At 40.3% G+C, this 50495-nt stretch carries 30 protein-coding genes; 9 read left to right on the forward strand and 21 right to left on the reverse strand.

Translation table 11 applies throughout. The features are described from left to right. Nucleotides 1–1623: hypothetical protein (locus BM291_RS20135; protein ID WP_139229154.1), on the reverse strand; the 1623-nt coding region annotated here is incomplete at its 3' end. A 659-nt stretch (nucleotides 1624–2282) separates the two neighbouring features. On the opposite strand from BM291_RS20135, the gene BM291_RS20140 reads away from it, so the two are divergent. Continuing rightward, nucleotides 2283–2822, forward strand: coding sequence for a GNAT family N-acetyltransferase (locus BM291_RS20140; protein WP_092901213.1), 540 nt, complete (start codon nucleotides 2283–2285; stop codon nucleotides 2820–2822). A gap of 186 nt (nucleotides 2823–3008) precedes the next feature. After that, the gene (locus BM291_RS20145) at nucleotides 3009–4460 is read left to right on the forward strand and encodes a glycoside hydrolase family 99-like domain-containing protein (protein ID WP_245786930.1); all 1452 of its coding nucleotides are present in this window, start codon (nucleotides 3009–3011) and stop codon (nucleotides 4458–4460) included. Between the two features lie 5 nt (nucleotides 4461–4465). Here the strand turns inward: BM291_RS20145 and BM291_RS20150 are convergent, their stop codons facing one another. Then, nucleotides 4466–9817: a DUF7379 domain-containing protein gene (locus tag BM291_RS20150; protein WP_092901219.1), complete on the reverse strand. Its 5352-nt coding sequence runs from the start codon at nucleotides 9815–9817 to the stop codon at nucleotides 4466–4468. Between the two features lie 594 nt (nucleotides 9818–10411). Continuing rightward, on the reverse strand, nucleotides 10412–10984 hold the full coding sequence (locus tag BM291_RS20155; protein WP_245786931.1) for a hypothetical protein: 573 nt from the start codon (nucleotides 10982–10984) through the stop codon (nucleotides 10412–10414). Between the two features lie 123 nt (nucleotides 10985–11107). Here BM291_RS20155 and BM291_RS20160 point away from each other — a divergent pair, with 123 nt between their 5' ends. Beyond that, the gene (locus BM291_RS20160) at nucleotides 11108–11707 is read left to right on the forward strand and encodes a hypothetical protein (protein ID WP_139229155.1); all 600 of its coding nucleotides are present in this window, start codon (nucleotides 11108–11110) and stop codon (nucleotides 11705–11707) included. A gap of 4 nt (nucleotides 11708–11711) precedes the next feature. After that, nucleotides 11712–12779 (forward strand): alpha/beta hydrolase, encoded by a 1068-nt coding sequence (locus BM291_RS20165; protein WP_092901225.1) that lies wholly within the window; start codon nucleotides 11712–11714, stop codon nucleotides 12777–12779. A 110-nt stretch (nucleotides 12780–12889) separates the two neighbouring features. Here BM291_RS20165 and BM291_RS20170 read toward each other — a convergent pair whose 3' ends face one another. From BM291_RS20170 to BM291_RS20230, 13 genes are all read right to left on the reverse strand, one after another. Further along, nucleotides 12890–14791, reverse strand: coding sequence for a sialate O-acetylesterase (locus BM291_RS20170; RefSeq protein WP_092901228.1), 1902 nt, complete (start codon nucleotides 14789–14791; stop codon nucleotides 12890–12892). Between the two features lie 187 nt (nucleotides 14792–14978). Continuing rightward, nucleotides 14979–16727, reverse strand: a complete 1749-nt coding sequence (locus tag BM291_RS20175; RefSeq protein ID WP_092901231.1) for a glycoside hydrolase family 9 protein — start codon at nucleotides 16725–16727, stop codon at nucleotides 14979–14981. 47 nt (nucleotides 16728–16774) lie between these two features. After that, entirely contained in the window at nucleotides 16775–20062 is a 3288-nt protein-coding gene (locus BM291_RS20180) for a VCBS repeat-containing protein (protein ID WP_175499752.1), read from the reverse strand. A gap of 319 nt (nucleotides 20063–20381) precedes the next feature. After that, nucleotides 20382–21647, reverse strand: coding sequence for a glycan-binding surface protein (locus tag BM291_RS20185; RefSeq protein ID WP_245786932.1), 1266 nt, complete (start codon nucleotides 21645–21647; stop codon nucleotides 20382–20384). A 30-nt stretch (nucleotides 21648–21677) separates the two neighbouring features. After that, a complete protein-coding gene (locus BM291_RS20190; RefSeq protein ID WP_092901237.1) occupies nucleotides 21678–23342 on the reverse strand; it encodes a RagB/SusD family nutrient uptake outer membrane protein in 1665 nt (554 codons plus the stop codon). A gap of 18 nt (nucleotides 23343–23360) precedes the next feature. Beyond that, nucleotides 23361–26516 (reverse strand): SusC/RagA family TonB-linked outer membrane protein, encoded by a 3156-nt coding sequence (locus BM291_RS20195; protein ID WP_092901288.1) that lies wholly within the window; start codon nucleotides 26514–26516, stop codon nucleotides 23361–23363. Between the two features lie 437 nt (nucleotides 26517–26953). Continuing rightward, complete coding sequence (locus BM291_RS20200; RefSeq protein ID WP_092901240.1) at nucleotides 26954–27952, reverse strand: glycoside hydrolase family 5 protein; 999 nt, start codon at nucleotides 27950–27952, stop codon at nucleotides 26954–26956. 108 nt (nucleotides 27953–28060) lie between these two features. Continuing rightward, nucleotides 28061–30643: a hybrid sensor histidine kinase/response regulator transcription factor gene (locus tag BM291_RS20205; RefSeq protein ID WP_092901243.1), complete on the reverse strand. Its 2583-nt coding sequence runs from the start codon at nucleotides 30641–30643 to the stop codon at nucleotides 28061–28063. Beyond that, nucleotides 30621–32159: a ligand-binding sensor domain-containing protein gene (locus tag BM291_RS20210; protein WP_092901246.1), complete on the reverse strand. Its 1539-nt coding sequence runs from the start codon at nucleotides 32157–32159 to the stop codon at nucleotides 30621–30623. The genes BM291_RS20205 and BM291_RS20210 overlap by 23 nt, the downstream gene beginning before the upstream one ends. Before the next feature lie 151 nt (nucleotides 32160–32310). Then, entirely contained in the window at nucleotides 32311–33624 is a 1314-nt protein-coding gene (xylA, locus tag BM291_RS20215; protein WP_092901249.1) for a xylose isomerase, read from the reverse strand. A gap of 41 nt (nucleotides 33625–33665) precedes the next feature. Next, entirely contained in the window at nucleotides 33666–35168 is a 1503-nt protein-coding gene (locus tag BM291_RS20220) for a xylulokinase (protein ID WP_092901252.1), read from the reverse strand. Nucleotides 35169–35180: 12 nt separating this feature from the next. Further along, nucleotides 35181–36824, reverse strand: a complete 1644-nt coding sequence (locus BM291_RS20225) for a sodium/sugar symporter (protein WP_092901255.1) — start codon at nucleotides 36822–36824, stop codon at nucleotides 35181–35183. 118 nt (nucleotides 36825–36942) lie between these two features. Beyond that, complete coding sequence (locus BM291_RS20230; RefSeq protein ID WP_175499753.1) at nucleotides 36943–37755, reverse strand: aminotransferase class IV; 813 nt, start codon at nucleotides 37753–37755, stop codon at nucleotides 36943–36945. 167 nt (nucleotides 37756–37922) lie between these two features. On the opposite strand from BM291_RS20230, the gene sdaAB reads away from it, so the two are divergent. The 3 genes from sdaAB to BM291_RS20245 are packed head-to-tail and all read left to right on the forward strand — an operon-like array spanning nucleotide 37923 to nucleotide 41274. Continuing rightward, on the forward strand, nucleotides 37923–38600 hold the full coding sequence (sdaAB, locus tag BM291_RS20235) for an L-serine ammonia-lyase, iron-sulfur-dependent subunit beta (RefSeq protein ID WP_092901261.1): 678 nt from the start codon (nucleotides 37923–37925) through the stop codon (nucleotides 38598–38600). A gap of 19 nt (nucleotides 38601–38619) precedes the next feature. Further along, nucleotides 38620–39957 carry a TolC family protein gene (locus tag BM291_RS20240; protein WP_092901264.1) on the forward strand — a complete coding sequence of 446 codons (1338 nt, stop codon included), beginning with the start codon at nucleotides 38620–38622 and terminating at the stop codon, nucleotides 39955–39957. 3 nt (nucleotides 39958–39960) lie between these two features. Further along, a complete protein-coding gene (locus tag BM291_RS20245) occupies nucleotides 39961–41274 on the forward strand; it encodes an efflux RND transporter periplasmic adaptor subunit (protein ID WP_092901267.1) in 1314 nt (437 codons plus the stop codon). A gap of 105 nt (nucleotides 41275–41379) precedes the next feature. Here BM291_RS20245 and BM291_RS20250 read toward each other — a convergent pair whose 3' ends face one another. The 3 genes from BM291_RS20250 to BM291_RS20260 are packed head-to-tail and all read right to left on the reverse strand — an operon-like array spanning nucleotide 41380 to nucleotide 44744. Next, on the reverse strand, nucleotides 41380–41967 hold the full coding sequence (locus BM291_RS20250; protein WP_092901291.1) for a Maf family nucleotide pyrophosphatase: 588 nt from the start codon (nucleotides 41965–41967) through the stop codon (nucleotides 41380–41382). Beyond that, on the reverse strand, nucleotides 41948–43246 hold the full coding sequence (locus BM291_RS20255; protein ID WP_092901270.1) for a DUF1015 domain-containing protein: 1299 nt from the start codon (nucleotides 43244–43246) through the stop codon (nucleotides 41948–41950). The genes BM291_RS20250 and BM291_RS20255 overlap by 20 nt, the downstream gene beginning before the upstream one ends. A 1-nt stretch (nucleotide 43247) precedes the next feature. Continuing rightward, entirely contained in the window at nucleotides 43248–44744 is a 1497-nt protein-coding gene (locus tag BM291_RS20260) for an acetyl-CoA carboxylase biotin carboxylase subunit (protein ID WP_092901273.1), read from the reverse strand. A gap of 179 nt (nucleotides 44745–44923) precedes the next feature. Here BM291_RS20260 and BM291_RS20265 point away from each other — a divergent pair, with 179 nt between their 5' ends. Both BM291_RS20265 and BM291_RS20270 read left to right on the forward strand, forming a co-directional pair. Next, nucleotides 44924–46174 (forward strand): aminotransferase class I/II-fold pyridoxal phosphate-dependent enzyme, encoded by a 1251-nt coding sequence (locus BM291_RS20265; protein WP_092901276.1) that lies wholly within the window; start codon nucleotides 44924–44926, stop codon nucleotides 46172–46174. Nucleotides 46175–46275: 101 nt separating this feature from the next. Then, nucleotides 46276–46452, forward strand: a complete 177-nt coding sequence (locus tag BM291_RS20270) for a histone H1 (RefSeq protein ID WP_092901279.1) — start codon at nucleotides 46276–46278, stop codon at nucleotides 46450–46452. A 66-nt stretch (nucleotides 46453–46518) separates the two neighbouring features. On the opposite strand, the gene BM291_RS20275 is transcribed toward BM291_RS20270, so the two are convergent. Continuing rightward, nucleotides 46519–48360 carry a M1 family metallopeptidase gene (locus BM291_RS20275; RefSeq protein WP_092901294.1) on the reverse strand — a complete coding sequence of 614 codons (1842 nt, stop codon included), beginning with the start codon at nucleotides 48358–48360 and terminating at the stop codon, nucleotides 46519–46521. A 188-nt stretch (nucleotides 48361–48548) separates the two neighbouring features. Next, nucleotides 48549–50495 (reverse strand): MopE-related protein (locus tag BM291_RS22110; protein ID WP_175499754.1); only part of this gene is annotated, 1947 nt, incomplete at its 5' end.

Below are 50495 nucleotides of genomic sequence, written 5' to 3' on the forward strand. Positions count from 1 at the left end.
TAATCCTGTAAGATCAACTGGAGTGGTTTCTACTCCTACCGCAGTGAATGTTGATGTATGGGCATTGCCATCATACGTAACACTGTATGGAGTAACCGTGATCACTGCGTCTGCTTTCGCAGCATTCACATTGGCTGTCACCTCCGGTGCTGCATTGTAGTTGTTATTTCCCGCCTGGTTGTATCGAACTACACCTGTTCCTGTTCCACTGGTCATGGTATAATCTGTACCGGAATTGCTCAAGGGAGCTGTACTGGTATAAACTACTGCCAATCCTGAAGTAGCAGTTGCTACAACAGAAAAATTAGTATTATAAATTGCAGTCGCCGGGGATGGAGTTGTTACAGTAATCGTCTGGTTAGCCTTGGTAATAACTCCTGTAGTAGCAAAATCAGCCATACTGTAATTAGCAGCTAGACCACCATTCGTTCCATCAGCAAGGTTGTATGAAATCGTAGTCGCTTTACCTACACCTGCGTCTGCATTAATATAGTTAGTCGCAGAAGATGTAATTACTAAAGTTTCTGTTCCAACTAGACCAGAGACAGTTCCTAACGAGACTGCACCAGTAGCTGGGGAACCATTATATTCTTTTGAGGCTACTGTTGAAGCAGCAGTTAAAGCCTTTTTATTTACAGTCAATGTTGCATTACCATCACTAGTAACATTACCACATGCACCAGTTAGCACTACTCTATATTTTCTCCCAGACAAATTAACACTTGGTTTCGTCAAAGTCAGTGTTGCAGTATTTACTCCAGAGTATATCCCTCCATTGGTAAGTGGTGACCAAGAGCCATTGAATTCTTCCCATTGGAAACCTGTTGCTCCAGAAGTAGTAACACTAAAAGTTGCATTGTCTCCATAAATAATCCCAGCATTTGCTGGTTGGCTGCTTATTGAAGCCGCTGCAGTGATTACTAAATTAACTCCGTTATCTGGCTGATTAGTTACGGGGTCTTCGGACCTTACCCTTATCCTATAACCTGAACCAGTAACTGTACTTGATGGAATAGTCGCATTTATTTCTCTTGCACCGTTCCCTGAAGTATTCATAAGGAAACCAATAATTATAGGAGTTGAAAAACTACCTGATGCATTACTCAATTCCGCATAAAAATCTGCAGTGGTAGGAAATTGACCTCCCCCAAATCCAACGTTTGCGGAAACTGTTTCAAAATTAACAGTTATTGAAATTCCAGCACAAAAAGAAGTTCCAACTACTCCGACATTAGCTATTCCTGCGTCAGTAAACTCAGTAACAGCAACTCTCCCAGAAATTTGCCCGGTTGCAGTCAGCACAAATGCAACTCCTAAGTGATTGTCTTTAATCAAAAACCCATCATAATAGATATCCCCATTCGGATCTGCGATGGCAAAATTATCATGTGAGTTCACACAGGTTTCGGGCTTTGGCGTTTCTTCAAAGGTGAAGTCGACCCGTTCTCCAGGTTCCCAACCTGAACCGTTGATGATCACGTACTCACCAGGAGCATAATCATCCTTGTCTGTCGTAACTGTGGCGGTACCGCCTTGGGCATTTACTGTAAAGGTATTCCCAAGAAAAAACAGGAAAACCAAACTCAACAACCCAAAAACTGAGGCTTTGTATAAATTTTTCATAGGCTATTTTTTAAAAAATCCCACTCAAGCTGTTGACTAAACTCACTTACTAAAAAACACTAGTCCTCAATGGCTTAACTAGAATCACAATTCACGTTTAACAACATAACTAATGAAAAAAATTGTTATTAAAAAACACTTATTTGTAATACAAATAATTTTTAATGCTTTTCATGATAAAAATTTGGAGAATAAATGCTCTTGAAAAATAAAAAAACCCAATAGAGATACTGACACAATACTTTTCTAGCACCCAAAGAATTAAGACAAAATTTTAATCTCTTTGCAAAAATTTTTAATAGAAATGAAAGTGAATTCCTCTTTTCAATAAGTAACGGTTCAAATTAAGCTTGACGTTCAAGAGTTTTCGTTCATTATGTAATTGAAGATTAAAAAGAAAAAATTGTAATCTATGTACAAACTTAGTGGATCTCATTGCCACTTTTTTGTAACTACAACAGTCAGTTACCTTACATAATAACACCGCTTCCATTGCAGGCCGTGGTTTTACTTTTCAATTTCTTTTGATTTGCCTTAGAAATCTATTCACTTTTATTTTGGCAAGACCATCTAAATACATTTCTTTGAATAAGAATTTACTAAGATTACGCGCCCAAAATTGATGTTCATTCTAACATGCCAACCTCTCGCCTACTTCAATGATTAAACTTTCAGAAGACTTAAGTATTCAAAAACTCACTGTTGCAGATCAACCAGAGCTAATTGAATTGATGCAGGAAATCTATATCCCTTCCTACAAGCATATTTGGTCGGATTCAGGGGATTGGTATTTGGAACAAATGTATAATCCCGATGCATTTCAAAAAGACTTAGAAAATCCAAAAAGCCACTATTATTACGTGCTATATGAAGGATGGAAAATCGGTATTTTGAAATACAACTATCCAGAATCGCCCACTTTGATTGATTTCCCAAACTCACTGCATCTTCACCGGATTTATATCAGCAAGGAATATCAAGGAAAAGGAGTGGCGGCCCAACTTATGAAAAGGGTTGAGTCCATAGCAAGAGAACGAGGTTTGAAATACATGTGGTTAGAAGTCATGGACACTCAGCTTCAGGCTCAGCGCTTCTACAGAAAAATGGGTTTTGAGTGGATTTTCACGTATCACTTAGATTACAAAAAATTACTTCCCAAGTATCGTGGCATTCAGATCTTGAGAAAAAGCTTGACCTGATTTGGCGGATTGGGTTTGAGATATAAAACTGATAATCGATTATTTCAGCACGAAGATTGAATCAGTTATTTTTAAGAAAAAGCAACTATGCTCAAATCCATTCTCATTTCCTTTTTTTCAGTAGTCATTGTCACTCTTGTGGTATTTTTTTCAGAAGAAAAGACTGAAACGAAATCAAAACAATTAGTGCAAACTACCAAAATCAGTTTTGCTGATGATTCGGAGGAGAAGGAATTGGTGGGAGTATATTTTATGCCATCATGGAACACCTCACCAAACCCAGCTGTTGATCGCGATAGTTTTTGGTCATGCCTCACGGGTCAGGGCGACTGTGCGAGTTTACAAAATACTGGTGTATGGGGTGCAAAAGGGAGAATCTATAATGCCAGAAATCCCTACGAAGGCCCATTTTTAAACAGAAAACCCATCAAAGAATTGAAGGGATTTTATAAGCGAGATGATCCGGAGGTGATCAAAAAGCAACTCGAATACATGAAGAGCTATGGTATTGACTTTTTTGCTTACAACTGGTTTTATGGACGTCATTATTATTACCATCTAAACTTTGGTCCCCAGTCCAAAATCTACTATCCCAAAGGATGGAAAACAGACACAAATCGTGATGGAAGAGTAGCTGTTCCCGGTTTGGTAGAATGGGGCAACCAACTAAAAGTTATGCTTGAGGTAAATGCCAGTCTTCCAAAGGAAAAGCAAATGAAGTGGGCGCTGAACTGGTGTGATGACAGTAATGAGCGCTGGATGCTCTGGCTGAAAGTAGGAGCTCCCGAAGAAATAGCCCGTAAAGCGAACTACGAAGGCGAAAACCCTGATAAAGCTTTGTACCTCAAAGTACATGAGAAAATCACCCAGCTTTGGATAGATGAGTATTTCTCTCGTGAGGATTATTTGAAGGAAAAAGATGGTCGTCCTATTGTCTATTTTTATTTTCCACAGGATGCTGAATCCCGTGCTGCTTATTATGGATTAACGCTTAAAGACTTACTTGACCTTTCTCAAAAAACAGTCAAAAAAGCAGGTTTGCCTGGCATCAAATTCATCGCAGTGACTGCAGGCCCCATGCTGGAGAATGAACGAGCTTATGGATTACCTACTGAGTGGAAAGCAAAAAACCCTAAAAGACCTTGGGAAGGTGGTGAGTATCAAAACCGTGAATTACTTCAGGAATATGTTCCTCGCTTGAAAAGCATGGGTTTCGAAGGCATGACTGCGTATGTGTATCATAACTTCATGAACAAAAGCAATTTCTCGTATGCAGATATGCGTGAGACCTATAAAGGACATTGGGAAATGTGGTCCGAAAAATTCAAAAACGATCCTGATTTCGAATATCAAATTCCAACTGCAATGGGTTGGGATATGAGACCAGCTGGCGGCACCTGGCCTCAGCAAACAGGAATCCCAAGTGAACCTCAAAAAGATCGCGTACACAGCAACAAAAGGTCTTTTACCGCCATGCTTAAAGAGGCTCAGAAAACGTCGAAAAACTATCGTTCCAGCAACGGAAACACAGTGATGATCTGCTGCTGGAACGAGTATTTGGAAGGTAATTACATAGAGCCTACCGAAGGACACGGGTTCGATTACTTAGAAGCTATCCGAAATGTATTTGGTAACTAAGCCAGTTAAAGAGCTTCTTCAAGAGCTTTTTGGATTTTAGTTAGTTCGTCCTTGACGGAAGAAAAGCCCTCTGTTTTGATATTCTCCAGTAAGACACCTAATATTTCAAAGTGCTCCAATTCTGCTACTTTTTGTCCCTTATTACCAGCCAAATCCCATAGTTTCAAGTATTGATGTGCAATTTCCCCATCCTTGGGTTTGCTAGTACCCAACATAAACTGAGTTAGCATAATATTGGAATAATTAGACATCGCCCAGAAGTCATCTTTCCTTTTAGTGTCTTCATTTATTTCGTCATAAATCTTCTGCATAGCCTTCCTCGCTTCCAAATCAATTAATCGAATGCTGTCTTTGCCTTGTAGTAAACTCTGAATTCGTGCAAGTGTCAACCAATTGGTCAATGGATATGCATCTTTATTTTCTGAAGAAATGCTGGATTCCTTATAGGCGTTGATCGACTGAGCGAGTGCTTCCATGACATCTTTTTGTGATGAGCCTTTGAGCAGATGCATTTTGCGTTTGTACGCACTTCCGATCAAAGACCATCTTTCCGCACTTGCTCCAAAATGATTCCCAAGCCCCTCCAGATCAGTGATTACTTTGTCTATTATTTTCACTGCTTCTTTCAAGTCAATTGTCTTAGCAGCAAATTTTTGAAGGGAAAGTTTGGCTTGAATATTACAGTATTTCTCAAATCCCTTAATAGTAAATTCTGATTTTTTGGATTTCATGAGTTTCTCAAAGCAGTCGCATGATTTCTCATATTCCTGCAATCCAGCATAGATTCCAGCAGATAGCTCCTGTATTTTATCAGTGAGCATATTTCTGTTTTTCATCTTTTCCAAAACCAAATCAATCCGTGTCAGGATGTACTCATGATTATAATTATTGGCACCCATGGATTCCAATGTATTCTGAAACTCAATCTCCACTTCCTCGCTGACCAATAAGTCATCCTCGTTACCTCGTCCCGAACCGTCTTCAGTCAGTTTATAAAAAGGATCTCCATAGCACTGAAAAGCTCCCCAAGTATTGGTTCTATGCCCAAACTCTTCGTAAATCTTCTTTCTTGCCCGCTTGACGGATTCACCAAATGCCAACCCATCGAACATATTACTATAAAACAATTGGGAAAACTTCAGAGCAGCAGCATCGTCCACAGCCCATCCAGCTACGATTACTGCCCTAGCGCCATTGTAAATAAGTTGTGTTCCAATATTAGCCGCAAACTTATTCCTATATAGACTTCCCTCCTCTGCTTTCTTATCTATCAATCCGAGGTAACAGCAATTCACAAAAACTAACTCAGCTGAAGAACTCATCCCTGCTATCTGGCTTGGTGATAAAAAAGTATCATTGCCAATAACCATACCTGTAGAGCGGTTTGGTCCATTTCGGTATACGCCATGACCAGCTAAGTGTATGATTTTATGATTTCTGGAGAAAAGCTTGAGTATAATCTCCGTTGCAGAACTGCTTATTAAGCTTTGTATCTCGTAATCATTTTTCTTAAGAATGCTTACCACAGTTTCTGCTTCGCGCAAAGCACCAGGAAGTTGTGGCATAAACTTATCAAGCATGGGATCACCTACTACCAATGCTGTTTTGGCATTTACCCGTGCTATTTTTTCTCGGAATTGCATGGAAGCTAGCTGTCGAACCATCCCAGTATGAACACAGAGCGGTACCGCATCTACATCTTCTTGGATCATTTCCCAAGGATATTCCGCTGAGGCTACATCCAATATCCAAGAGACATTATTAAGACGCTTCACTTCCTCCTTAAACTGATACGGAATCAATAGCTCAAACATGGTTTTTGCTATTTCAGGTGAATATTGGTTTTCCAATGTCATCCTCTTCAGTAACACCTCAAGCGTTTTATCATGTGCCGGCATATATTCTACCTTCTCACTAGCACCATTTGATGCAATGGACATACGTATCGAATCCTCAAACTCATCCGTCTCTTTTAATTTCAATTCATGGCATACGCTCACTCGTGTCCACCAGTCATTGGCATAGTCATATGGTATTCTCCAGCGTTTGCCTAAGGTGTAGTTCAGTCCCTTCTCATTGAATACTATATTAAACTCCTTACTGTCATCTACTTCTAAGCGCTGGATAGTTTTCAGGATTGAAAGCGCCTTATCATTGAAAATCTCAATAATTTCCACTTCTTCAATCCCTTTGATCTCCCCTTTGTAAACTCTATCTATGCTTTGATTTGCTCGCTGAATACCTAAAATAATCGCACGAATAGAACTCTCAGTAGAAAGTCCCCCATAGGCATTTGCAATAGCTATAACAGAAATACCATTAATAGCAGGACTGCTACCCTCATCCATCGAAGTTCTATTTTCCTCTTCTTTCTTGATAGTCAAGTATCTAGCAACTCCCTTCTCTATGGAATTCATTAGGGCAAAAGAAGAAAGTTCCCCAGGAACCCCTAACCCTACAATCACCCCACCTTTGAATGATCTTTTGGTCAAATCTTCGTTTAGGACAATTTGATTTGTACCAATCGGTCCTGGATATAATCCTAAGCCATGAAGTCTGGTCAGCTCACCATCCAACTGACGGTCAATCGCGAGTTCAGTAGTGAGAATAGCATCGTATTGAAAATGTCCGGCAAGCACTGGATATTTGGCGTATTTCAAATCACCGTGACTTACCGAAACCAGCATAGGTTTCTCTTCATGCCATTTTTCCTCTACCTCTCCCACACCCAAAATGGTGTTTATTACTTTCTCTTCAGAGATGTCAAAAATCTCAGTTTGAGTTGGAGCAAACTCCCGCTCCTCTCCTCTTGATTTTGGAAGGCTATTTTGGAGCCTTTTTGTACTACCATAGATCAGCAAATCTTCTATGCCTGCAAACAGATTCTTTTCCTTGGACAATCCTCCATGCGTGACATTAGCATAGTAAACTTGCTTTTTGTCATGGATATCTTTTGGAATTCCTGAAGCCCAAGTGACACTCTCATCCCCGGAATTGGTAGCATAGAACACCAACTCCCCATCCTCAATACCTAAATTTGATACGGTAAAATTCTTCTTCCCACTTTGTCCGGCGATGTAGGTGATGTTGGAGTAGTCTATAGTATCTATCACCTTCAAAACTTCTTTTTGGTGAGCGCCGAATTCATCAAGAACTCGTTGAGAAGGTATAGGCCAAGAGTCATCTCCAGACGCTCCTCGCATTCTTTCCCATAATTTCCTATCAGAGAAATCATGTCTAGCTTCCTTACTAATCGGTAAGAGATTAAGAATCCCAGGGAAATTGCAGAACACGGCTATCAGTTCCTTGGTGGAATGCTTGATATCTATTTTTCCAAGTAATTTGATCAAGCTATCCTTGCCGAAAAGTACATAAGGAATACGATAGGAACCGCCTAATGGTGAGCCTAAAAATACCGCTCGAAATCCAATGGAATTATTGAGTTTTTGCCAAGTAGCCTTATGATATACCATAAAGTCCCTAACCAAAACCCCTCCCATACTATGGGCTACGATTTTGACAGGTTGATTATGAATCAGAAGTTCTTTTATTTTTTTATCAAAAAGTGCAGCGCTCTCTTTCAGTGGAATTCTCCAATCAAATTGAAAAGTGACTATATCGTAACTGCTGGCTAATTTATCTCCAAGATTTCCATAGGAAGTTTTGATCAAAGAATGAGGTGATAGCTTACTGGGCATAGATGGGTCATAGGCTAAACCCTTCAATTCCCCTTTGATAAATCTCCAATAATTGATCCATAGCAAATCATCTTTCTCGCCGATATTTGAGCCCATAATACCAGGAATCAAGACAGCTATAGGTCTGTTTCCAGATACCTTATCACTTTTATATGCACCAGACTCTATTCCAGCTATTCCTCTTTCTTTATCCGCCAGTTTCAATTCAAATACATCGTTGACCGCCGACAAACCAGAAATCAAAGCTTTTAAGGTATTCGGAGTACAGAAGTATTTAAAATGATTTATGTCCCCACTTTTCTCTATAAAGACGTACACTTTTCCTGAAACTCTTCTCGAACCCCACTTCATGCTTTCGGTGTCTACCACCAAGTCATTTTTCTTCATAAAGAAGAATTTACCCAGAATTACCACGAGTGTCTTAAAGCTTAGTCTCAATTCGCCACTTCCTCCTACTACATATAAAGGAAAGTCTATTTCAATCTCTGAAGCCTGGTAATTCATTGCTTTGATGAAAGGAGATTGTGGATTCATAGCTTCTAATCCAGGCAATACATCCACATCATCCTTACAGGCCACCGCCTCCATAAGGAACTCCTTGAAGGCAACGAAAATGGGATTTCCTACTTGCCCTACTGCCAGTCCCACCAGATTGAAAGTGACGTTCAAGAAGATATTCAGTCGATTTGAAGCTAGAGTGGTGCCGTTTGCTGGACATGCCACCCGCACCATGGATTTAACTTTGATCTTTTTGTTTTTTAGAATTTCATGAATCTTTTGGATCACATCTAGATCTCGGGTTCTTTCATTTGTACTGAAAAGTGCCCTCTCCGTGGAATCAAAACCTGCGGGGCTAGTTGAAAATCTAGCCAACAAATCAGCCAGTAATCCTCCTCGCGAATGACTTAAAAGATCCAACTCAATTCCAGATGGAAGATTTTGCACAAGCTGCAGAATGTTTTCCAATGGACTTGCAGTCAAGGATCTATGCTGGAAGGCAAGCAAATGATTATTACCGTAGCCTTTAATCAAGCTCTTCCACTCCTCAGAATCTTTCAAATCCCCAAAGGAACTTACAGTAGAAGAAGCTGTTCCGTGCAACAAGAGTAAATACCTACTTCTTACTTCCAATTTTGCTTCCCCAGTGGCCTCGTCAAGTTCCAGTGTACTCAATTCTATTTCTGGCGAACAGGCCGCCAAAACTCCATAATCCACTTTTTTAAAATTTTCACCAGTAAAAGCCAACTGCTTATTTTCAAGGTTTATCGCCATTTCCAGCATTTTGGGCTTGATGATGTTCTTTTTCACAAAGACCTTCACCAGCTTAATACCGATCTTTTTGATTATACCCCTGTCCTGCTCATTAGATTCTAATTCATCTGGCAGATAGAGTTCATCTCCGTCTGCGGAACGTTTGATTTTCTGCTGAAAAAGGGTGGTTAAGGATTCATTATCCGCCATCCAGACGGTGTTATCTTCAAATTCAAACTCAACTATCTTGTTATCATCTATTTCGAGAATTTGCTCAGGAATATCCCCTCTGGTGGGATTTTCCACCGTGTATGCTTGGTCCAGTTGGTACAATTCAAATCCCCGATCATCTCCAGTGAGGTAAGAAGAATGATCCTGTCCTTTCAGCTTTATTTTCAAAGTAGCCATAGGTAAAAATTATTAGGTTAATAGTAAAATATCCTTCTAAAGATGAAGAACTACGTACGCTCTTAGCTTGAGATTTTGCCCGATTTTTAAGAGTGAGATGAGAAAAAATCATCTCCGAATTATCAAAAATCAATTAACATTCTAGCCTTAAATGCCAGTGACGCCAATCCGAAAACTCCTTACAAATTAAAATTTATTGGGCACAAAAAACCATAAACACCAAATAATCTGATGCATATGGAATATTAAAAAGGGATTTGGAAAGTATTATCTCGTCAGGCGAAGCAAATTGTCCACAAAAAATAAAATGTGTATTCGGACACCTACACGTATGTTCAATCAGGGACTTGGTTCGACGAGCTCACCAACCGGCGCTTAGCCTCCGGTCAATTTTGGCTTAAAGGGAGAGGGAGGGAATGCGGCGGTGCCGCATTCCCTCCCTCTCCCTAGACTTTAAACTTAAATTCGGTCCCTGAGCGCAGTCGAAGGGAAAGGTATTCAAAATATTATTTTGGTAGGTGCATTCAAGCTAATACACACAAAAAATAAAGTCACATTTACTACTAAATGTTAGGTATTTGAACTTGCAACCTTCTAAAAAGAGTACCCTAGCCCTACCCCAGCGAATAAAGGCCAAAAACCATTGTTGTTGAAGATTGGATTCACATTGACTTTCCACATAAATCCACCATCAGTCGGCACTCTACGGTATCCAAAATTCATTACTCCCATAACGGATGGAGATCCATCTATATCCAATATAAATGATGTTCCTGAATTACTACTTGAGATAGGATTACAGATGTAATTACCGTTTTGATCTGTGTAGCAATTGTTGTAATCATAAACCTCATTCTTAAAGGCAAGGAAAGTGGCTCCAAAACCCATTTCAAAGAAGTGATTACCCTTTCCGTATAATTTATTTACCATTACAGGGAGTGAAAAAAACGAATCTCCTTCCAAGGCATAGCCTCCAAAACCTAGTCGCATTCCCCAGGAATCCATTTTGGTTTTGTCAAAGCGAAAATCATAATTGAAACTATATGGAAGTCCAGGCCCTCCTAATTCTATAAAAATGGCTTGAGTTGCTGGTTTGGTTTCAGTATCCTGAGCAAGTGCGATTTGGCCGCAAAGAAGAAGGCAGAAGGCAAATAGTAGAGCTTTCATAAAAGTTGGTTTAAGATTAATTAATACGAATTAACGCTTTTCGAACTAATTTGATGTTTAGATTTGATTAAATTTTAAACATTATTAGGTCTAACTAGCGCAAAACCAATAAACACATGCTTTATGAGTAACTTTTTGCAAATCAAGCGAATTAAAATGACTGCTGGAATTTTATGTGCTTATCTCACAATGATGATATTTGTCGCCTGCGTAGATCAGCCGGATTTATATCCATTCGGTCAATGTGCTGGGCCAGTAAGTGCTAATGCAACAGATATAAGTATAATCTATGCGCCCTATGTAAACAATAAATATGTTACTGAATCTGACACAGTCAAATTTGCTGATTTCAATTTATATATGAAAATCACTCCTGAGGTAATTTCTGATGTTTCATGGATCTCTAGTTTTCCTGGCGCTGCTTATGCTCTATCCTGTGCACAGTCATTTAATTTCAAAAACATTACTTCAATCAAAGTTTCATTACTTGCTCCTTACGGTGATCTAAAAGCTGGTACGGATATATCTAACCTGATCACGATAAATGATGTCATGAAGTTATCTGAGTTCAAAAACTTTGATAATTCTTTAGCCCAGTATAAACTGACAATCAACACTCAGCCGAGTAACAAAACTCAACTGAAAACCAAAACTATTCTTTCTCTAAAAAACGGAACCGAAAAAGTATTAGAATCAACTTCTCCGGTACTTTTAACAAACTGATCATATGCTACGAAAAATACTCCTAGGCATCTTTGCTGCTGCAATGATTCTCGCAATTGTTTACATGCTGGGGCCAAAGGTGCAACCTCAAGAACTCACAATCGAATTTCCAGAAGTTCCTACTCGGCTGGCTGAACTTCGTAGCTATGTGCAGCAAAGAGAGGACTCTGTGATCGGCCTGAAACAAGGCAATGAAGCCTATATTGTATGGGCTGATAGCATGAATAAGCGGAAAACACCTTATTCTATAGTGTACATCCATGGATTTGGTGCAAGTCCTATGGAGGGAGATCCAGTACATAGATTTCTTGCATCCCATTTCGGAGCTAACCTGTTTGTCACCAGGCTCCCAGAGCATGGAATCAAAAGAGAAAATGGGATGGAATATATGAGTCCACAAGCGTTGGCCAATGCGGCCGGTGAAGCATATCAGATCGGAAAAAGCCTAGGAGATGAAGTGATTGTGGTGGGAACATCAATGGGAGGTGCATTGACTTTACTGTTGGCTAGTCAGCAACCTGACATCAAAGCCGTGGCGGTTTACTCTCCTGCTGTGAGAGATTATGGTGAGAAGCTTTCTGCCTTTTTCTCTCCTTGGATGGAAAAAATGATGGAAATGACGATGATGAAGAAGAAAATGATTCATCAGCCAAGGGAAGGTGAAAAAGCGATGTATTGGTCAGAAGATTACCACATCAATGCCTACGAAAGTCTAGCGATAGTGATGTATAGCAACATGAATGAAAACACCTTCAAAAAAATTAAGCAACCTCTATTTCTAGCATACTATTATAAGGACAATGAAAACCAAGACAGGGTCGTGTCTGTCCCTAAAATGAAAGAAATGTTTGAGGAGATCTCTACTCCTACAGAACTGAAGCGTGAGCAAGCATTTCCAAATGCTGGCGATCACGTGATAGGAAGTTCTATCACCTCAGGAGATTGGGAAGGTGTATTGTTCAGCACAATAGATTTCTTAGAAAATGTAGTGAAAATCCCTGCCAAACCTGAGTTTCAGGAAAAAGTACAGGAACTATTGGAAATACAGGAATCCACTGGGGAAATCAAGTAATAAGGTTAATAGTCGAATGACGATGAACGATTGTCAACAGTACATTTATAACAAAAAGAGGTCATATGTTAAACATGACCTCTTTTTGTTATAAGAAATTATCTAATTGCTCATTCAAATTTCGCTCGGAATGGTACCGCTGGTAAATTCAAATTATTTGTCAAGTTCACTTCAGGATTATCAGCCCAGGCGTAACGAATCTCTCCAGACTCCATTCCCGCTGGCAAGGTAATCTTCACTGATTCCTTGTCCGAGATTGATGCCTCAGCTTGCTGAAAATCTCCTCCTTCTTTTCCTACAATAAATGCTTTCAATGCATCCCCATCTTTCAATTTTAGGCCTTCTCCAACAGATTTGAATTTCAAAAGCAACACATTTCCTTGCCTAATTAGTGAATCAAACTGTGGTCCTGAGGCAAGGTTTTTCTCACCAAAAGCGACTTTTTTAGCTTGTAGCCACAGCCTCTCGCCTACATCCTTTTTGTTTTTGGGGTGAATGTCTCCAGCTTCACCTATATCGATTATTGTCGCCATTCCGGTTTTAGGGAGTTCCAGCGTCTGAGTTTGCGCATCTCTCAAATATGCCCAATCACTCTCTGCTTGTATGTCTTTTCGCTCCATATAATTGGCTAATTGCACAAACAAGAAAGGAAAATCACCCAAGCCCCATGCTTCACGCCAGTTTTTAATCATGGTGGTGAAAAGCATTTTATATTCCTCGTGACGTCCGGCATTGCTTTCTCCCTGATACCAAATAGCACCTTTAATAGAGTAATTAGTGATGGGAACAATCATTGCATTATACATCATACCCGGCATCCAATTGTACCACTCCACCTTAGGGAGTTGAGGCTCAACAGTAGAATTAGAATACTTCCACGCGCCTTCCAAAGAGACTTTATTTCCAGATTCCAGCAAATACATTTCGCCTTCTTGCCCTATTCTTGGTTGATTATTCCAGGTATTGACCGCTCTAACAGAAAGTACATTACTTCCCTTTAAGAGCAAATCACTTGGGATTTCCACATCAGGCATGGCAACGCCCCAGTCTTTGAAATGCAGCAATTTTCCATTTAAGTACACATAAGCCATTTGATCCAAATTCGGCAAATGAAGGGTGACATTTTCAGTATCAGATATCGTAAACTTCTTACGTACCCATGCGATATGTTGCAAGGGATTAGCCTGAGGAAGACTGATACTTCTCCAATTTGAATCGTCATAGGAAATTGACGTTACCTTCAAAACAGCAAGTGAATCCGGTGTTTTCGCCATAGAATCACGTAGTTGGCTATTGGCTTCATTCTCCTTCAGCTTAGCATCCCAACTTTCATTGTTTTTGATGATATCATTAGCCTGTTCATTAAATGAACCTTCCATCTTTGCCAGAATTTCCACATCTGTCCAACCTTCTACAGGAGTTCCTCCCCAGTTGGACTCTATGATTCCTACAGGCACTTTCTTTTCTTCATTATTTCGCTTCGCAAAAAACCAGGCAATAGCCGAAAAATCCTTCAAATTAACCGAATCAGCTACTTTCCATTCTCCTCCTACCACATCGTCTAGCTTCACAGCACTGTAAGATCTTGGGACTTTGAAAAACCGAATCTGAGAGTTTCCTCCTTCGGCAAATTCCTTTTCGGCACCTATAACTTGGGATTTTAGATTCCATTCCATGTTGGATTGACCGCCAGCCAACCAAACATCACCTATATAGACATCATTGATTTTTCGCTTATTTACTTCAAGAACAAAAGGTCCTCCAGCAGGTAGTTTTGGCAGTTTAAGAATCCAAGTACTATCAGGTTCTACAGTTCCACTTGTAATTGCACCCGCCAAACTTACGCGGACATTTGCCCCGGGAATCCCTCTTCCCCAAACAGATATTGCCTCATCTCTCTGCACTACCATTCCATCTCCAAATAACTTAGGCAGGGATACCTGTGATTCAAATTTTGAGGACTCGCAGGCAAAAAGGATAAGAAGGATAAATAGTTTCCAGGTATGTTTCATAGGGCTAGGTTAATCTTATGGGAAATTGCCTAAAAAATCTGAAACATCTAAGGATAATACCATTCGTTATGAAGCTAGTAGCAGATTTTCCATGATTTATCCAAAGGAAGACTTTAGGTGAAAGCCCGAAGCCTTCCTTTTGGTCTCAGCGCATGGTACCCGGGCGATATCGAAGGCAAATCGAAACTTACTGATTAATGGCTTCTAAGGAATTTGCTAAATAAGCAAAAGGAGCATTCCAGTTGATCGCAATTTCGTTGGAAGCATAGCTGCAGCTTTCGTCAGTATAGGACTCATCAGCAAAGGAACTGCTGTAAGTACATCCATCTTGTTGACCAGGGTTTGGTCCACCAACGATAAAACCTGGCAAAGGCGGTAAATCAGGCCTTGATACAGCCAATCTATGATGAGGATGTAGCGGAGTTTTACTTCCAAAGCCCGTGACATAAGAATAGCCTGTAGCATTTCTGCCTAATATATAATCCAAATTATCAAAGGCACCATCCAAAAATGCACGCTCACCACTTTGCTTATAAGCATATAGCAAGAGTATCCCTTGATTGGCAGCTACAGCATTTGAACCCCATTTAAAATTGGTCGCATTTGTCTCAAGCGGACTTTGAAATGCTGTTGAAGCAACTCCTTCTAGTTGTGTTCTGGCACCAGAAAGTAGATTTATTTTAAGAACTGCCATCCACTCCTGAGGAAAGAGAGTTATGCTGTCTTGGTGTCTGAGTAAGGAATAGTAACCTAGCCAAGAGACTTGATTCCAAGATGGGAGTTTAAAACTCTGATCTGCATCTGCCAATTCTTCCCAGTAAATCAAGTTATGCGTTGTGACAAATAGCTCTGAGGCAGCCCAAATACGTTCATCTGCCGCACTAAAGTCTCCATAGGCGCCCGTCACTACATCTGGATCAAAAGCCTCGTTCATTACATTTTGGTTGTACAGCACTTCGGGATTAACTTTCGCCCAGTTCCATGCCTTTTCAGCAGCTTTCAAATAGGTTACTGATTCTTCAGGATAGTAGGATTTGTAAACACGGGAAGCTTGCGCCATTACTGCAGCAAAATCCAATGTTGCGGTGGTGCTTTTCGCTACCATATATCGCTGCGAAACAGCCAAATGCGGCTCTACCATTCCTTCAAATTTGGCAGTGGTAAGCTTATGATAAACTCCTCCATCACCCGCGTCCTGCATGGTGATCATCCAATCCAGATTCCATCGGATCTCATCCAATAAATCCGGAATCTGATTTCCCGACTCAGGAATATTCAATTCCAGTTTTTGAAAATAACTTGGATAATCCTCGTAAAGAGATAGAAGTGTCCCTACTGTGATTCCAGAGTTTACCACGTATTTATTGTAATCACCAGCATCATACCATCCAAAAGGCGAGGACACCAAATGCCCTGCCTTCCTAGTATCTGAAGCCGCCGAGGGATGAATCATCACTTGATCGTCTGGATGTCCAGGCTGTCTTGCCCAGATCCCTGCATGAGCTTTATCCAATTCAATCCCCGCACGCTGGAAGTAGAATGCTTTAATGCTAGCTTTTCCTAATTGTTCATTCACCTGCTCAGCAATCTCAAATGGGTACGATTTACTTACTCCCGTCAACACAAGGACAAACTTACCCGTTTGGGAAAATTCAGAGAAATCAGCCACTCTAGTATTTTGGCCAGAAAGTGTCTTAGTGGTCTGTTTAGCTAATTTACCTTCGAAGACTATATCCTTTTTATCCATATCCCAAATCACAAAATCTTCTGCATCTTCGTGATTTAAGATAATAGCGATTTTTTGTTGATCAGGGTAAAAGCCAATCTGATTAAGACGAATTGATTCATCAACAGGTAGATTTGCATCTATCATTGGAGCTTTACAAGCCCACTGTATCAAAAGCAAACCAAAGAATATTAAATTCTTACTTTTCATATTACTTAACAAGTTGAATTTCAATTTTTTACTAGTAAATACTTTAATCAATACGCGTACTTAAAAACACCATTATTCGGTACACCTATCCAGATTAGATTACCGATTGTTACTACAGCGCTAATATTAGATCTAAGCTGAAGTCCTGTCTTATTCGGTTCAACAAGCTCCCATATTCCTTGAGAATTCTTATGTAGCACCCAACCTGGGTTTGCATCTAGCCTTCCGATTTTTAGTCGAGCATTTTCTTGATTTCCGAGAAGTAACAAATCAAAACCTTGGTCTGACTTCAAAGCAGCAATCGCCTGAATTGGGGAAGATTGAACAAGAATTGGTAAGCTTACTTCCTCGAAAACACCAGTCCTTAAAGTGTACATTTTGGTCTCAAGTGTTTGAGCCTCCACCCTCTTTGCTTTTTCTAGCTCTTGTGGAGTGAGAATATCCTGAATTTTTGCTTTGGAGAACTTTTCATGAGCCGGGAAAAGTGCCTTCTTTTTATATAGCTGAGCTGCGAGCTCGTCTCGGGAAAAGAATGGAAACTCTTCGCCCATCACAGGAAAAGTCATGAGTGGGTCGATGGATCCGTTAGCATCAAAGTCTTCATAATAGATCCGAACTGGATTGTTTGAGTCAGATTGCAACCGTGAATTCAAGCCCCAATTCCCAGCTAGCAATTCAGGATCCCCATCTCCATCCAGATCCTGAATGAGAATAGATGACCATAGACCTGATTTTCCTCCAGGTAAAAATTGCTCTGAGCGATCTTGAATCTTCCCATCAATTAAGCTTAGGATTCGGATTCTATCAAACTCAGATGCTACGATCAACTCATCCAATCCATCTTGGTCTAGATCATAAGTTTGGGAAGCTTTTACTCTGGAAATGTTTTCAAGAGAAATCGGTGAGAATGTGCCATCACCACTATTGATCCAAACTTGACTTGAAACAGATTCCGGCCATCTTCCAGGTACATATCCTGAACCAACAAATAGATCTTCCAGTCCATCTCCATTTGCATCCCATGCGATTACATTCTCTGAAGGAAGTATACCAAAATCCATTTTAGATTCGATAAAAACTCCTTTTCCATCATTAATCAAAAGCACATCTTGCTGTCTGACATCTCCTTTTTCCAAATCGAAGTATCCGCCTTTTGCAACGTAGAGATCCAAATCTCCATCTCCATCCGCATCCAAAGCCGTAATGGAAGTGATCGTATGAGAGTCAGAACTGTATAAATTATTCTGAATTACATCTGATGAGCTGTACTCTTTTGGAATAGTATAAATAGTTGATCCGTTTGAGATAATGACTTCAGCAGATCCATCACCTTTCAAATCAGCGAAAACCATAGAAATTTTTTCCTGAGACAGGGTATAAAGCAACTGAGACTGCCGCTTGAAATCATTGGGAAGTACAGCTTTTGAGCTGATTGTATACTGTTCTAGCTGAGTGAACTTGTATAGCTTTAGATTTTCTTCTAAAACTTCATTTACAGCCTCAGCTTCAATTAATTCAAGAACCTGATTCACTTCAGGATTCTTAATTCTTGTGATTTTTCTGTTTTTCCAACGAACCTCCACCGAATCCACTTTCCCTTCTCCCAAACCAAAGTGCATGATGGCACTCACGTTACCCTGATAGCCCTTGTAAATCTGCTGTTCCTGATAGTTGAGTAGGCCATTTTGATAGACAATTACTTTAGCTCCTACTCCATCAGCATTTCCTCCCAAGCCTTTTAGTCTAAGCTGTATGTAATTCGAATTGTTAGTTTCCGAAGTTCGGTTTTTATAAATCTGCGCAGGTTCATTCAGGTTATTGATCACCAAGTCCAAGTCCCCATCCTGATCCAAATCCGCATAAACTGCTCCATTTGAATTTCCAGGATTATTCAATCCCCAACTTTCAGATTGATTTTCAAATTGTATTCCGTTGATATTTCTAAAGCCATAATTACCAACTTTTGTAGCTGGCATTTTCTTGATCAATTCATTGATTCCTGTGGCTGTCACCTTAGAGTTTTGAAGGTATTCATTTCTATAATTGATGAAATCAAGGTTGGTAAAGTCCTTCAAAAACCCATTGCTGACGAATAGATCTGTAAAGCCATCGTTATCAAAATCAGCAAATAAAGGCGCCCAACTCCAGTCTGTAGCACTTATTCCAGCCAGTTGACCAATCTCCGAGAACGTCCCATCACCAAGATTCAGCTGCAGCATATTTCGCATCAACTGATGATGAAGTCCAGCCTTCAGAAAGAGGTTGTAATGCTCGTAATTCTCAGGTGAGAAAAGCAACTTTTGTCGTGCATTGTCTTCCGGAAGCATGTCCAGACTGATCAAGTCAAGTTTACCATCTCGATTGATATCAGCAGCATCCACTCCCATCGTGTATAGACTCGTAAGGCCGATCGCCTCTTTCACCTGATTGGCAAAAGTGCCGTCACCCTGATTGATGTATAAATAGTCTGGAGCGGAATAGTCATTTCCCAGATATATGTCGGGAAATCCATCTCCATTAAAATCTGCGATAGATGCACCCAAACCATAACTTAAACCTGTTTGGGTAAGCCCTGACTCAGCGGTTCGGTCATTGAAAACTCCGTTTTCATTTTTGTAAATCTTGGTGCTGCTCATCGAATCAGCTGTGTTCAGCATTGCTTCGAAAGCATTGATGTTTAGGTTATTGAAAAGTCTAGGGTTATGATTTAGCAGGAGCATATCCAAATCACCATCCATATCTAGATCAGAAAAATATGCGGCGGTACTGAAACCTGAATCATCCAATCCATAGTCTGCAGCCATTTCCTTAAAAAATGGAATTCCCTGTCCATCCAAGCCTTGATTGACAAACAATTCATTTCTTCGCTGCTTTGCTGGTAAATCTCCAGAATAGCAGACGTAAATATCTTTTAGCCCGTCACCGTTGATATCAACGATTGCGGTGCCAGTAGTCCAAGCATTGTCTTTGCCCGTGGTGCCTGTAGCCAAGGCAATGTCTCTAAATTTCAGGTTTCCCTGATTCAAAAAAAGCTTGTTTTGGCCTTGATTGGCCGTGAAATACAAATCTTCCAAACCGTCATTATTCACATCCCCAACCGCTACACCTCCACCATTGTAGAAGTATTGATAGGTAAGTATATTGGCTGTCTCGGTTTCTTGAATTTGATTGGTAAAAGTGAGCTGAGTAGAATCTGGGCTTACCAACTCAAAAAGTGTTGGTGTCGCTTCCTCACTTTTTTCCTGACAACCAGCAAATAAGAATACCGCTCCCAGCAAGATGACTTGGAGTGATTTTACTGGTTTGTTGTTTGTAAATGTGAGTTGGGGGTTCAAGCTCAGTGTTTGATTAAATTTTTGGAATACCATCAAGAAATTCTTCAATACGAGGGTAAGGAAAACATCTCGCTCTTTTAAAATTTTAATTCTGTTCATCTCCATTAACCCAGACCTCTAGGCTGGGCTTTGTTATTATGGGCTTTCATCCCCATTTCTAAAAGGAAAATCTGTAATATATCATTAACAGCATTCTCCGCGCATTAATCGGTTAGTGAGCCTGTCGAAATAATGCGATAAGACTGGTTTTAGAAAAAATCTCCGAGGTAAAACGCTTCACCCCGGAGATCAGATTAATAAACCTCTTATGCTGTACTTTTTAATTAACTGCTCTAATCACTCTAACATTATCCACGCCTAGAACTGCCTGGATATCATTCGAAGTAGTGTTGGTGACCACCAATCTTAGTTGTTTTGCGGAACCGTCGCCCTTCAAGAAATCTCCATAAGTATTTAGTCTGGTGGAACCATTGGTAAGCCTTGTCATATTAGCAGACAAGGTGTACCAGCTACCATCGGTAGTTTTGATAAAATCACTCATCGGGATGTTATAGCTCAACTCGTTTCCTTGGCTATCTGGATACCAAATTTGCATTTCTAGCCCTGCTATAGAAGCAGAAGTATTGATCGCAACTTCAAAGCGTATATCAAAATTAGTTGCCGGAGTACCTGGCTCATAACCTTCACCTACAGGGAAGATTTGTACGCCACCCCAGTTTGCTAGGTTGATTACTTTATCGTTGTTCCAGCCATAACCAGATGGAAAAGCTTGATTCATTCCAGCGAAACTACCTTCCAAACTAGATATACCTGGCTGAGAAGGTTTGATCATATCGCCTGATATGCCCCATCCCCAATCCCATGGCCACGAAAGTGCACCATTAGTATCGAAATCAGCAACCATACCTTTCTCAGCATAGATCTGCGTGTTTCTATTAGTAGCAGATCCTCCTGATTTGGTCACTACTCTGATAGATTGACCTTCTGAGAAATCTAGATTATCTGGCACCTTCACTGAAAGTGTAGATCCAGCAGCATTAGTAGTAAATCCTGAAGTCACGTACACATCTTCACCTGGGAAATAAACAGTATCTACAAAGTAGAAATACCTTCCAAGAAGTGTAAGATCATCACCAGCTTTTACATACTGGTTTTTCACTTGAAGCACCTGAGGAGCTGGAGGAAGCGTCTGGAATTCTATGATTGCTTCACCTGATTTGTTTACCAACCTCAAGGTATTTGGCACATTAGGATTAGTTGCTACAGTAGGAACTGAATCTCCTACAGTCACGATCACCGTATTGTTAGTCACATAGGCAGTGTTCACTCCAAGTGGATAATCATTCAAATACACTTGCTGCGTACCCAAAAGATTATTACCCAAAATAGCAATAGTACTACCTAGCGTAGCAGAGGTAAATGCACTATCTGCTGTACTTGGATCAGTATTTCGAACACGCTCAATAGTTGGCGGTCCTACGTTTATTTCGTCCTCCTCCTTACATGCTCCAAGTGCAAGCACCATTACTAGCGCAGAAGCTACAAGGATTGAGTGTGAGGATCTTATATTTTTTATGATGTTCATATGTTTAGCATTTCAATGTAAGTCCACAAATCAATTATCTGCTGAGAAATCATACGGTACAGCAGGCTTTCTCAAGTTTGGTGCTCTTGACAACTCCGAAGAAGGAATTGGAATCTTGAAGTTAGATTCGCTCACAGTAAAGAATCTTGGAGAAGTGTCACTTTCTGGAATTTCGATTTCCCACAACGTTGGATCAGGAATCTGATCAGCATAGATTCTGAACGTTCCACGATCTTGGTTAGATAGAATGCTGTAAGCCTTAGCTGGATCATAATATTCCAATTTGGTAAACTCATACCAAGCTTGGCCTTCCATAGCAAACTCCTTGATTCGCTCTTCGAAAACATCTTGCCAAGTGACAGAAGTCAGTGCATTTACACCAGCTCTCTTTCTGACTAGATTGACATACTTCAAAGCTTCACCAGGATTTTTGTCCAAAACAGCCTCAGCATAGGTCAAGTAAACATCAGCTAATCGAAGAATGTAAGTATTGATCTCAGTACCCTGCTGAACGACTTTACCATCGTTATCTTCAGGTCTTCCTACCACATACTTTTTCACCCAAGCTCTAGAATTATATGCTCTACTGCCATCAAGGCTACGTGCAGGCACTTCTAGTGGCTGAGCAGATCCTCCAGGAGGAACTTGAGTAATGTAAGAATAGTGCTCTCCCGGGAACATGAAACTACCTTTTCTTCTTTTGTCAAATACTAGGTCATCATACATATCTAGCATCCACTTAGAAGCTCCGATATCTCCACCCCATCCGTCACCGAAACCAGTGATTTCAGATCCAAAAGCAAGGAAAGCCTGAACTGAGTTTTGGGCACCCCATTGGCCAGCTTGCCCAGCGTTATACACCCACTGAAGTGCAGCCAGTGTTTCTACGTTATTGTTATTTGCAGTTTTGAATAGGTCTTCATATTCAGGCATCAATGATGCTCCGCTATTGTCAATAACTCTTTTTGCAAAATATGCTGCAGAATCCAAGTCACTTTGATTTCTGCTTCCAGAAACACCTGCTTTAGTCAGGTACATTTTGGCCAACATACCTTCTGCAGACCACTTAGTCAAACGACCCTTTAGAACAGAATTTTCAGGGAGATTTTCCACTGCATAGCGGAAATCCTTGATGATAAATTGCCACACAGTTTCTTCTGTATTTCTAGCAATAGTAGTATCCTGCAAAAGAGCCGTGTTGTTCGTGATAATTGGAACTGGACCCCAGTTTTGAACCAAGTAAGAGTAAGCTAGTCCACGCATGAATCTACCTTCTGCAATACCGTGATTTTTGATACGATCTGTTACTTCTTCACCAGCATATGCATTGATGTTATTGATCAATGAATTAGACTGAGCGACTACGTTATAGAATGCTCTCCAAGAGGCACCATTTTCTGCAGTTTCTCCAGTAGTGTTGAATCGTACGTTTTCTAGTTGATAAGATCCAGAGGTCAATGTTCCTCCTCTAGCATCTCCAATACCATGACTTGCTTTATCATTGTAAGCAAACCATACCATGTTATATAGCGGTGCTGATGCTGCCAAAATCTGATCATCAGTTTTGTAGAAGTTAGCATCTACAATCGCGTCCAATGGGGGTCTATCCAAGAAATCTTCTGAACAGCTCACCATTCCTCCAAGTAGCAAAGCAGCTCCAAGGACTAATTTTTGGAATTTTGTGTTTGTTGTCATGTTTGTATAATTTTTGGATTAGAAGTCAACACCTAAGCTGAATGTGTACATTCTCGTCTGAGGATATCTGCCGTAGTCAACACCGATCAATTGGTTTCCAGCTGATACGTTGTTACCTACTGATGCACCTACTTCAGGATCATATCCTTTATACTTCGTAAATGTGAATGCATTCTGTACACCAACTGCTAGCTTCAGACCTCTCACTACATTTTGCTTTCCTAGCAATTCAGTAGGGACTACATAGGAAAGGTTGATGTTTTTCACTCTTACATAAGAACCGTCCTCTACGAATTTGTCAGAGATTCTTGTTCCGTTACCATTCAAGTCAGTTCCTGTGAGTCTTGGCACTTCTGTACCTGCATTGGCTATGAATGGGTTGCCCGTTTGGTCCATTTCAACTCTAGCATAATCATAAGTTTCCAAAAGCATGTTTCTACCCAAATTCACGTTGTTAGGATTGATATTTAGGAATCTGTTGTAGTTGTAGATATCTACACCAAGAGCTCCTGTAAACAATACATCTAGTGAAATACCTTTGTAAGAGAACTGCTGCGTCATACCGAAAGTGAATTTTGGCCATGGATTACCAATGAATGTCTGATCTCTCTCATCGATTACACCATCATCATTCAGATCCTTATACTTGACATCACCTACATAGATACCGTCCACACCTACTGGAAGTGGATTACCTGAATTATCTACAGGTCTTGGGCTAGATTCTACGTCCTCAATTGACTGGAATAAGCCATCAGCCTGATAGCCGTAAAACAACCAAGGTGCTTGACCTGGCTGAGCTCTTGCGGTGAAGTTATTCAACCACCAAGCTGTACGATCGATGAACGCAGTCTCAGAGAAGAATTTGGTCACTTCAGTTTTGAATCCAGAGAAGTTGTAGTTAGAGCTCCAAGAGAATCCGCTAGCTCTGTTATCAATGTTGATGGTATTAATAGTGATGCCATAACCTTTGTTTTGCAAAGCACCAATGTTCACTGTAGGAGTTCCAATGCTTCCTTCTGCAGATGTACCCATGTACCAAGGCAGTGGATTAGGCAAAAGCAAGTTCTCAGTTTTCTTCAGGTAGAAATCACCCTCAATTTGAATTCTGTTGTTGAGGATATTCAAATTGAAACCAAGGTTGACAGTAGAAGTTTCTTCCCACTTCAAGTTTGGATTACCAAATCGAGAAACTAGGAAACCACCACCCCATGGCGTGGGGATACTTGGTGAGCTAAGTGGCGCATAGATTGCGTTTGCGTCACCTTGGTTACCAGTAAGACCAGTTTCAAATCTGATTTTAAATTCGTCTAACCAAGTAGCATTCTGCAAGAAAGTTTCCTCAGAAACTCTCCATGCTGCCGAAACGGAAGGGAAATAACCCCATCTGTTTTCAGGACCAAAGTTTGCCGAGCCATCAGCTCTGAAAGCAGCTAAAAGAATGTATTTTTCATTGAAAGTGTAATTTGCTCTCGCAAAGTATGATTCCATTGCCCACTGATTGGCCCCACCACTATTGGTAGCACCTTGAGCAGAACCAAGACCAAGCTGCTGCAGGTCATTGGAAGGGAAATTCACTCTAGCACCTCGTAAGAATTCATACTGAGATTCTTGAGCTTCATGGCTGGCCATTAAGTCCAAAGCATGCTTGCCCCAAACTGCGCTATAAGTCAACATCTGATTCCAGTTCCAATAGAAGCTATTACTAGATTCCTGTGTAAGTGAATTCGTGTCATTCGTCACTACACCCAGCGTGTAAGTTGGAGTAAAGAAGTGACCGTTGTTATAGTTAATGTTTGTGTTCACCATGGTACGGAACTTCAAACCTTTAACGATATCAATTTCTACATTGAATCCACCTTGAGCACCTCTTCTTTTGTAGTTTCTATCCAATAGATTAGCCAAAGCGATCGGGTTAGCTGGAGTAAACTGCAAGCTTGAACCGTTCACAGGATCCGCACCACCCCAAGATCCATCAGGATTTGTTACTGGTACATTTGGTGCCATTTGAATAGCATTGTTGATTACATCAGAGCTACCTGTAGCCAATTGCTCATCCGTGTGGAAAAGCTGTAGGTTCAAACCAAGCTTCAACCATTTTCTAGTCTGGTTATCAATGTTTGTTCGGATTGAATAACGATCAAAGGAAGATCCAATCGCTACACCTTCCTGATTGAAGTATTCACCAGAGATGTAAAATTTAGTCTTTTCATCTCCACCACTAAGCGTGATATTATGTTTGTTCAAAGGCGCAGTTTTGAAAAGCGCGTCCTGCCAGTTAGTACCTGCTCCCAAAAGTGTAGGATCTAGGAAAGCTGCTGGAGGCTCACCACCAGTGATTTCGCGGATATCATTAGTCATCGTCGCGTACTGGCTTAATGACATTACTTCTAAGTTTTCAGGCTTATCCTGAAGTGTGTAGAGGAAGTTATAAGTGATTTTAGTATCACCACTTTTACCTCTCTTGGTAGTGATCATAATCACACCGTTAGTACCTCTAGAGCCATATATCGCAGTTGCGGAAGGACCTTGCAAAACTTCCATAGACTCGATATCACTTGGGTTAAGACCCGCTAGTGGATTAGTCGAAGAAGTGTTACCATAGGATACAGCAGCAGGCTGAATTTGAACTCCATCAATTACATACAGAGGTTGGTTAGTACCGCCAATGGAGTTGACACCTCGGATATTTACAGAGATACCTCCTCCCGGAGCACCGGTGTTTTGAGTGACATATACACCTGCAGCACGACCTTGAAGAGCTTGCTCAACAGTCGTATTGACCGTACGCTCTATATCTTCAGCAGTCACAGACACCTGTGCACTGGACATATCACGTTTTTTCATGGTACCATAACCAACTACAACTACTTCGTCCAAAGAAGACATGTCTTCTTGCATAGTGACGTTAATTGTGGATTGGTTACCTACCACGATTTCCTGAGCCTTATAGCCAATGAAGCTATAAACTAGGATGGATTGCGAAGAAGGAACAGTAATCGAATACGTTCCATCTACTTCAGTTGCTACACCAGTAGTGGTTCCTTTCACCAGCACTGTTACTCCCGGGAGTGATAGTCCATCGCCAGCAGCGTTCACGGTTCCTTTGACCGTGACCTGAGCTTGAACCATACCTACCAGAAGCATAAGCCAAAGTGGTAATAGTTTTTTCATCATGAGGGGTTTAATTGTAAGAAATTGGTATATAGGTTATGAGCAGGAAAAGATTTTCCCGAGGTTGTTCTTGTTGTTTTTCTTAAGTGGATTTGTTGCATTCAGTTTGGGTTTTTGTTAGAAAAATATCAGTACGATTAACACCAAAAACTGAGAAATATTCCTTGCACCGAACTTGCATTTTCGGCAGAGATTGAGATCTGTAGAAATCAATTTGAAAAGAATAGGATCAGATTTTTGGGTTTATTGCTTTGATCCGAATAAATGTAGTTTTAGTAATCTCGTGGGAGGGTATTCAAATGTTTTGAATAGGGGTATCAAATGTTAACCCCTATGAAATCGATTGAAATAGAAGGGTTTACATAATTTCTTTCCTTTGCATTCAGGAGAAAAAGCCTAAAAAAAAGAGAAATACTTTTGAAATTCTTCCCAGCTACTTACTGTAGATTCTTTTCGAGTGCTCCTTTGACTACTTCTCCCCATGGTTTGACCTGAGAATCAGTCCAGTTTCCTTCTGATGAAGCCGCTGGCAAAAGCATGGAACAAGACTCCTCCTTATCAGCAATAGACCACGCGGCAAAAGAGATTTTTCTACTCTCCATCCAACTAAGCCAAGCAGTCCAAGATGCGGTATCAATGGCTCCATCGCCAGTCGCTTGCATACCTGCACATTCTGTAACGAAGAGTGGTAAGCCATCCTGGAAAGCTTTCTCTGCTCTATCTCTCAAGTAGTCCTTGTGAGTAGCCGCATAGAAATGCAATACATACATGATGTTCGTCTGATTGAGGATAGGATTCTGAGCCACCAGATGTATATCTTGACTCCAAGTAGGCGAGCCAACGAGAATCAAATTATCTGGATCGTACTTTCTGATTTCGGTGATGATCTCCTCGCTATAAGCTTTTACCTCTTCCCAGGTTTCGTAATCAGGCTCGTTGAAAAGCTCATAGATTACATGTGGACTGTCACCATACGTCTTAGCCATTTCCACAAAAAATGCCTTTGCCTGCTCAGGATATAACTCATGGCTATGCCAGTCTATGATCACATACATATTCTCGGCGATCGCAGCATCTACTACAGCTTTGATTTTCTCTATAGCAAATTCCGGATTTTCTAAATAGGCTCCTGATGGATCTACTCCCATCGCTGCACGTACCAAATTGGCATTCCAGTCGCTTTTAAGGAACTTCACTGCGGATGTATTGTAAAATCTTGGCCACCAATTATGCCAGCCGAAGCTTACTCCACGGAGCATTACAGCATTACCTTCACTATCTGTCAGTTTCCCATCGGTTACTTTTAGCTGGCCAAAGTATTTGACTTCACCGACTGGATCAGGAGTAGAAACTGGTGGTATTGTAACTGGATCAGGAGCTGATGCTTCCGTACATGAGGATAGAATCAGACATGCAATGACTAAAAGTCTTTTCATTCTGTGGGTGTGTTAATTGAGTTACCAATTTTACACCAACAGAAATTCAAACTCGGGTATCAATTGTTTCCGATTAGGGTAAGGTTCGTTAAATGGAGAGAAAAAATATTACTCTGCAGCTATTTCTTGCTGTCTCGCTGCATATTCAGAAGGAAGCATAGAGAATTCAGCTTTGAAATGCTTCGCAAAATACTTAGCGTTATTGTAGCCCACCATGTAAGCGATCTCGGAGATGTTGAGCTGACTTTTAGCCAAAAGCTGTGAAGCTCGCTTCAATCTTATCAAACGGATAAATTCAATTGGACTTTTACCAGTAATAGACTGGAGCTTTTTGTACAAGTGAACTCTACTCATCCCCAATTCCTTACTCAGGAATTCTACAGAAAACTGAGGATCTTCCATATGCTTTTCTACCAATGCCACAGCTTTTTGGATCAGCTGATCATCCAAGGAAGTCACCTTCACTTGGGAAGCATTGATTTGGATTTTGTTACGGTTTTGCTCTTGGATCACATTTCGCTCACGTAGGAGATTCTTGATGCTAAGTTGTAAAATCTCCAAATTGAACGGTTTGGTAAGGTAAAGATTACATCCACTATCTAATCCCTGAACCATCGTCTCCTCAGATTTTTTGGCTGTAAGCAAGATCACAGGTATATGTGAAGTTTTGATATCACCTTTTACTTTCTGGCAAAATTCTTTGCCATCCATCTGTGGCATCATCAAATCAGATATAATCAAGTCTGGAATATGTTGCTGGGCTAGTTCCCAACCTTGAAGCCCATTTGTAGCAGTGAGCACATGATACGTCTCAGAAAGGCAATCTTTCAAATAATTTCTGAACTCAACATGATCCTCAGCGATAAGAATCACTTCCTTCAAATCATTTGCTTCCTGTACAAAATCCTCCTCATCTTCTTCCCAGTTTTCCGGTATAATCAACACCAAAGGAATACTCAGACTGAAGACAGAACCCATACCCGGCTCACTCTCTACTGTGATTTCACCTTTCATTACTCTGGCGAAATCCTGAACCAACGACAAACCTATGCCGCTACCTTGATTCAGCTGCTGCTTGTGACCCTCAGTCGTATAGAATCTCTCGAAAATCTTATGCTGATCCTCCTTAGAAATTCCTACTCCAGTATCTGAAACAGATAAAATCAAAATCCCCTTTTCCTCATTTTCCTGCTGAAGTTCTAGCGTAACTGTGATCGCTCCATCTTCCTGTGTGAATTTGAAAGCATTGGAAAGCAAATTGAAAAGGACTTTCTCCAACTTGTCAGGATCAAAAATTGCCTGCTGCCCATGGGTATTTGTTTCAAAATTCAAATGGATATGCTTATTCTCTGAAAGCTCATGGAAATCAGCTACACAGTCCTTGATGAATTGAACCACGTCTCCTTCGGAAGGATGGAAAGCTAAGCCACCATTTTCTACATTTTTCACATCCAGCAACTGATTGATCAACTTAAGCAAGCGTCTGGCATTTCGCTGAATAATCTTGTATTGACTTAATAGGCCTGAGTTTTCAGTCTCAGAAATCAGGTGCTCCGTTGGAGTCAGAATCAAAGAAAGTGGGGTTCTGAATTCGTGACTTAGATTGGTGAAAAACTTGGTCTTCAAGCGATCCAACTCCTGCACACGCTTGGACTCACGAATAGCTTCTTCACGATCAAATTTTTCCCGTTGTCTGGATAGGAGTTGATTTCTGAAATAAAATATAATGGCTAGAATCGCCATGAAATACAAGAAATAAGCGATTGGAGTCTTCCAAAATGGAGCTAGAATCTTAATGTCCAATTTGTATTCATACAAACTCCAACCATCCAAAACCGTCCCTGGTTGTACTACCAATGTGTAATTACCCGGGTCAAGGTTAGTGAAAGTCACTTTTGCCAGATCGTCATTCAGGTATATCCAATCATCATTGAATCCTAGAAGTTTATAGCGGTATTTGTTCTTTTCTGGGTACAGAAAATTCAAAGCGCTGAAACCAATAGAGAAAATATTCTCATCATGTTTCAGCACTAGCTGATCCATTTTATCCAAAGACTTTGAAAGCAGAACTCGGTTACTCACCTTCTCTCCCACCTTCACTTCTTCGTTGAAAAGTTGGAAATCTGTAAAAACTACCGCTGGATTATTTCTTTCAAAAGCAAAATTCTCAGATTTGAAAATATTGTAACCATTTGGCCCTCCAAAAATGAATTCATCCTTGCTTGTTTTTAATGCCGCGTTTTTATTGAAAAGGGCAGCTTGGAGACCATCTTTCTGATCAAAATTCTGGAAGGTAATGGTGAATGGATTTACGTTTCTATTAATCTCTGCATAGATCAACCCCATCTGGGAGCTAATCCAAAGATTGCTATCATCGTCCTCGAGCAAATCAACAAGGTATGAAGTAGGTAATCCTTCCTCCTCTCCATAATGTACAAAGGAGCTATCAGAAGTATTAAAATAGTACAGACCGCTCAATGCAGTAACCCACAATACTCCCTCTTCATCCATGAATAAATCGGTGGTATTAGCGTCCACCAGCCCATTTCCTTGTGTTTCTGAATAAAAAGCATTTTGACCAGTTTCGTAGTTCAGCATATTCAGGCCACTGCCACCAGAAACCCAGATATTCCCTGATCGATCTTCCGCAAAGCCAGTGATATACTGGTTATTGGTAAAAAAAAGGAGCACTTCCCGCGGGATAATTATGGAATTCCTTTCTATCCTTATCGAGCATAGAAATGCCAGAGCGCAACGTACCTATCCATATTTTCCCAGTACTGTCTTCGAATATTTTCCAAATACTAGGTCCAGCAATTCCTGAAGGATCTCCTGGCCGGTATTGATAATTTGTAAAATCCTTTCCATCAAAGCTACCCAAGCCATTCAAATAGGTGCCTATCCACAAAACCCCTTTGTGATCAAGCAACAAATCCACGATGACGTCGCCAGTTAAACTGTTCTTGTTGTCAGGGTTATGTTTGTAATGTTTATAGGTGTTAGTTTTTCTATTGTGATAATAGAGCCCGCCACCATTAGTACCTATGTATAGATTGCCCAAACTATCTTCTGCAAAAGCATTCACATCATTGAAGGGCAGTGAATTCTTGTCTGCAAAGTTTTTTCGCACATGGGAGAATCGCAACAAGCCTTGATGATAATAGGCTACACCTTTTTTATGAGTTCCAACCCAGATGATATCTTCATTGTCTTTATACAAAGAATAGATAACATTGTGCGGCATAGAGCTATCATGTACATTGTCGCCATTTAAGTACGTGACGCTGCCCGTAGTTTTATCGAGCACATTTATTCCTCCGTGATCCGTACCAAGCCAAATCTGCCCCTTTTTAGCCTCCACGATAGCTTTTACCATGTTGTTATTCAGCCAGTATTTCCCACGCTCTTCCTGATTTACCTCGGTTTGATGAGTAAACCCATCTACTCGAAAAACCCCCAGATTTCTCTCAGGATCAAACAACCATGCGTCACCATCTGAATCAATCATGATTTCATAAGTTGCTGAAGCAGGTATTTCCTCCTTTGGAAGTCTCAAGGTCTTGGTCACAATCAGGCGATTTGGATCAAGTAGATCGATAACTCCAGAACGGTGAACTACCCAAATCAACCCATCAGGGGCTTCAGCTATTGCTGCGATTTGATTAGAAAAAAGACTGCCTTTCCCATTGGTTTTCTGCACATATACCGTTTCTCCACTGGCTTCGTCATAAATACTGATTCCTTTGGCTGGATGTGTAAACCAAAACCTATTTTGACGATCTTTCATCAGCATTCCTACCGAATCAGAAGCTAGATGGTAGGTAGGTGAATAAATAGAAATGCCTCTCGAGAAATGCTCATTTTCAGGGTTATAAATATCAAACACCCCATTTACGTTCTTAACCCAAAGCTTATCATTGGGTCCAACATACATCTTGAGGATATTATTGTGGGATATGGACGTGGAGTCCTTAGTATTCAAAAAAATCTTAATGCGTGTGCCGTCGTATCTATATAAACCATAGGCAGTGCCATACCACATCATGCCATCGGCATCTCGGACCATACTTAGGATATTGGAATTGGATAAACCTAGACTTTCGTCTAGATTTCGAAACACCAGCTTTTCTACTTCACTTTGGCCCAAAACTGTACCAGCCCAAAGTAACAGCAAACAAGAAATTCCTCTTACCACATAACCTTTCATACACCAGTAACTATAAATGCCAAATTATGAGAATTAAAGGTAACATCTCATTTCTGTTTTGATATTTAACGAATGATCGAAAAATTTTTCATTAAAAAAGTCCGATTGAGGAATCTCAACCGGACTTTTAAAATTTATTTATAAAAGATGCTTAGATAAATCTATTCAATAGATTTTCAAAGTACTCTTGCTTGCCACTAGTTTGAATAGGCTCTCCTACTTCTGCTGCATGATTTCTCAGATCCTCAAGGGTAAGGTTTCCTGTTTCGAATGACTTACCTTTTCCAGAATCAAAGCTCGCATAGCGATTTTTTCTTCTTTCTAGGTAATCAGACTTGTCCAGTATATCCTGAGCGATCAACATACCTCTCGCAAATGTATCCATGCTTCCGATATGTGCTAGGAATAGATCATCCATGTCAGTTGAGTTTCTTCTGATTTTTGCATCAAAGTTCACTCCACCACCTTGGATTCCTGCTGATGTCAATATCACCAACATAGCTTCGGTCATTTCCTGCAAGTTCATCGCAAACTGATCCGTATCCCATCCGTTTTGGTAATCACCTCTGTTAGCATCGATACTTCCAAGCATACCAGCATCGGCACATACTTGAAGCTCATGCTGGAAGGTATGTCCTGCCAACGTAGCATGGTTTACTTCGATATTCAATTTGAAATCTTTATCAAGTCCATGCTGTTTCAAGAAACCAATTACCGTAGCAGAATCATAATCATACTGGTGTTTAGTTGGCTCCATTGGCTTAGGCTCGATGAAGAACGTTCCTTTGAAACCATTCTTTCTAGCATAGTCACGTGCCATGGTTAGGAATTGAGCTAAATGCTCAGTCTCACGCTTCATGTCCGTATTCAATAAAGACATGTAACCTTCGCGACCACCCCAGAACACATAATTCTCACCATTCAAGGCAATAGTTGAATCAATAGCATTTTTCACTTGAGTGCCTGCCCATGATACTACATTGAAATCAGGATTGGTAGACGCTCCGTTCATGTATCGAGGATTACTAAACACGTTAGCCGTTCCCCAAAGCAATTTCACGCCAGTATCTGCTTGCTTTTGCTTAGCATATTCGGTGATGATCTGCATTCTTTTCTCATACTCACCCAAAGTAGGACCTTCGTCAATTAGGTCAATATCATGGAAACAATAGTATGGTGCACCGATTTTGGTAATGAACTCAAATGCAGCATCCATTTTGTCTTTGGCTCTTTGGATAGGGTCGGCCGCAGCATCCCAAGGATGTACGATGGTACCTGGTCCAAATGGATCTCCACCTGTTCCACAGAAGGAATGCCAATATGCTATGGAAAACCTGAAGTGCTCCTTCATAGTTTTGCCAGCGATGATACGGTTTTCGTCGTAAAATCTAAAAGCTAGTGGATTATCACTGTCTTTACCTTCGAAAGGGATTTTATCAATTGAAGAGAAATAAGTTTTTGACATTGTAAATTGGTTTATTAGTTATTTATAGGTTTGAAAATTAATTACAAGTTACTTTTTTGGATTGCTTCCAAATGGCTTTTCCAAGTAGAATAAACCTCTTCATAGGGCTCATAAAAATGCTCATTTGGCTCTATTGTTTCTAGCAATTCCAATCCAGCGAAAGCTTCTGACTCATTAGCAAATACTCCCGCACCAATACCAGCTCCTCTGGCAGCTCCTTGCGCTCCGTCGGTATCGTACAATTCCAACACTACCTTATTCATATGAACAAAAGTTTTGCGGAAAACTGGGCTGAGGAACATATTAGCTTTACCAGCTTTAACGGTTTTAAGATCCAGTCCCATGTCCTGCATGATCCTGAAACCAAAGGTAAGCGCTGAAACTATCCCCTCTTGTGCAGAACGAATCATGTGACGTTTGTCATGCTTGAGCAAATTCAAACCTAACATATGCGCTCCGATATTTTGATTTTGAAGAATTCTCTCTGAACCATTTCCAAAAGGTATGAAAGTCAAGCCTTCAGAACCAATCGGAGCGGAACCGCCCAAATTATTCATCTCATCATATTCTATATGCGCTGCACCCATGATTTTCTTCAGCCAGCTATTCAGAATACCTGTGCCGTTCACACAAAGTAACACTCCATACGAAGGATTCTCAGCAGAGTGATTTACGTGAACAAAGGTATTCACTCTTGACAAGGGGTCATAAAGCGGTTTGTCTGAAACGCCATAAACGGTTCCTGAAGTCCCTGCCGTAGTCGCCAATTCTCCTGGTTTTAGGGCTTGAAGTGAAAAGGCGTTATTAGGCTGATCACCAGCACGATAAGAAATAGGAATACCTTCTTCTAATCCTGTAACTTCGGAAGCAAATGCAGAAACTCTGCCTTGAATAGAATAAGAAGGTACTATTTCAGGAATCCATGATTTGGAGATCTGATAGTTTTCCAACACTTTATCACTCAGGCCATTCTTTTGAAAGTCCCAGAAGATCCCTTCTGACAAACCCGTTTCAGAGGTAACAATATCTCCGCTCAATCTCATCGCTATGAAATCTCCGGGCAGCATCATTTTATGAATTTTTGCTGCAAGCGCTGGCTCATTTTCTATAACCCAGCGTAATTTGGAAGCGGTAAAATTCCCCGGAGAATTTAGCAAATTCTTCAAGCAGTACTCTTCACCAAGTTCTCTGAAAGCTTTTTCTCCAATGCCAACTGCTCGGCTATCACACCAGATTATAGAAGGTCTCAGTACATTCTGATCCTTATCTACCAGTACTAAACCGTGCATTTGATAGGCGATACCAATTCCTTTCAGTTCGCCCTTCTTTACTGAAGTCTTATTTAGCACATAGCGGATAGAATGCTGTACATACTTCCACCACGTCTCTGGATCCTGTTCTGCCCACCCTTTTTCAGGTGAATCAATAGACATCTCCTCTTCAGGAAATGCTTTTGAAAGTATAGCCTTACCCGAATCTGCATCAAGTAAGGATGTTTTGACAGAAGAACTCCCAATGTCAATCCCTAATAATAAACGTCTCATCTATTGTGTTTTTTACCAGAATACGATATACAATGCAGCAGTAATACCCGCAATTAAAATAGCGCCAATTTTAAAAGCTGTACTTGTGCTGAACAGTTCTTTATCAATTGTAATGCTGTTTGGATGATCTTTTCCTTTGCCTTCAACCAAGGAAATAATAATCATCAATGCTGCTAGAATCAAGAAAACAACTCCCATTCTATCGATGAATGGCAGAGCAGGGAAAATAATTTTCAAGACTACAGAAAGTGGAATACTCAATGCAGCACCTGTAAGCGCAGCATTTGAAGTAGTTTTTTTCCAGAATACACCAAAGAAGAAAATCGCAAATACACCTGGGCTAATAAAGCCTGTATACTCCTGTATAAACTGGAACGCTTGATCGAGCTGCCCAAGGGCTGGAGCTACTACAGATGCAATAACGAATGCAACAACTGCTGTAATTCTACCTACACGAACTTGCTTGGTCTGGCTTGCATTCTTGTCAAAGTGCTTATTGAAAATATCCATGGTGAAAATAGTAGAAGTACTATTAGCCATTGATGCCAGAGAAGATACAATTGCTGCTGTCAAAGCCGCAAAAGCAAGGCCTTTCAGACCTACAGGCAGTAAATGCAAAAGTGTAGGATATGCTCTATCAGATTTGATCAAACCCGTAATAGGATCTTTCATCGAGTCAATAAAGCCAGTATCAATACCGTTTTCTACGATCACATAAGCTGCAATTCCAGGGATTACTACGATCAATGGCATCAGCAATTTCAAGAAACCAGCGAAAATCATCCCTTTTTGGGCTTCATCTAAACTCTTTGCAGCCAAAGCTCTTTGAGTGATGTACTGATTGAATCCCCAATAACTAAGGTTTGTGATCCACATACCTCCTACTAAAACAGATATGCCTGGAAGATCCAGGTATGCATCACGAGTTCCACCCGATCCATCTGGGATCATCATTTCTCCTTTGGATAATATCATAGAAAAGTGACCTGGAACTTCTCTGCGAAGTAAATTCAAACCATCCCATGCATCTCCTGAACCAACCATCTGAAGTGCTATGTAAGTAGTAGCTAAACCACCGGCAATAAGAAACACTACCTGAATTACATCCGTCCATGCTACAGCTTTCAAACCTCCATAGATAGAATAAAGCATGGCAAAAGCTGCCAACCCAGCGATTCCGTATCCCAGAGGGATATCCATTATTGTGTTTAGGCTCAATGCACCTAAGTACAATACTGAAGTCAAGTTCACGAATACATAAAGCAACAGCCAGAAAACGGCCATGGTTGTTCTTACACGTGAATCGTATCTATCTGCCAAAAAACCTGGCATAGTGTAAATACCCTTCTTAATATAAATAGGTAAGAAAAATATAGCTACAACCAAAAGTGTAACTGCTGCCATCCACTCGTAGGTAGAAATAGCAAGCCCAAGTGCAAATCCAGAACCTGACATCCCGATAAATTGCTCCGCAGAAATATTGGAAGCGATCAAGGATGCGCCTACTGCCCACCAAGGGAGAGCTTTTGAGGCAAGGAAATAATCAGCGGAGTCTTTAATGTGTCCTTTTTTCTCTCTGGACACGAATAAACCCATCCCGACGATGAGCAGACAGTAGCCGACAAATACGGCTAAGTCTAAAGGTTCTAAAAGCATAAATTGTTAGGTTAGGTTCTGGGCAGTTAGTTTGGGTAAACGACTAATCTTATTAGAATAGGCCGATAAAGATAATATTTTCAAATTAACGTGGGTAAAAAAATGAACCTATTTAAAATTAATCAAATATTAGTTTCAAATCCTGTATAGGATTAGTAGAAAACTTCTTGTCTCTAAAACTCTCTAAATAACTGATTCCTGAGGAGTTAGAAACAAATACTTGCTCCGCATCATACAACTCTTCCAATGTAAACTCTCCTATTTCCAATGGAATGTTACTCGATTCAAAATAATCGATTAAAACCTGGCGACTAACGCCTTCAATACAGCCGCAACTTAAAGACGGTGTGAAATATGTCCCTGACTTCAACCAGAAGATATTGGCAATACTTGCTTCAGAGATGTAGCCGCGATGATCTAACAGAATGATCTCATCTAATCCTCGCTCACTTTTCTCTTTATTAGCAATTATATATGGCAGCGCATTCAATGTCTTAAACTTCGACCAAGGGCTTGCAAAAAGTTGAACATGCTTAGACACATCTGCCTTACGTTTAATTTCAGCTACCATGGTCGCTGGTGCAATTTGGAGAATCTGAATTACGGCAGATTCCTCTGGAGTATATTTACCTGCGCCAGCACGAAAAACGCTCCACCGAATGCGTTTTCTTTCACCAGCTAGTGTTTTTTTCAAAAAACATATCAATTCCTCTGCATTGATCATCGAGACATCCATACCTAAGAACTCCATTCCTTCTGAGAGACGATTCAGATGCTTTTCAAAAAACCGTATATGATCCTTACTCCAAACCATGGTCTCGAATAGCCCATCTCCATAACTAGTGGCGCGGTTAGGGAGTTTTATATAAGCTTCACAGAACCAAGTTTCGCTCGTAGATGATTTTTGATAGATTGTTTCGATTTCGTTCATAAAACTGTTCATAATCGGTCAGGCTCTCACTTTGTTAAACTATGAGAATGTTAAACTATGTAAACATGATACCACTTAAAGTGCATTCAATACAATAAATATGAATTATTGCTTGAAATCGTAGCAACGATTTTACCTTAGCATCAAAATTGGAATATTACACCCAGATGGCAAATAAAAGTAGCGTTTTTGATATGATTGGACCAATAATGATAGGGCCGTCTTCCTCGCATACTGCAGGAGTAGTGAGAATAGCTAGAGCAGCTGTTCGAGTTTTGGGAGGAATCCCTGAAGATGCTTCTATCACTTTTTATAATTCTTTTGCAAGAACATACGAAGGTCATGGAAGTGATCGAGCTATCATCGGAGGTTTGATGGATTTCAAAACAGATGATGCTAATATTAAAAATTCCCTTGATATAGCTGAGGAGAAAGGATTGACATATCGATTTAAATCAATCGGTAATTCTTCCATACACCATCCAAATACGATCAAGCTTAACCTTAGAAAAGGTGATAGGACCGTAGAAGTCGTGGGTGAAAGCCTAGGAGGTGGAGTGATCAATATCTCTGAGGTAGATGGATTCGTGGCAAATTTCTCTGCTGCTGATCATACACTTATTATCAAAGCTGAGGATATCTCTGGCGCTATAGCTTTTATATCCGCTGTGATCGCTCAGTCTAAAGCCAACATTGCCACCATGTCCGTTTCCAGAAAAGGGAAAAATGACCTAGCCTGTCACGTAATAGAAATGGACTCCGGCATCAAGGATATCACCTTGGAATACTTAAAATCATTATCCTGGATTACCGAACTAATTTATATACCTGACATTGACCTTTAATTACACTATTACTTACACCATGAGAAAATTCCTACTAGGCTTTGCTTTAGCTGCTGGGATTGGTTTTTCAACTTTTGCACAAGAAACAGTTATTCCATCTGGTCCTATAGATCTGGAAACCGCTGTTGCTATTGCTTTGGAAAACAACCTAACGTTAAAAAGAAGTGAATTAAACCGACTTTCCAATGAGGCCACGCTTTTACAAAACCAAGGGGCGAGATATCCAAGTTTAACTGCTGGAGGTTCTAGCAGCTTTAACTGGGGGCGATCCATTAACCCAGCGACTAACTTGTTCGAAACTCAGCGAATTGGTAACATCAACCTGAACGCATCTTCCAATGCAACTTTATTTAATGCTGGAAGGTTAACCAACACCATTAATCAGACTAAAACTATTTTAGAGCAGAATCTCTATAATATAGAGTCTACCAGAAATACCATTACACTGAATGTGATTAACTTCTATGTAAATGTGGTATTCAATCAGGAGCAGGTGAAAATTGCAGAAAACCAGCTAAAAACCACCCAAGATCAGTTAGATAGAACAATCAAACTGGTGAATGCAGGGTCGTTGCCATATTCAGATCAACTGGATCTGCAATCTCAACTTGCTACTAACAACGTGGATTTGATTAATGCGAAATCAACGCTGAATGGATCTATGCTTAGTTTAGCTCAAGCTCTTCAAATTCCTTTTTCACCTGATTTTCAAATCGAAAAACCTGAATTAAGTATTGACGACACCTTTATGGTTTCCGAATCTTCTGCGACTATTTTCCAAACTGCAGTAGAAACTATGCCTGAAATCAAAGCAGCAATGCTAGGTGTACAAAGTGCTAATTACGGTATCAAAATTGCCAAAGCTGGATACTCTCCTACGGTCTCAATATTTGGTAACCTCGGCTCAAACTATGTGGATCTTTATGAACTCCAATTCGGAGACCAAATTGATCGTAACTTTTCTCAATCTGCAGGGTTACAATTGAGTATTCCGATATTTTCCCGCATGAACAATAAAGCATCTGTTCAGCGAGCAACTATACAGAAAAGACTAGCTGAGGTAACTGAACTAGAAGCAAGAAACCAACTAAGACAAGACATCGAAACGGCATTTACGAACGCTTTGGCTTCGGAACAATCCTACCAAGCTTCACTCACTCGAATCGCCAGCTTAGAGGAGTCTTTCAGGATTTCACAACAACGTTTTGAATTGGGAGCAATCAATTCTGTTGATTTTCAAGTAGCTCAAAACAATCTGTTCTCAGCTCAGTCTCAACTTGTTTACGATAAATACACTTACATTTTCAGAGTAAAAGTTCTTGATTTTTACCTGGGTAATCCAATTAACCTTAACTAAACCATGGCAAATAAGAAATCAAACAAGCTATTGTATTACCTTCTTGGAGGTATAGTAGTCCTAATCATTTTTGCAGTGATCGCTCGAAATGCCGGCTGGGTAGGTGGAGACAAAGAAACGCAAGTTGAAGTCACTAAAGTAAAAAGAACATCAATCATAGAAAAAGTAAGTGCTTCTGGAGAAATTCAGCCTGAAGTAGAAGTGAATCTTAGTCCAGATGTAGCTGGTGAAATCATCGCTTTACATGTGAAAGAAGGTGATTCTGTAGCAGCTGGAATGCTTTTGGTAAAGATCAGACCTGATAACTTTATTTCTGCATTGGACAGAACAAGAGCAAATTTCAGTCAGCAAGAAGCTAACCTTTCTCAATCCCGTGCTGCTTTGCAAAGATCCGAAGCTCAGTTCACTCAATCGGAGCAAAACTTCAATAGACAAAAAAGTTTATATGAGCAGAGAGCTATTTCTGATGCTGACTTTGAGCAAGCACAGGCAGACTACACTTCTGCGCAGAAAGACTTAGAAGCTGCAAAGCAAAGTGTACGTGCATCTGAATTCGTAGTAAAAAGCTCTCAGGCTTCAGTAGATGAAGCTTCTGAAAACTTAAGACTGACTAATGTATATTCTCCGGTCAACGGTATCGTATCTAATCTCCTTGTAGAGCAAGGTGAACGTGTGGTAGGAACTCAGCAAATGGCTGGTACTGAAATGTTGACTATTGCAGATCTTTCTAAAATGGAAGTTCGGGTAGATGTGAACGAAAATGATATCGTAAGATTGAGTTTGGGTGACACCACTATTATTGATGTGGATTCCTATGCTTACACTGGTAAGACATTCAAAGGTGTGGTAACGAGTATTGCAAACACAGCTAATGTAAAGGCATCTTCAGATGCAGTTACTGAGTTCAAAGTGAAAATCAGAATTCTGAATGATTCTTACCAAGACTTAGTGGAAGAAGGCAAGAAATATCCTTTCAGACCTGGAATGACAGCTTCTGTAGAAATCCTTACTAATTCTAAAAACAATGCACTATCAGTTCCTCTAGCTGCCGTGACTACCAGAGAACATAAGCAAGACACGCTTTTGGCAGGAACCACAAGATCTAAAGAATTGGTATTTGTAAACGATGGCGGAGTTGCCAAATTGAAAGAAATCAAAACTGGTATTTCTGACTTTCAAAACATTGAAGTATTGGAAGGCCTAACTGAAGGCGAGCAAATCATCTCAGGACCTTATTTCATAGTGAGTAAAGACTTGAAAGAAGGTGACAAAGTAGCTCCAGTTGAAGGTAAAATTACAGCCATCAAAAAAGACTAACTAGCGAAGGATTGAAGCCCTTAGCTATCCTACTAAAAAAGCCCTGTGAATTAAGTTTCACAGGGCTTTTTTAGTAATGTTGTCGAATGACTAATTCCTATTCATTTACCACTTTTTCAATTGTGCATAGACTAAGTGAAGTGGAAATCCCATCACGTTATAATAAGAACCTTCGATCCGCTCCACTCCCATAAATCCAATCCACTCCTGAATACCATAAGCCCCGGCTTTGTCCATAGGCTTATACTGATGAATGTAATGCCAGATTTCCTCTTCTTCCAGAAATCTAAACGTCACGATGGTCTCATCTTCCAGCGTGATTTGTCTGGTTTTATCCCGCAACGTAACTGCCGTCATCACGGTATGAGTAGAGCCAGAAAGACTTTTGAGCATATCAAAAGCTTCTTCCTCTGTCTTTGGCTTGCCTAGTACATGCCCACTAGCTATTACTACTGTATCTGAAGTGATGAGGATTTCATTCTCAGCAAGCTCATCGACAAACGCCTCAGATTTCAATTTGGAAAGGTATGCAGCTACGTACTCAGCTTGAATATCTTTTGGGATGGTTTCATCCACTGAATTCAGTTTTACTTCGAACTCTATTTCTAATCCCTTTAATAATTCTTGACGCCTCGGGGAATTAGAGGCGAGTATAATTTTCTTATTACTTAGATTACTTAAAAAAGGATCCATAGTCGAAATCAAATTCATCTTGTTTAATACTGGCGAAAAGCAATCCGCCCAATGCTTTTGGATAGAAATAGGTGGATTTTTGTGGCATTAATTCGCCGCTTCTACACACTTCGAGAACTTGGTCAAGTTCTAATTCACGGGTAATTACTGCAAAACTGGCCTTTCCTGAACGGACTTCTTGGATGCATCTGGAGAAATTCCGTTCATATACAATCTGCTCTGAGTTCCTTTGCTCCGCTACTGCTATGCCCAAAATTCTTGCAAATAACACCTCATGTAGGACGGTTAGGTCTAGCTGTCTTATGCTTTCCGGTAAATGTAGATTGATATGACCCATCATACCTGCTTTCAATTGCAAGGTATAGCTCTCCTCTCCCATTACTAATCCAAAGGTATGAGGTTTATGAAAAGCATACCCACCCAGCTCTTCAGAATCCGCAAATTTTTTCACATCAAACCATTCTTTGATCTTTTCCAGCAAGTCTTCAGCTGCCAACTCTAATCCATAAAACATGCGGTGAGTCGGTAGGATCTTCAGGTGATTTCCACTTGTGTTTGTCAGGTACATTAAATGATAATCATGCCCTTTCCATTTTTGCTCCGACAATTCTCCTTTCATAGACTTTCGGTATTCTATAGCTCCTTCAAGTCGATGATGTCCGTCTGCTAGGATTACTTGCTTGTCTTTTAAAACTTCCAGAAAATACTGGATAATCTCAGGCTCTTGTATTACGGCCATGACTTCTCTCACTCCTTGATAATCTTCTAATTCATACAAAGGGTTAGCGATAGCTTCGTCCATATACTTCTCAAGCTGCTCATCCAGATCTTCATATAATGCATGAGTTGGACTCGCCTGAATCTGAGTTATTTTCAATAAATCAATACGGTCATTCACAGCAGATACAATCGTATTCTCATGTCTCAGAATAACTTCATCAGACCATTCATATGCCTTGATCTGCGCGATAAATCCTTTTCTACAGCGTTCGTCATGCTCACCGGGAAGGCGAAAATATTGGTAATAAACATAGATTCCAGGTTTCAAATCCTGGCTAATGATCCCCTCAGACTTCCATTTTTCAAGGGTTTCCAGCGCATTTTTAGCTGGATCAGCCCCCTGAGGAACAGAGAGATGTATACTATTTAGAGGATTTTCATACAACAACTGTCGCTGCCGCGCCGATACCACATCAAATAATGGCGCAGTCAATTCCTCCATTTTTGGAGTTAAAGCATCGGCATAACGCCACGCTTTTAAGGGTAATATCTCTGCCATTTTAGTGTAATCTATTTCTCCAAGCCGATTCTGTGTTGTCAGCTGATGTATTCTTCAAACTTCCTGAAGGCTTGTTCTTGGTAAAAAACTCTACAGCCAAGGCTGAAATCACTTCGAGTTCGGAATCTGTAAATTTCTGGTCAAGCACTGAGGGATTGAAATAGTTTTCCACGAATTTGGTATCAAAAGCTCCACTCACAAATGCTTCATGTGTAATCGCGAATTTACAAAAATCAAGTGTAGTCTGAATCCCTACAATTTTAAAATCCTCAATCGCACGTACCATTTTTTCGATAGCTGCATTACGGTTTTCAGCATGAGTGATCAACTTGGCTATCATCGGATCATAATAGATAGGAATGTCCATTCCTTCTTCGAATCCATCGTCTACTCGAATTCCTGCTCCTTGAGGACGCTTATAGGTTTCAAGTCTTCCTATATCTGGAAGAAAGTTATTTCTAGGATCTTCGGCATACACCCTTACTTCAAGGGAATGCCCGTTTATCTTCAGTTCATCCTGCGTAAAAGAAAGTGGGTTTCCTTCGGCTATTAAAATTTGCTCCCGAACCAGATCCTTTCCAGTAATCATCTCTGTCACCGGATGCTCCACCTGAAGGCGAGTATTCATTTCGAGAAAGAAGAAATTCAATTGTTCATCAACAATGAATTCCACTGTACCTGCCCCATAGTAGCTACAAGCCTTAGCTACGCCTACCGCAGCTTCTCCCATAGCTTTTCTCATTGCTGGAGAGACGACCGCTGAGGGAGCCTCCTCTATGACTTTCTGATGCCTTCTCTGTATGGAACACTCCCGCTCAAACAAATAAACAATATTTCCCTGCTGATCACCCAGCACCTGTATTTCTATATGTCTAGGAGAACTGATGTATTTTTCTATAAAAACAGCACTATCTCCAAAGGAAGATTGTGCTTCACTAACTGCTCTTTGCATCTGCTCCTCAAACTCTCCTTCATTCTCTACCACTCTCATTCCTTTTCCTCCACCGCCCGCGCTGGCTTTGATTAGAATAGGATATCCAATTTCTGATGCTCTAGCTTTTGCAACAGGAATATCAGAAATAGCTTCTTCAGTGCCCGGCACTAATGGGATATCATATTTCCCTACAGCCTGCTTAGCTGCAAGCTTAGATCCCATCACCTCAATAGCTTCAGGTGAAGGTCCTATAAAAATTAATCCAGCCTGCTGTACTTTTCTAGCAAAATCTGCATTCTCCGACAGGAAGCCATAGCCTGGATGTATTGCATCTACACCTAGTTCTTGGCAAACAGAAATTATTTTATCTCCAAGTAAATAAGATTTGTTAGACGCCGGTGGACCAAGACAAACGGCCTCATCTGCGAAAAGAACATGTGGAGAAAGTCTATCTGCCTCACTATAAACAGCAACGGTAGCAATCCCCATTTCTCGGGCAGTACGCATGATACGCAAACTGATTTCTCCTCGGTTAGCTACAAGTAGTTTTTTGATTTTGGACATTATCTCTGGTATTAAAAGCTAGAAATTTGGGTTTAGGCGAAATAAAGAAAATTATCCGAGTATTGTTAAGATTCGTTGGTTTCGCAAAACGTTTTTTGCATAGCAGGCATTAAAGTTTTATTTTTGGCGGATTTTAATGAACAGATCATTAAATCCACTAACACTTAAATTCGAAAGCTTTGGATCTATTTGCAAAATTAAAAATGAACATGGGCCCTTTGGGCAAACACTCTGAGTTTGCAGACGGCTATTTCTCCTTCCCCAAACTAGAAGGTGAAATTGCTCCGAGAATGAAATTTCAGGGGAAAAATGTTCTAACCTGGAGTTTGAATAATTACCTAGGCCTAGCAAATCATCCTGAAGTACGGAAAGCTGATGCTGATGCCGCTGCACAATATGGCGCTGCCTATCCTATGGGCGCACGTATGATGTCAGGACAAACCAGCCTTCACGAGCAACTAGAGGATGAATTGGCCGCTTTTGTCAACAAAGAGAAAGCCTATTTATTGAATTACGGATACCAAGGTATCATGTCTGTGATCGACTCACTTCTTGACAGAAAAGATGTAGTAGTTTATGATTCAGAATGTCATGCTTGTATCATCGATGCACTTAGAATGCATTTGGGTAAGCGTTATGTTTTCCCTCATAATGACATTCAAAACTGCGAAAAGCAGCTAGAAAGAGCGACTAAACTTGCCAACGAAACCGGCGGAGGAATCCTTGTGATCACCGAAGGTGTATTCGGTATGACAGGAGATCAAGGTAAGTTGAAAGAAATCGTTGAGCTTAAGAAGAAGTTTGATTTCAGACTGCTAATTGACGATGCGCATGGTTTCGGTACTATGGGTAAGACTGGTGCAGGTACAGATGAAGAGCAAGGTGTACAGGATCAAGTAGATCTTTACTTCTCTACTTTTGCAAAGTCAATGGCTAGCATCGGTGCATTTATCGCTGGTGATCCAGACGTTATTATGTTCTTGAGATATAACATGCGTTCTCAGATCTTCGCTAAGGCTCTTCCAATGCTATTGGTTGCAGGTGCGTTGAAGCGTCTTGAACTATTGAAAACTCAACCTCAACTGAAGGATAACCTTTGGAAAATCGTAGGAGCACTTAGAAAAGGACTTCATGACAATGGTTTCAGTACTGGAAAATCAAATTCTCCTGTAACTCCAGTAGTACTTAACGGAACTGTAGGTGAGGCTGCTGCATTGACTCAAGATCTTAGAGAAAACTACAGTATATTCTGTTCAGTAGTTATCTATCCTGTAATACCAAAAGGAATGATAATCTTGAGATTAATTCCTACAGCTGTTCATACACTTGAGGACGTTGAAGAGACGATCACTGCTTTTGCAGCAATTAAGGAAAAACTAACTAGTGGTGTATATAAAAATTCCGAGTTGGCAATGTCTGTTGGTGAGTAAAAATAATTCAAAAAAAATGCCCTTAGAATTGAATTAGCAAGTATTTGGGCTATATTGAATTGCAAATAACTTATCATCAACTTTAATAAAACACTTTTACTATGAGCAAATTTAGTGAAGTAAGCGAACTGGTTAATTCTCTTAAAGACGATTTTGAAAAGTTCTACAACAAGGGAAATCAGGCAGCTGGTACTCGAGTAAGAAAAGGAATGCAGGACTTGAAAAATATGGCTCAAGACATCCGTAAAGAAGTTCAAGACAAGAAGAACGAAGGATAATTCCACAAACAAAAAAAGGTGACTAATTAGTCACCTTTTTTTATGCTCATTTTCTACTCGTGAAGCTTAAAACTCCAATTTATTATTATCCTGATCTATATCAGCTAACCTCTTACTAGGATCAATTTCAATAGATTTGATCAAGTCTGATTTTTTATTGATTCTGATAGTCTTAGTCAAATTAGTCCAAGGCCAATCTTCAGAAATCACGCGAGTTGGAGCACCAGCTTCAGCAGCTTTATCACCCCTCATCATCTCTAGAGGCAAATACACCATCTCAGAAGTACCATCTTTATATGTGATCACCAAGTCTATAGGCATTGGCATAAGGCCAATTCGCTCAAGCGTGATATCTGTTTGATCACCTTGTGGCGTCATTTTCTTCACCGCATAGTCAATAGTCTTAGTTGTATATACAAAATACTCTTTGTACCAATCCAACTCCAGGCCACTCTCTTTTTCCATAATACGAACGAAGTCGTTCACATTCGGGTGCTTGAAGCCCCAAGTATTCCAATAGCTTAGAATTCCTTTATCTCTAGCTTCTTCACCGATGATATAACCCATCTGAGCCATAAATACCGCTCCTTTGGAATAAGCCGCAGAACTATAAGCTCCATTAGTATCATAATGATCACCATGTGTACTCATAGGCTCTTCTTTGCCAGATTTCACCAATCTGTAATAACCTGAATAAGATCCTCTCAAAGGTGCCTCGCTAGCTTTGTAAATAGCTGACATGGTTAACGCAGAAGCATAACTTGTAAATCCTTCGTCCATCCATGGATAAAGTGCTTCGTTAGTAGCTATTACGCCTTGATACCAGCTATGCGCCAGTTCGTGAGCCATTACACCAACAAGTCCATTAAGATTACGTCCACCAGTCACTAGGGTAGCCATAGGATATTCCATTCCGCCGTCTCCACCTTGGATGACAGAGAACTGCTTGTATGGATACTGACCAAAATGCTTTGACATAAACTCAATCGCCTTTGGAGTATAGTCCATAAGCTTCACCCAGTTCTCCGTTACGTCATCTGTAGGAATATAAAGATGATGAACAGTTACACCACTTTCCATTAAGAATTTGTCGTGACGATACTTAGGATCCGCAGCCCACATGAAATCGTGAACATGTGGAGCTTTGAAGTGCCAAGTCAACTTATCACCTTTAACTGGAGCCACTTTTACACCTTTATCTTCATAACCGTGACCGATCTCGTTAGGATTTTGAAGATAACCTGTACCGCCAAGAACGAACGTTTTGTCTATCGTGATTTTGATGTCAAAATCTCCCCAGATGCCATAAAATTCTCGGCCTATGTAAGGATTAGCATGCCATCCTTGCTCATCGTATTCAGACATTTTAGGATACCATTGTGACATAGAATATCTCACACCTTCACTGCTATCTCTTCCTGATCTTCTGATCTGTACTGGTACCTGGCCATTGAAAGCCATTTCGAATTTGGCATCTGAATTCGGCAAGATTGGCTCGGCAAGCTCAACTTCCAAAATAGTCCCAACTTCCTTATATTCAACAGATTTACCATTCATGGTCAAGCTACTAACTCTCAAATAACCAATTTCGTCAGGCTTCAATTTACTGATACGATCCCCTACTCTACGGTCTGGATCTGCGATACTTCTAGATCTCTCGTCCATCATACTGCCTGGTTGAAAGGCATTGAAGTAGAGATGATAGAAAACCCGATGCAAAGTATCCGGAGAATTGTTGGTATAAATCAATACCTGAGTACCCTTGTATTGATTGGTTTTGACGTCCATATCGACGTCCATTTGATAGTTGGCAGCTTGCTGGAATCTACCCGTTTGGGCAAAGACTCCACTGCTAAGTACCATTAAAAGAAAAAGCCCGTAAAAAGGCTTAGCCAAGTTAATATGCATAGTCATGTAATTTTTACAAAGAAAACTAAAATGGCAAGCTAGCCCAAACCACCAGTCAAAAATTGGGGTTAAAAAAAAATCCAGAAGTCTAATTGTAAGTTCAACCAGGAGGTGGTTGATGTTAAAGTTGTACTAAAAAAAAATGTGCCTGGAATAAATCCCAAGCACATTTCTAGTTGATCATTCCCTTAATTCACTTTAATTAAACGCTTAGTAATTGTTTCAAAATTGATCTGAACCTGCACTTGATATATTCCATTACTCAATAATCTCAGGTCAATTGTTCGGATAAATCCTTTTTCATAATCGCCCGACTCTTCAAATACTAGCTTTCCTGATGTATCAAACACCTTCAAGGAAACGATAGACGGTGCGGCGAAATCGACTTTCACATTTGTTTCATTCGTAGCTGGGTTAGGATAAACCTGCACAGAATTCGTGATACTTTCTTGGAACAGAACAAACTCATTGGAAATCACATTACCAACGATATCAATACTTGAAACATTGATTAGTAGTGAGTTGGAATCAGGTTCTCCGCCTTTCCAAATCAATTTATTCTCACTAATATAAATCTTAGGATTGGTCTCAAGCTCATATGTATGATAATCGTGTGCTGGATCCACCGTTTCCAAAACTCCAATTACATCCCCTCCTTTAATATCAATCGGGATAATTTGATTGGAAAGGTTTATGGTTTTTGGAGAAGCTTTGTCCAACACAAGTATCGAAGCTTGGACATCCTCTGATAATAAGGAGATGTCAGAATCAAGCAACAAACCATCGATAAACTGAATCCCTTCTAGCACTGGATTGTACTGCTCTATATTCCATACAGCAGACTTTCCAGGGATTTCACCTACAATCTTATCAAGCTTGTTCTGAAGAATTTCATTGGAGGTATTCCATTCTACCACAAGTAATTCAGAATTATTGATCGACTTATTGGCTCCTTTCTTAGGGTTATGAATTACGATATTTCCACCTGTGAGATCTGTAGTTGCCTCTTCTTTATCTGATGCTCCATATTGATTGTCATATACAATTTCAGAAGTTGAAGTTGACCATATCTTGATTCTAAACTTATCAGTTTCATTCACATCTTTTTTGCCTCCATCAATTGCAGATACCATAAATGAATAACCTGATTGACCATTAATGCTTCCTTCTCCTTTGTATATGGCTTTATACCCTGCAATTACCAAAGACATGTCATCGTACGACGAACTATTAAAGTTCAAACCACCATTCTTGAATTGGAACTCTGTATTTCCATCAACTTTATTACTGCCTTTTTTATACTTAGCAACGAATCCAAAATTTGCTCTTCCTTCTACATTTAAGTCCCGTAGGTAAGCTCCTTTATGAGACCATATGGTTCCACCGCCAGTCACAAATCCTCCATCTGGATCAAAAATAACGGCTAAGTCCATAGCGTAGACCAGTTCACTTCCACATTCATCTTTTACAAAAAGCCTAATCTGGTAGACTCCTGGAGTAGAATAAATATGAGATGCGGCGAAAGATAAATTAGGATCAGTTATAAATGAGGTGCTTCCATCGTCCCAATCCCAATATGCTTCTAGGATATTTCCATTGACAGTGGCCGATACATTTATTGGTGTATTGATTTGATTGGGTTCCAATGGTCCTGACGTACTTACTATCTCTAGCACTTCGGAACATGGATCTTGGTCACAACTACCTATAATACCAGGGTTCATAAATTCATCAGAATCGTCACAATCTTGATCATTGCTCACATAGCCAACAGGAGTACTACAGGATTGAATCGTATCGCTAGCATCCCCAAAGCCATCACCATCCTGATCTCGGTAATAAGTAGTCAATCCAATCGCATTCGGATCTTCCCCATCGATTAAGCCATCACAATCATTATCCTTACCGTCGCAAAGCTCTGGTGCTCCTGGATAGATCGTGTCGTCAGAGTCGTCACAATCTTGAGCATTTGTTACATAGCCTGGTGGAATAGCACATGATTGAATCTCATCAGCTGCATTCCCAAAGCCATCACCATCTTGATCTCTGTAGTATGTAGTCAAGCCAATAGCATTTGGATCATCACCATCTACCAAACCATCACAATCATTATCCTTACCGTCGCAAAGCTCTGG

It is taken from the genome of Algoriphagus aquimarinus (genome assembly GCF_900112005.1).
Classification (GTDB): domain Bacteria; phylum Bacteroidota; class Bacteroidia; order Cytophagales; family Cyclobacteriaceae; genus Algoriphagus; species Algoriphagus aquimarinus.

What these genes read in the sequence shown, in the direction of transcription:
- BM291_RS20270 (WP_092901279.1), top strand. Translation starts at nt 46,276, where the DNA reads ATGAGCAAATTTAGTGAAGTAAGCGAACTGGTTAATTCTCTTAAAGAC.
- BM291_RS20220 (WP_092901252.1), bottom strand. Translation starts at nt 35,168, where the DNA reads ATGAGACGTTTATTATTAGGGATTGACATTGGGAGTTCTTCTGTCAAA.
- BM291_RS20170 (WP_092901228.1), bottom strand. Translation starts at nt 14,791, where the DNA reads ATGAAACATACCTGGAAACTATTTATCCTTCTTATCCTTTTTGCCTGC.
- BM291_RS20190 (WP_092901237.1), bottom strand. Translation starts at nt 23,342, where the DNA reads ATGACAACAAACACAAAATTCCAAAAATTAGTCCTTGGAGCTGCTTTG.
- BM291_RS20200 (WP_092901240.1), bottom strand. Translation starts at nt 27,952, where the DNA reads ATGAAAAGACTTTTAGTCATTGCATGTCTGATTCTATCCTCATGTACG.
- BM291_RS20150 (WP_092901219.1), bottom strand. Translation starts at nt 9,817, where the DNA reads ATGGCTACTTTGAAAATAAAGCTGAAAGGACAGGATCATTCTTCTTAC.
- BM291_RS20195 (WP_092901288.1), bottom strand. Translation starts at nt 26,516, where the DNA reads ATGAAAAAACTATTACCACTTTGGCTTATGCTTCTGGTAGGTATGGTT.
- BM291_RS20210 (WP_092901246.1), bottom strand. Translation starts at nt 32,159, where the DNA reads ATGAAAGGTTATGTGGTAAGAGGAATTTCTTGTTTGCTGTTACTTTGG.
- BM291_RS20175 (WP_092901231.1), bottom strand. Translation starts at nt 16,727, where the DNA reads ATGAAAAGTAAGAATTTAATATTCTTTGGTTTGCTTTTGATACAGTGG.
- BM291_RS20160 (WP_139229155.1), top strand. Translation starts at nt 11,108, where the DNA reads ATGAGTAACTTTTTGCAAATCAAGCGAATTAAAATGACTGCTGGAATT.
- xylA (WP_092901249.1), bottom strand. Translation starts at nt 33,624, where the DNA reads ATGTCAAAAACTTATTTCTCTTCAATTGATAAAATCCCTTTCGAAGGT.
- BM291_RS20240 (WP_092901264.1), top strand. Translation starts at nt 38,620, where the DNA reads ATGAGAAAATTCCTACTAGGCTTTGCTTTAGCTGCTGGGATTGGTTTT.
- BM291_RS20255 (WP_092901270.1), bottom strand. Translation starts at nt 43,246, where the DNA reads ATGGCAGAGATATTACCCTTAAAAGCGTGGCGTTATGCCGATGCTTTA.
- BM291_RS20185 (WP_245786932.1), bottom strand. Translation starts at nt 21,647, where the DNA reads ATGAACATCATAAAAAATATAAGATCCTCACACTCAATCCTTGTAGCT.
- BM291_RS20230 (WP_175499753.1), bottom strand. Translation starts at nt 37,755, where the DNA reads ATGAACGAAATCGAAACAATCTATCAAAAATCATCTACGAGCGAAACT.
- BM291_RS20260 (WP_092901273.1), bottom strand. Translation starts at nt 44,744, where the DNA reads ATGTCCAAAATCAAAAAACTACTTGTAGCTAACCGAGGAGAAATCAGT.
- BM291_RS20250 (WP_092901291.1), bottom strand. Translation starts at nt 41,967, where the DNA reads ATGGATCCTTTTTTAAGTAATCTAAGTAATAAGAAAATTATACTCGCC.
- BM291_RS20155 (WP_245786931.1), bottom strand. Translation starts at nt 10,984, where the DNA reads ATGAAAGCTCTACTATTTGCCTTCTGCCTTCTTCTTTGCGGCCAAATC.
- sdaAB (WP_092901261.1), top strand. Translation starts at nt 37,923, where the DNA reads ATGGCAAATAAAAGTAGCGTTTTTGATATGATTGGACCAATAATGATA.
- BM291_RS20165 (WP_092901225.1), top strand. Translation starts at nt 11,712, where the DNA reads ATGCTACGAAAAATACTCCTAGGCATCTTTGCTGCTGCAATGATTCTC.
- BM291_RS20275 (WP_092901294.1), bottom strand. Translation starts at nt 48,360, where the DNA reads ATGCATATTAACTTGGCTAAGCCTTTTTACGGGCTTTTTCTTTTAATG.
- BM291_RS20140 (WP_092901213.1), top strand. Translation starts at nt 2,283, where the DNA reads ATGATTAAACTTTCAGAAGACTTAAGTATTCAAAAACTCACTGTTGCA.
- BM291_RS20225 (WP_092901255.1), bottom strand. Translation starts at nt 36,824, where the DNA reads ATGCTTTTAGAACCTTTAGACTTAGCCGTATTTGTCGGCTACTGTCTG.
- BM291_RS20245 (WP_092901267.1), top strand. Translation starts at nt 39,961, where the DNA reads ATGGCAAATAAGAAATCAAACAAGCTATTGTATTACCTTCTTGGAGGT.